General features: G+C 73.2%; 36 protein-coding genes, 1 rRNA gene and 1 pseudogene (1 of these 38 cut by a window edge). 7 read left to right on the forward strand and 31 right to left on the reverse strand.

What is annotated here, in order from left to right; translation table 11 throughout:
* The 4 genes from ACIRSU_RS27650 to aroH form a co-directional block, all read right to left on the reverse strand.
* A protein-coding gene (locus ACIRSU_RS27650) for a lysophospholipid acyltransferase family protein (protein WP_403797404.1) crosses the window boundary here: on the reverse strand, positions 1 to 534 show its 5' portion. The gene continues 180 nt to the left of window position 1, outside the view; 534 of the gene's 714 nt are visible here — the first part of the coding sequence; the start codon lies at positions 532 to 534; its stop codon lies beyond the left edge, outside the window.
* Positions 462 to 1,208 carry a (d)CMP kinase gene (cmk, locus tag ACIRSU_RS27655; RefSeq protein WP_403797407.1) on the reverse strand — a complete coding sequence of 249 codons (747 nt, stop codon included), beginning with the start codon at positions 1,206 to 1,208 and terminating at the stop codon, positions 462 to 464. Before cmk ends, ACIRSU_RS27650 begins: the two co-directional genes overlap by 73 nt.
* Before the next feature lie 160 nt (positions 1,209 to 1,368).
* On the reverse strand, positions 1,369 to 2,457 hold the full coding sequence (locus ACIRSU_RS27660) for a prephenate dehydrogenase (protein ID WP_403797410.1): 1,089 nt from the start codon (positions 2,455 to 2,457) through the stop codon (positions 1,369 to 1,371).
* A complete protein-coding gene (gene aroH / locus ACIRSU_RS27665) occupies positions 2,454 to 2,816 on the reverse strand; it encodes a chorismate mutase (protein WP_403797413.1) in 363 nt (120 codons plus the stop codon). Before aroH ends, ACIRSU_RS27660 begins: the two co-directional genes overlap by 4 nt.
* 148 nt (positions 2,817 to 2,964) lie before the next feature.
* Between aroH and ACIRSU_RS27670 the strand changes: the two genes are divergently transcribed.
* Positions 2,965 to 3,300 (forward strand): DUF952 domain-containing protein, encoded by a 336-nt coding sequence (locus ACIRSU_RS27670; RefSeq protein ID WP_403797416.1) that lies wholly within the window; start codon positions 2,965 to 2,967, stop codon positions 3,298 to 3,300.
* Positions 3,301 to 3,441: 141 nt separating this feature from the next.
* The gene (locus ACIRSU_RS27675) at positions 3,442 to 4,233 is read left to right on the forward strand and encodes a DNA polymerase beta superfamily protein (protein ID WP_403797419.1); all 792 of its coding nucleotides are present in this window, start codon (positions 3,442 to 3,444) and stop codon (positions 4,231 to 4,233) included.
* A gap of 177 nt (positions 4,234 to 4,410) precedes the next feature.
* Here ACIRSU_RS27675 and ACIRSU_RS27680 read toward each other — a convergent pair whose 3' ends face one another.
* From ACIRSU_RS27680 to ACIRSU_RS27735, 12 genes are all read right to left on the reverse strand, one after another.
* On the reverse strand, positions 4,411 to 5,430 hold the full coding sequence (locus ACIRSU_RS27680) for an ADP-ribosylglycohydrolase family protein (protein WP_403797422.1): 1,020 nt from the start codon (positions 5,428 to 5,430) through the stop codon (positions 4,411 to 4,413).
* Positions 5,427 to 6,152, reverse strand: a complete 726-nt coding sequence (locus ACIRSU_RS27685; RefSeq protein ID WP_403797425.1) for an NUDIX hydrolase — start codon at positions 6,150 to 6,152, stop codon at positions 5,427 to 5,429. Before ACIRSU_RS27685 ends, ACIRSU_RS27680 begins: the two co-directional genes overlap by 4 nt.
* A gap of 32 nt (positions 6,153 to 6,184) precedes the next feature.
* A complete protein-coding gene (locus tag ACIRSU_RS27690) occupies positions 6,185 to 7,075 on the reverse strand; it encodes an AAA family ATPase (protein ID WP_403797427.1) in 891 nt (296 codons plus the stop codon).
* Positions 7,076 to 7,267: 192 nt separating this feature from the next.
* Positions 7,268 to 8,461: a pseudouridine synthase gene (locus ACIRSU_RS27695; RefSeq protein WP_403797430.1), complete on the reverse strand. Its 1,194-nt coding sequence runs from the start codon at positions 8,459 to 8,461 to the stop codon at positions 7,268 to 7,270.
* Positions 8,461 to 9,036, reverse strand: coding sequence for an SMC-Scp complex subunit ScpB (gene scpB, locus ACIRSU_RS27700; protein WP_403797529.1), 576 nt, complete (start codon positions 9,034 to 9,036; stop codon positions 8,461 to 8,463). The genes ACIRSU_RS27695 and scpB overlap by 1 nt, the downstream gene beginning before the upstream one ends.
* Before the next feature lie 56 nt (positions 9,037 to 9,092).
* Positions 9,093 to 10,550, reverse strand: coding sequence for a segregation/condensation protein A (locus ACIRSU_RS27705; protein WP_403797433.1), 1,458 nt, complete (start codon positions 10,548 to 10,550; stop codon positions 9,093 to 9,095).
* 50 nt (positions 10,551 to 10,600) lie between these two features.
* Positions 10,601 to 11,104: a hypothetical protein gene (locus ACIRSU_RS27710; RefSeq protein ID WP_403797532.1), complete on the reverse strand. Its 504-nt coding sequence runs from the start codon at positions 11,102 to 11,104 to the stop codon at positions 10,601 to 10,603.
* A complete protein-coding gene (locus ACIRSU_RS27715) occupies positions 11,101 to 12,126 on the reverse strand; it encodes a ParA family protein (RefSeq protein WP_365346797.1) in 1,026 nt (341 codons plus the stop codon). The genes ACIRSU_RS27710 and ACIRSU_RS27715 overlap by 4 nt, the downstream gene beginning before the upstream one ends.
* A 449-nt stretch (positions 12,127 to 12,575) precedes the next feature.
* Complete coding sequence (ald, locus tag ACIRSU_RS27720; RefSeq protein ID WP_403797436.1) at positions 12,576 to 13,691, reverse strand: alanine dehydrogenase; 1,116 nt, start codon at positions 13,689 to 13,691, stop codon at positions 12,576 to 12,578.
* A 147-nt stretch (positions 13,692 to 13,838) separates the two neighbouring features.
* The gene (locus ACIRSU_RS27725; RefSeq protein WP_403797439.1) at positions 13,839 to 15,878 is read right to left on the reverse strand and encodes a tetratricopeptide repeat protein; all 2,040 of its coding nucleotides are present in this window, start codon (positions 15,876 to 15,878) and stop codon (positions 13,839 to 13,841) included.
* A 166-nt stretch (positions 15,879 to 16,044) separates the two neighbouring features.
* On the reverse strand, positions 16,045 to 16,671 hold the full coding sequence (locus ACIRSU_RS27730; protein WP_403797442.1) for an NUDIX domain-containing protein: 627 nt from the start codon (positions 16,669 to 16,671) through the stop codon (positions 16,045 to 16,047).
* A 106-nt stretch (positions 16,672 to 16,777) separates the two neighbouring features.
* Positions 16,778 to 18,436 carry a CTP synthase gene (locus ACIRSU_RS27735; RefSeq protein ID WP_403797534.1) on the reverse strand — a complete coding sequence of 553 codons (1,659 nt, stop codon included), beginning with the start codon at positions 18,434 to 18,436 and terminating at the stop codon, positions 16,778 to 16,780.
* Positions 18,437 to 18,929: 493 nt separating this feature from the next.
* Here ACIRSU_RS27735 and ACIRSU_RS27740 point away from each other — a divergent pair, with 493 nt between their 5' ends.
* Positions 18,930 to 20,732 carry a glycoside hydrolase family 15 protein gene (locus tag ACIRSU_RS27740; RefSeq protein WP_403797445.1) on the forward strand — a complete coding sequence of 601 codons (1,803 nt, stop codon included), beginning with the start codon at positions 18,930 to 18,932 and terminating at the stop codon, positions 20,730 to 20,732.
* 209 nt (positions 20,733 to 20,941) lie between these two features.
* The gene (locus ACIRSU_RS27745; protein WP_403797448.1) at positions 20,942 to 22,333 is read left to right on the forward strand and encodes an FAD-binding oxidoreductase; all 1,392 of its coding nucleotides are present in this window, start codon (positions 20,942 to 20,944) and stop codon (positions 22,331 to 22,333) included.
* A gap of 12 nt (positions 22,334 to 22,345) precedes the next feature.
* Here the strand turns inward: ACIRSU_RS27745 and ACIRSU_RS27750 are convergent, their stop codons facing one another.
* Positions 22,346 to 23,971: a flavin monoamine oxidase family protein gene (locus tag ACIRSU_RS27750; RefSeq protein WP_403797451.1), complete on the reverse strand. Its 1,626-nt coding sequence runs from the start codon at positions 23,969 to 23,971 to the stop codon at positions 22,346 to 22,348.
* 52 nt (positions 23,972 to 24,023) lie between these two features.
* Complete coding sequence (locus ACIRSU_RS27755) at positions 24,024 to 25,586, reverse strand: APC family permease (RefSeq protein ID WP_403797454.1); 1,563 nt, start codon at positions 25,584 to 25,586, stop codon at positions 24,024 to 24,026.
* A gap of 166 nt (positions 25,587 to 25,752) precedes the next feature.
* On the opposite strand from ACIRSU_RS27755, the gene ACIRSU_RS27760 reads away from it, so the two are divergent.
* Positions 25,753 to 27,375, forward strand: a complete 1,623-nt coding sequence (locus ACIRSU_RS27760) for a PucR family transcriptional regulator (RefSeq protein WP_403797536.1) — start codon at positions 25,753 to 25,755, stop codon at positions 27,373 to 27,375.
* 43 nt (positions 27,376 to 27,418) lie between these two features.
* On the opposite strand, the pseudogene ACIRSU_RS27765 reads toward ACIRSU_RS27760, so the two are convergent.
* From ACIRSU_RS27765 to ACIRSU_RS27790, 6 genes and pseudogenes are all read right to left on the reverse strand, one after another.
* A pseudogene (locus tag ACIRSU_RS27765) lies at positions 27,419 to 28,485 on the reverse strand (glycosyltransferase family 4 protein).
* Between the two features lie 90 nt (positions 28,486 to 28,575).
* Positions 28,576 to 29,301 (reverse strand): hypothetical protein, encoded by a 726-nt coding sequence (locus ACIRSU_RS27770; protein WP_403797457.1) that lies wholly within the window; start codon positions 29,299 to 29,301, stop codon positions 28,576 to 28,578.
* Between the two features lie 86 nt (positions 29,302 to 29,387).
* Positions 29,388 to 31,130, reverse strand: a complete 1,743-nt coding sequence (recN, locus tag ACIRSU_RS27775; protein ID WP_403797459.1) for a DNA repair protein RecN — start codon at positions 31,128 to 31,130, stop codon at positions 29,388 to 29,390.
* 279 nt (positions 31,131 to 31,409) lie between these two features.
* Positions 31,410 to 32,390 carry an NAD kinase gene (locus tag ACIRSU_RS27780; protein WP_403797463.1) on the reverse strand — a complete coding sequence of 327 codons (981 nt, stop codon included), beginning with the start codon at positions 32,388 to 32,390 and terminating at the stop codon, positions 31,410 to 31,412.
* Entirely contained in the window at positions 32,387 to 33,202 is an 816-nt protein-coding gene (locus ACIRSU_RS27785; RefSeq protein WP_403797466.1) for a TlyA family RNA methyltransferase, read from the reverse strand. The genes ACIRSU_RS27780 and ACIRSU_RS27785 overlap by 4 nt, the downstream gene beginning before the upstream one ends.
* Before the next feature lie 7 nt (positions 33,203 to 33,209).
* Positions 33,210 to 33,479, reverse strand: a complete 270-nt coding sequence (locus ACIRSU_RS27790) for a hypothetical protein (RefSeq protein ID WP_403797469.1) — start codon at positions 33,477 to 33,479, stop codon at positions 33,210 to 33,212.
* A 42-nt stretch (positions 33,480 to 33,521) separates the two neighbouring features.
* On the opposite strand from ACIRSU_RS27790, the gene ACIRSU_RS27795 reads away from it, so the two are divergent.
* Complete coding sequence (locus tag ACIRSU_RS27795; RefSeq protein ID WP_403797472.1) at positions 33,522 to 33,869, forward strand: SCP2 sterol-binding domain-containing protein; 348 nt, start codon at positions 33,522 to 33,524, stop codon at positions 33,867 to 33,869.
* 75 nt (positions 33,870 to 33,944) lie between these two features.
* On the opposite strand, the gene ACIRSU_RS27800 is transcribed toward ACIRSU_RS27795, so the two are convergent.
* The 4 genes from ACIRSU_RS27800 to ACIRSU_RS27815 form a co-directional block, all read right to left on the reverse strand.
* The gene (locus ACIRSU_RS27800) at positions 33,945 to 34,763 is read right to left on the reverse strand and encodes an ABC transporter ATP-binding protein (protein ID WP_403797474.1); all 819 of its coding nucleotides are present in this window, start codon (positions 34,761 to 34,763) and stop codon (positions 33,945 to 33,947) included.
* A 74-nt stretch (positions 34,764 to 34,837) separates the two neighbouring features.
* A complete protein-coding gene (locus ACIRSU_RS27805) occupies positions 34,838 to 35,887 on the reverse strand; it encodes a FecCD family ABC transporter permease (protein WP_403797477.1) in 1,050 nt (349 codons plus the stop codon).
* Entirely contained in the window at positions 35,884 to 36,939 is a 1,056-nt protein-coding gene (locus tag ACIRSU_RS27810; protein ID WP_403797480.1) for a FecCD family ABC transporter permease, read from the reverse strand. The genes ACIRSU_RS27805 and ACIRSU_RS27810 overlap by 4 nt, the downstream gene beginning before the upstream one ends.
* Before the next feature lie 194 nt (positions 36,940 to 37,133).
* Positions 37,134 to 38,219, reverse strand: coding sequence for an HAD hydrolase-like protein (locus ACIRSU_RS27815; RefSeq protein ID WP_403797539.1), 1,086 nt, complete (start codon positions 38,217 to 38,219; stop codon positions 37,134 to 37,136).
* An 83-nt stretch (positions 38,220 to 38,302) separates the two neighbouring features.
* Between ACIRSU_RS27815 and ACIRSU_RS27820 the strand changes: the two genes are divergently transcribed.
* Complete coding sequence (locus ACIRSU_RS27820; RefSeq protein WP_403797483.1) at positions 38,303 to 39,589, forward strand: DUF1015 family protein; 1,287 nt, start codon at positions 38,303 to 38,305, stop codon at positions 39,587 to 39,589.
* A 116-nt stretch (positions 39,590 to 39,705) separates the two neighbouring features.
* On the opposite strand, the gene ACIRSU_RS27825 is transcribed toward ACIRSU_RS27820, so the two are convergent.
* The 3 genes from ACIRSU_RS27825 to rrf all read right to left on the reverse strand — a co-directional run.
* The gene (locus ACIRSU_RS27825) at positions 39,706 to 40,470 is read right to left on the reverse strand and encodes a hypothetical protein (protein ID WP_403797542.1); all 765 of its coding nucleotides are present in this window, start codon (positions 40,468 to 40,470) and stop codon (positions 39,706 to 39,708) included.
* Between the two features lie 5 nt (positions 40,471 to 40,475).
* Positions 40,476 to 41,483 carry a hypothetical protein gene (locus tag ACIRSU_RS27830; RefSeq protein WP_403797544.1) on the reverse strand — a complete coding sequence of 336 codons (1,008 nt, stop codon included), beginning with the start codon at positions 41,481 to 41,483 and terminating at the stop codon, positions 40,476 to 40,478.
* Between the two features lie 175 nt (positions 41,484 to 41,658).
* Positions 41,659 to 41,749: ribosomal RNA gene (rrf, locus tag ACIRSU_RS27835) — 5S ribosomal RNA — on the reverse strand; the annotation flags it as partial.

Raw genomic sequence — 41,749 nt, forward strand, 5'->3', positions numbered from 1 at the left:
TCCGGGCGTGTCCGTGCTTCCCAGTACGGCGACCGGGACGATCGGCGCGCCGCTGCGGACCGCGAAGTACGCGAGCCCGGCGCGGAGCGAGGCGAAGTCGCCCTCGCCGCGGGTGCCCTCCGGGAAGATGCCGAGGACGCCGCCGTGCTCCAGGACCGCGAGGGCCCGGGCTATCGCGGTGCGGTCGGTGCTGTCACGGTCGACCTTGAGCTGGCCGATGCCGTCCAGGAACCTGCCGAGCGGCCCGACGAACGCTTCCTTCTTGATGAGGAAGTGGACGGGACGCGGGGCGGTGCCCATGAGCATGGGGCCGTCGATGTTGTGCGCGTGGTTGACGGCGAAGATGACGGGGCCGGAGGCCGGCACCCGCCAGGCGCCGAGGACGCGCGGCTTCCAGAAGCCGTACATCAGGCCGATACCGATGCGACGGCCGACGGCGGCGCCCTTCTCGGAGGGCTGGGTCACTTCGCGGCCGTCCGCTTCTCTGTGCTTTCGGTCGCGCTCCGCCTCTCCTCCACCAGGGTGACGACGCACTCGATGACCTGGTCGAGGGTGAGCTCGGTGGTGTCGACCTCGACGGCGTCGTCGGCCTTGGCGAGCGGGGAGGTCTTGCGGGACGAGTCGGCGGCGTCCCGCTTGATCAGGGCCTGCTGGGTGGCGTTCACGTCGGCGCCCTTGAGCTCGCCGGAGCGGCGGGCGGCGCGGGCCTCCGGGGAGGCGGTCAGGAAGATCTTCAGGTCGGCGTCCGGCAGGACGGTGGTGCCGATGTCCCGGCCCTCGACGACGATGCCGAGCTCGGCGCCCTTGGCGATGGACCGCTGGAGCTCCGTGATCAGGCGGCGCACCTCGGGGACGGCGCTGACCGCGCTGACCTTGGAGGTGACCTCCTCGGTGCGGATCGGGCCGGACGCGTCGACGCCGTCGACCGTGATGGTCGGCCGGGCCGGGTCGGTGCCGGAGACGATGACGGGCTTGGCGGCGGCGTTGGCGACGGCGTCGGCGTCGTGCACGTCGACGCCGTTGGTGATCATCCACCAGGTGATGGCCCGGTACTGGGCGCCGGTGTCGAGATAGCTCAGCCCCAGCTTGGCGGCAACCGCCTTCGAGGTGCTCGACTTGCCCGTGCCGGAGGGGCCGTCGATGGCGACGATCACGGTTTCCACGGTGGGGAACGCCTTCCTGGATGAGCGAGAGGCCCCGGCGGACATGCGGGGACCCCCACAAGGTTACCGAGTCCGCCGCACCCGTTCGGCCCAGCGGTGCCCTCGCCCACCCCCGTGTGGGCAATCGTCCCTCCCCCGGACTTCGTCCGGGGGCCTCAGGCGGGACGGGTGGGGCACACGAGGTGGAGCGGGACGCGGCGGAAGGTCAGCCCGTTCGCAGCGCCCAGCCTCGTTCCCTCAGCGACTCGCTCAGGACCGGCGCCGCCGACGGTTCCACCATGAGCTGGACGAGGCCCGCCTGCTGGCCGGTGGCGTGGTCGATGCGGACGTCCTCGATGTTGACGCCCGCGCGGCCCGCGTCGGCGAAGATGCGGGCGAGCTCGCCCGGCTGGTCGCTGATGAGGACGGCGACGGTCTCGTACGTGGTGGGGGCGGCGCCGTGCTTGCCGGGGACGCGGGCGCGACCGGCGTTGCCGCGGCGCAGGACGTCCTCGACGCCGGACGCGCCGGCGCGGCGCTTGGCGTCGTCGCCGGACTGGAGCGCGCGCAGCGCCCGTACCGTCTCGTCGAGGTCGGCGGCGACGCCCGCGAGGACGTCGGCGACCGGCCCGGGGTTGGCGGAGAGGATCTCGACCCACATGCGCGGGTCGGACGCGGCGATGCGGGTGACGTCGCGGATGCCCTGGCCGCAGAGGCGTACGGCCGACTCGTCGGCCTCCTCCAGGCGGGCGGCGACCATCGACGAGACGAGCTGCGGGGTGTGCGAGACGAGCGCGACGGCCCGGTCGTGGGCGTCGGCGTCCATGACGACGGGGACGGCCCGGCAGAGCGCGACCAGCTCGAGCGCGAGGTTGAGGACCTCGGTGTCGGTGTCGCGGGTGGGCGTGAGCACCCACGGGCGCCCCTCGAAGAGGTCGGCGGTGGCGGCGAGCGGGCCGGAGCGCTCCTTGCCGGACATCGGGTGGCTGCCGATGTAGGCGGTGAGGTCGAGGCCGAGCCCTTCCAGCTCCCGCTTGGGCCCGCCCTTGACGCTGGCCACGTCGAGGTAGCCGCGGCCGAGCCCGGCGCGGATCGCGTCGGCGAGGGTGCCGGCGACGTGCGCGGGCGGCACGGCGACGAGGACGAGGTCCACCGGCCCCGCGGGCGCCTCGTCCGTGCCCGCGCCGAGCGCGGCGGCCGTGCGGGCCCGGGCCGGGTCGTGGTCGCGGAGGTGGACGGTGACGCCGCGCCCGGCGAGCGCGAGCGCCGCCGAGGTGCCGATCAGGCCGGTTCCGATGACGAGCGCGGTTCTCACTGGGCGATGTCCTTGCGCAGGGCGGCCGCGGCACCGAGGTAGACGTGCGCGATCCGGGACTTGGGCAGTTCGGACTCGACGTGCGCGAGGAGCCGTACGACCCTCGGCATCGCACCCTCGATGTCGAGTTCCTGGGCGCAGATCAGCGGGACGTCCACGATCCCGAGGCCGCGGGCGGCCGCGGCGGGGAAGTCGCTGTGGAGGTCGGGCGTGGCCGTGAACCAGATGCTGATCAGGTCGTCGGCGGTCAGCCCGTTGCGTTCGAGCACGGCGGTGAGCAGCTCCCGCACCTGCTCGTGCATGTGTCCGGCGTCGTCCCGCTCCAACTGGACGGCGCCTCGGACGGCTCGTACCGCCACCTCGTACTCCTTCTCGCCTGCGTGGGTGCTTCGGCCAGCCTAACCAGCCGCCCGGAGACCGCGGCGCGGCGCCCGCCACGCGAGACGCTTCGCCCACCCGCGCCCCGCCGCGGCGGCGAGGAGGTGGAGAGGAGGTAGAACTGTCGGCATGTTGCTGCACGTCGTACCGCTGGACGAATGGTCCGCCGATCCCGACCGCCCCTACGCCCCGCCCTCCCTCGCCGCCGAGGGCTTCGTCCACTGCTCGCCGGACGAGCCCGCCGCCCTCGCCATCGCGGACGGCCACTACCGGGACGTGCCGGGGACTCTGCTCGTCCTGGTGATCGACGAGTCCCGGCTGGCCGGGGAGGTCCGCTGGGAGGGGTCGCGGGACATGCTCTTCCCGCACGTGTACGGGCCGATCGAGCGGGCCGCGGTCACGGCGGTCCTGGAGGTACGGCGGGACGCGGACGGCCGGGCGAGGGAGCTGGCGCCCTGGGCGTAGGCGGGGCGACGGCTCTCGGGGTCCGGGCGCCCTTCCACGGGCCCGCCCGGCCGGCCGCCCAGGGGTGGACCTGCACACCGGCCCCACACCCGAGCGGAATTGATCTTCCGCGCCCAGTCGCGCTGCCCTAGCCTGGCGCGCATGACTCCCGAGGAACTGGTGCGCGACCACACGATCTACTCGTGTGTCATGGGGTCGCGCGCGTTCGGCCTGGCCACCGAGGACAGCGACACCGACCGCAGGGGTGTGTTTCTCGCCCCGACCCCGCTGTTCTGGCGCTTCGACAAGCCGCCGGCGCATGTGGAGGGCCCGGCCGACGAGCAGTTCAGCTGGGAGCTGGAACGCTTCTGCGAGCTGGCCCTGCGCAACAACCCCAACGTCCTGGAGTGCCTGCACTCCCCCGTCGTCGAGCACGCCGACGCGCTCGGCCGCGAACTCCTCTCGCTGCGCGGTGCGTTCCTGTCCCGCCAGGCACACGCCACCTTCGTGCGGTACGCGGGCGGCCAGCGCCGCAAGCTGGACGCCGACGTGCGCCTGTACGGCGCCCCGCGCTGGAAGCACGCCATGCATCTGCTGCGACTGCTCACCAGCTGCCGTGACCTGCTGCGCAGTGGCGAGCTGCGCATCGACGTCGGCGAGGACCGCGAGCGGCTGCTCGCGGTCAAGCGGGGCGAGGTGGCCTGGCCGGAGGTCGAGTCCTGGATGAACCGCCTCCAGGACGAGGCCGACCAGGCCCACGCCACCAGCCCCCTCCCCGAGACCCCGGACCACGCGAGGATCGAGGACTTCCTGACCCGCGCCCGCCGCGCCTCAGCCCTCCGCGTCCTGGAGCCCGGCCGCCTGGAGTCCGGCCGCCCCGAGCCCGGCCGCCTGGAGCCGGACCCGGACGACGAACTCCCCGAGCGCCTCCCGCCCGTCGGCCTCGCCCCGTAGCGCCGACGCGGCCTGCGCCGCGTCGAGCACCGCGTGCAGCCGCTCCACCTCGGCCCGCACGTCCGCGACGCCCGCGATGTCCGCTCCGGCCGCCCCGTGCTCGGCCACCGCTCTCGAAGAACCGCCACTGCGTGCCGGCGAACCCGCGGCCGGGGTGTCAGTGGTGAGCGTCATCGTTCACGCGTCCCAGAGGGCGCCGAAGGTGAGCAGTTCGCCGTGGTACTCGACGCGGTCCGCCCACTGCGCCGGCCACGCGTCAGCGCCCAGGTGGGCGCCCGCGAAGGCGCCGGTGAGCGCGGCGATCGAGTCGGAGTCGCCGCGGGTGCAGGCGGCGCGGCGGAGGGCGGTGAGCGGCTCGTCGGGGAAGAGGAGGAAGCAGAGCAGGGCGGTGGCGAGGGCCTCCTCGGCGATCCAGCCGTCGCCGGTGTACTCGCAGGGGTCGAGCTCCGGGTCGGCGGTGCGCTGGACGGCGTCCAGGCGCTCCAGGACGGCCAGGCACTCGTCCCAGCCGCGCCGGACGAAGTGGAGCGCGTCGGGGTCCTGGGAGCGGGTCCACAGGTCGCCGAGCCAGTGCTCGTGGTAGCGGTCGCGGTTCTCGTACGCGTACGAGCGGAGCCGGCCGACGAGCCCGGCCGGGTCCACGCCCTGGGCGAGCAGGTACACGGCGCGGGCCGTCAGGTCGGAGGCGGCGAGCGCGGTGGGGTGGCCGTGCGTGAGGGCGGACTGGAGCTGGGCGGCGCCGGCGCGCTGCTCGTCGCTCAGGCCGGGCACGAGGCCGACGGGCGCGACCCGCATGTTGGCGCCGCAGCCCTTGGAGTGGATCTGGCTGGCGTCCTGCCAGGTCAGATCGGTCGACAGCAACTGGCAGGCGACCATGCAGGTGCGGCCCGGCGCCCGGTTGTTCTCGGGAGACCGGTACCACTCCACGTACTCCTCCCTGAGCGGCCGCAGCAGCCGCAGCGGGGCGAGCACGCCCCGGTCCATCGCCGTGCGGATGCCCCGGGCGAAGGCGAGGGTCATCTGGGTGTCGTCGGTGACGCGCCCCTTCTCGGGGAGCGTGAGCGACCGCCAGGGGCCGTACCAGCTGGTGATCCTCGGCACGTCGATGAACTCCGTCGGCAGCCCGAGCGCGTCACCGAGCGCCAGCCCGAACAGCGCCCCCGTCGCCGCCTGCTTCGTCCGCTGGGCCATGGTCATTCCGTCCGTCCTTCCGGTCGCAGCAGCGGCGGGTGGAGTGCCGTGGCCTCCCCCGCCCGGTAGAGAGCGGCCGGTTTCCCCCGTCCGCCGGTGCGGCGCGGGGGTGCCTCGACCGGCCGGACGAAGCCGGGGGTGGCGAGGACCTTGCGCCGGAAGTTGGGGCGGTCGAGTGCGACGCCCCAGACCGTCTCGTACACCTGCCGCAGCTCGCCGAGGGTGAACTCGGGCGGGCAGAAGGCGGTGGCGAGACACGTGTACTCGAGCTTGGCGCCGACCCGTTCGCGGGCGTCGGCGAGGATCCGGTCGTGGTCGAAGGCGAGGCCGCCGGCGTCCTCGTACGGCAGCCAGCGCGCCTGCGCCGCGTCCCCGCCGCCGCGCGGCTCGGGCAGGTCGGGGACGAGGGCGGTGAACGCGACGGAGACGACCCGCATCCGGGGGTCGCGGTCCGGCTCGCTGTAGGTGCGGAGCTGTTCGAGGTGGAGCCGGGCGGCGGTGGTGCCGGACAGCCCGGTCTCCTCGGCGAGTTCGCGGCGCGCGGCCCGCTCGGCGGACTCCTCGGGCAGCACGAAGCCGCCGGGCAGGGCCCAGGCACCGGCGTAGGGGTCCTGGCCGCGTTCGACGAGCAGGACGTGCAGGCGGCCGTCGCGGACGGTGAAGACGGCCAGGTCGGCGGTGACGGCGAACGGTTCGAAGGCGTGCTTGTCGTACGTGTCGGTACTCACAGCGGTCTCGGTGCTCAGAGGGCTCACAGGGCTCACAGGTCGTGTGGGGCGGTGAAGTGCCAGCCCTCCGCGAGCAGCGCGTCGACGGCGGCCACGGCCGTCGCGAGGCGCTCCTCGGGCGGGCCGGTGAGGACGACGGTCCGGCGGCCGGTGCGGGCGAGCCGGGTGAGGAGACGGGCTGTCATCCACACCCGCAGGCCCTCGGCGCCGGGCACCGGCGACGGTGTGCCCCGATGGTCGGTCAGCAGCCACAGGTGGTGCCGGCCGCGGGCGGCTATCTCGCCGGTGGCCGGGCTCGAGGTACCGAGGTGGCGCTCGTGCCGGATGCTGAGCGCGAAGGCGTCGCCGTCGCAGAAGAGCACGGGCGAGCCGTCCCGGGCCGCCTCGTCCTCGCGTTCGGCCTGGCGCTGCGCGAGGACGGGGTAATCCTCGGAGCGCAGCCGAGGGTACGGCGGACCTTCCGGCAGTACGTCCGGTACGTGACGGGTACGGGCCCAGGGGCCGCCGCGCCGCCGGTAGTGGTCGGCGAGGGCCCGGACCAGCGTGGTGGCGCCGCTGGACTCGGCGCCGAGGACGACGACCCGCCGGGTGAGCGCGGCCCGCACCGGGGCCGCCAACTCCGCCCAGTGGGCGGCGGGGTCCGTGCGGACGGCGTCGTCGGCTTCGGGCTCCGGGGTGAAGACCGCGTCGACCGGCTCGCGGACCTCCATCTGCTCCGCACCGATGACCAGGGCCTCCGGGTGCAGCTCCCGCATCCAGGCGACGCGGTCGTCGAGCGGCGCGGAGTCGGCGGCGGAGCCGCGGACGAGGACGGTGACGCGGTCGCAGTGCTGAGCGGCGGTGCGGACGAGCCGGTGGTGGCCCGCGTGCGGCGGGTTGAACGCGCCGACGACGAGCCCGTGCCCGTAACGGATCCTGCTCATGCCCCACCCCCCTTCCAGCCTTAAGAGTCACTCTGACTATAAAAGCGGGAGGGCTCGACCACAAGTGCGAATCCGGGACCAGGAGACGGAGACAGGAGACGGAGACAGGAGACGGAGAAGAGAACGCGAGAGAGGCCCGTGACCGCCGGGCGGGCGGTCTCGGGCCTCTCTCAGGAGGGGTGCGGGTGCGGCCTAGAGGCCGACCTCCTTCATCAGCATGCCGACCTCGGTGTTGCTGAGCCGGCGCAGCCAGCCCGACTTCTGGTCGCCCAGGGTGATCGGGCCGAAGGCCGTACGGACCAGCTTCTCGACCGGGAAGCCCGCCTCGGCGAGCATCCGGCGCACGATGTGCTTGCGGCCCTCGTGGAGGACGACCTCGACCAGGTAGTTCTTGCCGGTCTGCTCGACGACCCGGAAGTGGTCGGCGCGCGCGTAGCCGTCCTCCAGCTGGATGCCGTCCTTCAGCCGCTTGCCGACCTCGCGGGGCAGCGGGCCGGTGATGGCGGCCAGGTAGGTCTTCTTCACGCCGTACTTGGGGTGGGTGAGACGGTGGGCCAGCTCGCCGTGGTTGGTGAGCAGGATGATGCCCTCGGTCTCGGTGTCGAGCCGGCCGACGTGGAAGAGCCGCGTCTCGCGGTTGGTGACGTAGTCGCCGAGGCACTGGCGGCCGTCGGGGTCCTCCATGGTGGAGACGACGCCCTCGGGCTTGTTCAGCGCGAAGAACTGGTACGACTGCGTCGCGACGGTCAGGCCGTCGACGCGGATCTCGTCCTTCTCGGCGACGCGCAGGCCCTGCTCGAGGACGATCTCGCCGTTGACCTCGACGCGGGCCTGCTCGATCAGCTCCTCGCAGGCGCGGCGGGAGCCGTAGCCGGCGCGGGCCAGGACCTTCTGCAGGCGCTCGCCCTCCTGCTCGGCGCCCGGGAAGGTCTTGGGGGTCTTGATCTGGGGCTTGTTCGCGTACCGCTCGCGGTTGCGCTCCTCCGCGCGGGCCTCGTACTCGCGCGAGCGCGCCGGAGCCGTGCGGCCGCCGCCGCGCTTCGGGGACTGCTTGGGGCCGCCCTTGGCTCCGCCGCGGGCCGCGTCGCCGCGACCGCGCTTCGGGCCGCCGCCCTGACCGCCGTCGGAGGGACGGCCTGCCATGCCCTCGACGTCGTAGCTGCGCTCCTCGGGGCGGGGGTGACGGGTGCGGCCGGCGCTCTGACCGCCGCCCTGACCGCCCTGGCCGCCCGGACGGCCCTGGCCGCCCTGGCCGCCGCCCTGACGGCCCTGACCGCCCCGCTCGTCGCGGTTGTTCCCCGCGCCCCGGTAGTTGCCGCGGCCGCCGCTCTTGGCACCACGGCTCCCGCCGTTGTTTCCGCTGTTCCTGCCGCTGCTGCTTCGCATCAAACTTCCGTCGTCTTGTCGTCTTCGGCTGCGTCCGGATCGTCTGCATCCGGATCGAACGACGGAACACCCTCCAGACTGTCCGGCTCGACCGCCTCCGCCTCGGGGAGGAAGGGCGCGAGCTCCGGAAGCTCGTCCAGGCCGCGCAGGCCCATCCGCTCCAGGAAGTAGTTCGTCGTCCTGTACAGGATCGCACCTGTTTCGGGTTCCGCGCCCGCCTCCTCGACCAGACCGCGCTGGAGGAGGGTGCGCATGACCCCGTCGCAGTTCACCCCGCGCACCGCGGAGACGCGGGAGCGGCTGACCGGCTGGCGGTACGCGACGACCGCGAGGGTCTCCAGGGCCGCCTGGGTGAGCCGGGCCTGCTGCCCGTCCAGGACGAAGGCCTCGACGGCGGGCGCGTAGGCGGCGCGGGTGTAGAACCGCCAGCCGCCGGCGACGAGCCGCAGCTCGAAGCCGCGGCCCTGGGCGGTGTACTCGTCGGCGAGCTCGCGCAGGGCGTCTGCGACCTCACGCGGGGTGCGGCCCAGGACCTTGGCGAGGTGGGCCTCGGTGGCGGGCTCGTCGACGACCATGAGGACGGCTTCGAGGGCGGGCTTGAGGTCGAGATCGAGGTCGAGATCGAGATCGCTCACGAAGCTGCCTCCTGGTCTTCCGGGTCTTCCGGGTCTTCCTGGTCGAATTCGTCGGTGACGGCGCTCGCCGCGTCCGTCCCGTTCCCGCCGGTCCAGGAGACGGTGAGGTCTCCGAGGGCGGTCTCCTGGTCGAGGGCGACGGCCTTCTCCCGGTAGAGCTCCAGGAGCGCCAGGAACCGCGCCACGACCGTGAGGGTGTCGTCCACGCCCGCCACCAGCTCCCGGAAGCCGAGCGTGCCGTGCTCGCGCAGCAGCGCGACGACCACGCCCGCCTGCTCGCGGACGCTCACCAGCGGGGCGTGGATGTGGTCGACGTACACCTGCGGCTTGGCCTTGGGCTGCATCGCCTTGACCGCGAGCTTCGCGAAGCCCTCGGCCCCGATGGAGATCACGACCTCGGGGAGCAGCTCGGCGTGGTGCGGTTCGAGGCCGACCGTGCGCGGATGGCGCCGCCCCTCCGCCTCCCAGCGCTCGGCGAGGATCTCCGCGACCTGCTTGTACGCGCGGTACTGCAACAACCGCGCGAACAACAGGTCCCGCGCCTCCAGCAGCGCCAGATCCGCCTCGTCCTCGACCTCGGCGGCCGGCAGCAGCCGCGCGGCCTTCAGATCGAGCAGCGTCGCCGCCACCACCAGGAACTCGGTCGTCTGGTCCAGGTCCCAGTCGGGTCCCATGGCCCTGATGTGCGCCATGAACTCGTCGGTCACCTTCGACAGCGCGACCTCGGTGACGTCCATCTTGTGCTTGGCGATCAACTGGAGGAGAAGATCGAACGGCCCCTCGAAGTTCGCCAGTCGCACGGTGAACCGCCCGTCGGCGTCGGAGCCGGCCCCGGAGGGCGCGACGGGCGCTGCGCCGGCGCGGGCCGAAGGCCCGGCCACGGGCCCGGACTCCGCCGCGAGCCCGCCCGGCGGACCGGACAGAGGCCCGCCCTGGGACCCGCCCGCGGACTCCCGCTCGGGCTCGGCCACCGGCTCGGGCACGGCCTCCGATGCGCCCGCGGACTTGGCCGCGCACCCGGATCGGGACTTGGGCACGGCCGAGTGCCCAGGCTCGGCCACAGGCACGGCCTCCGACTCAGACCCGGCCTGAGGGCCGGCGTGAGGCCCGCCCTGGGACCCGCCCGCGGACTCCCGCTCGGGCTCGGCCACCGGTTCCGGCCGCGCCTCCGCTGTCGCCGGGGCCTCCGGTCGCCCCGCCGGCTCGTCGGCCCGCGCGGCGGCAACGCCGAGCGGCGTCGCCGCGGCGACGAGCGCGTCGGAAACGATGGGGTCCCGCTCACGGCGGGCGGCGTCGGCCGCGGGGGCCTCCGCCGCGCCGTGCGCGACGTCGGCGACCTCAGGCCTCGCCGCCGCGACCTCGGGCCCCGCCAGGGGCCCTCGCGCCGCCCCGGGCCCGCGCCCCAGCGCCCTGCGGCGCGGTGGGCGGGACGTTTCGTCAGAGGGTGGGGGCACGGGTGGGTCCTGGTGGAGCGGGGCGGGGTGCGGCTGCGCGCAGCGTAGCGTCAGCGGCCGCGGAGGCGGCGGACGAGGATGCTCGCGTCGCCGCGGGACTCCAGGTCGGCCAGGACGACGGCGACCGCCTCGCGGACGATGCGGCCGCGGTCGACGGCGAGGCCGTGCTCGCCGCGGAGCACCAGGCGGGCGTGCTCCAGGTCCATCAGCTCCTCGGCGGAGACGTAGACCGTGATCTTCTCGTCGTGGCGCTCGCGCCCGCTCGGACGCCGGTTGGCCGCGGTGCGGCCGCGGCGCCGGGCCTGCGCCGGCGCGGTCGCGTCGGTCTCGCGGGAGTCCCGCGAGTCCCGGGCGCGCGGCTCCGCCGCCTCGGAGTCCGCGGGAGCGTGCTCGGCCGGTCCGGAGCCGGAGCCCTCGGCCCCCGCACCCGTCCCCGCGCCCGCCGCCGAGTCGCTCTCGCCCGCCGGTGGCGGCACGGTGCGGCGCGGCGAGGAGGACTGCAGCGCCATCCCCCCGGTCGTACGGAACAGTTCGTCGGCGCCGGGCAGACTCACTCGGCGTGACACCGGGCGAGCACCTCCCTGGCGAGCTGACGGTAGGCGGCGGCGCCCACGCTGTTCGAGGCGTACGTGGTGATGGGCTCGCCCGCGACCGTGGTCTCCGGGAAGCGGACCGTACGGCCGATGACGGTGTGGTACACGTGGTCGTCGAAGGCCTCGACCACACGCGCCAGGACCTCGCGGCTGTGCACCGTCCGCGAGTCGTACATCGTGGCGAGGATGCCGTCGAGCTCCAGGTCGGGGTTGAGCCGCTCCTGGACCTTCTCGATCGTCTCGGTCAGCAGGGCCACACCGCGCAGCGCGAAGAACTCGCATTCCAGCGGCACGATGACCTTGTGAGCGGCCGTCAGGGCGTTCACGGTCAGCAGGCCGAGCGAGGGCTGACAGTCGATCACGATGTAGTCGTAGTCGTTCATCAGCGGCTTCAGGGCGCGCTGCAGCGTCGACTCGCGCGCGACCTCGGAGACCAGCTGGACCTCGGCCGCCGACAGGTCGATGTTGCTCGGCAGCAGGTCCATGTTGGGCACGGCGGTCTTGAGCAGCACCTCGTCCGCCGACATGCCCCGCTCCATGAGCAGGTTGTAGACGGTGAGGTCGAGCTCCATCGGGTTCACGCCGAGGCCGACCGACAGGGCGCCCTGCGGGTCGAAGTCGACGAGCAGCACCCGCCGTCCGTACTCCGCGAGCGCGGCGCCCAGGTTGATGGTCGACGTGGTCTTGCCGACGCCGCCCTTCTGGTTGCACATCGCGATGATCTTCGCCGGGCCGTGGTCGGTCAGCGGGCCCGGGATCGGGAAGTACGGCAGGGGCCGTCCGGTCGGGCCGATCCGCTCGCGGCGCTGGCGGGCAGCGTCGGGTGCGAGGGTGGCCGCGTACTCCGGGTCGGGCTCGTACTCGGCGTCGGGGTCGTAGAAGTGCCCCTCGGGCACCTCGTCATAGGCGGCGAAGTGGGTGGACTCTCGGCCCATCTCGTTGCCGGCCGTGGCGTTCACGTGTAGGCCGTCCGTCATCTTCATCGTATGGGCTGGCGTCATGGGCTGGTGCGTCGCGAAGGTCCGCACCGCGACGGAGCCGATCGGGGCTCCTGGCTCGCCACTCCCGGGAGTAAATGTCGACTCATTCACAAGTCGTCTTACCTCCTTGGAAGTGGTCAGGAACATTTATCGATAGGTCAGCGTGGCACCATGCCGACGGTTGGCGACTCTATGGCGTGTCACCGCTCCGCAGCAACACAATCCGCCGGACCCGGCCCGATGTGTCGGCAACCGAACACCTCTCTGTCAAGGGTGCGCAGGCATGGAACCGCACGTTTCAGGGGTGCGCGAAACGGTTAAAGAGTTACGTTCGAGGCGAGTTGACCAGGCGTCGGAACGTGGCCGGACACACAGCGGGCCGGACCTTGCTCATCAAGGTCCGGCCCGGTGTGTGTGGTTGACGGCCTGAGTTGACAGTCCGTCTAAGGGTGTCAGCCCAGGAGGCTGTTCAGCTCGAGGTGCTCGTAGCCGTGCGCCTCGGCGACCTCCTTGTAAACGACCTTGCCGTCATGGGTGTTGAGACCCTTGGCGAGCGCGGCGTCGCGGCGCAGCGCCTCGACCCAGCCGTTGTTCGCCAGCGACACGATGTAGGGCAGCGTGGCGTTGGTGAGGGCGTAGGTGGAGGTGTTCGGAACCGCGCCCGGCATGTTGGCGACGCAGTAGAAGACCGAGTTGTGGACCTGGAAGGTCGGCTCGGCGTGGGTGGTCGGGTGGGAGTCCTCGAAGCAGCCGCCCTGGTCGATCGCAATGTCGACAAGGACACTTCCGGGCTTCATCTTGGCGACGAGCTCGTTGGTGACCAGCTTCGGGGCCTTGGCGCCCGGGATGAGGACGGCACCGACGACGAGGTCGGCCTCGACGACGGCCTTCTCCAGCTCGAAGGCGTTGGAGACGATCGTCTTGACCTTCGTGCCGAAGATCTTGTCGGCCTCGCGGAGCTTGTTGATGTCGCGGTCGAGCAGGGTCACGTGGAAGCCCAGGCCGATGGCGATCTGCACGGCGTTCCAGCCGGAGACGCCGCCGCCGATGACGACACACTCGCCGGCGTGGGTGCCGGGGACGCCGCCGGGGAGCACGCCGCGGCCGCCGACCGAGCGCATCAGGTGGTAGGCGCCGACCTGCGGGGCCAGGCGGCCCGCGACCTCGGACATCGGGGCGAGCAGCGGGAGCGCGCGGTTGGCGGTCTCGACCGTCTCGTAGGCGATGGCGGTGGTGCCGGAGGCCAGGAGGGCATCCGTGCACTCCTTGGAGGCGGCGAGGTGCAGGTAGGTGAAGAGGGTCTGGTCCTTGCGGAGACGGTGGTACTCCTCCGCGATGGGCTCCTTCACCTTGAGCAGCAGGTCAGCGGTGGCCCAGACCTCGTCGGCGGTGCCGAGGATCTCGGCGCCGGCAGCGACGTACTCCTCGTCCGTGATGGAGGAACCGACACCGGCGTTCTGCTCGATGAAGACCTGGTGGCCGTTGCGGACGAGCTCGTGGACACCGGCAGGGGTGATGGCCACGCGGAACTCGTTGTTCTTGACCTCGCGGGGGATGCCGACCTTCATCGTCGATCACGGTCCTTGAATCAGGGGGATGAAACGGGGGTGATGAATACATACCCGGATGCACAGCGGCACACCGGGACACACCACGTTCGAACGCGGCACACCCAGTCTAATGAAGGAGTTCCCGCTGTCTAGCCTTTCAAAGTACTAATCTTCGATAGAAGCACTGCGGATTTCGTAGGCGGAAGCCTCGCTTCCAAGGAGTCTGTCGGCCGCGGCCCTGTGCAGCCGGGCGGCGGCCGGGTCGCCGAGCCGGTCAAGGGTGTCGGCCAGCCTGAGCTGCAGCGCCGCCTGCAGCCGGACGTCCCCGGCGCGGCGCGCCCAGTCGACGGCCTCCTCGCAGGTCCGCAGGCACTCCTCGGGGCGTCCGGCGTACTCCTGGACGCGCGCGGCCTCGCTCAACGCCCGTGCGTAGCCCGGAAGATCGGCGAGCCGGCGGTAGCCCGCGGCGGCCGCGCGCCAGTTGCGCAGGGCCTCCCCGTACCGCCCGGCGTAGGTGTGCACGGCGCCGAGCCGGCCGTAGAGCCGGGCCTGGTCGGCGCGCTCGTCTCGGGCGAGGCGCTGGGCGAGGGCGCGGCCGTACCAGTCGCCGGCCCGCTGCCAGTCCCCCAGCTCCTGATAGCTGCCACCTACGGATTCCATTGCGCGGCCGGTCGCGTACGGGTCATTTGCTTCCCTTCCCGCGTCCAAAGCCGACCGATATCGCAGCAGAGCGTCGTGGGTGCGACCGGTTCCGGCATCGAGGTCGGCCAGGTTGAGCAGGGCCGCGGCCCGCTCGCGGTGCAGTCCGCGCCGCTCGGCGACGTCCAGGACGAGCCGGTGCAGCCCGTAGAGGTCGGGGGCTGCGGCCTCGGCGCCCCGGTGCGCCGTGAGCGCCCGGACCAGGGCCGCGATCAGCCGGCGGGCCAGGGTGTCGAACTCTCCGTCGGCGACCGCGAGCCGGGCGGCGGCGAGCAGCACCGGGCGGCGGCTGTCGAGCCAGGCGGCGGCGGTGGCGGCGTTCGGGAAGCGCAGGGCGCGCGGCAGGCCGGCGAGCCTGCGGCGGGCCGGGGAGCCCTCGGGTTCGGTGACCGCGCGGCTGGACTGGAGGAGCCGCACGGTCCGCTCCAGCATCCGGGCCCGGGCCAGCTGCACCTCCGCGGGGCGGTCGCGCTCCTCCAGCTCGGCGCGCAGGAGGGGAACGAGGTGGGCGGGGACCTCGTACTGTCCGTCGGACTGCCCGTCGCACCCCCCGGTCCGCGCCGCCGTCTCCCGTACGAGTCCGAGCGCGGCGAAGTCCGCGAGGGTGGTCGCGGCTGCGGAGACGGAGCAGCCGGCCAGGGCGGAGGCGGTGTGGGCGTCGACCCGGCCGAGCGGGGCGAGGCTGAGGTGTCGCAGTATCCGGGCGGCGGGCTGCGGCAGGGACTCGTGGACCAGGGCGAAGGCGCGGCCGACCGGGTCGCCGGTGCGGGCGCGCAGCCGCTTGGTGAGGTCGGCGAGGGAGGCCTGGGGGCGGGCGGCGAGCCAGCCGCCGGCCAGCACGAGCGCGGCCGGCATGCCGCCGCACTCCTCGGCGAGGCTCTCGGCGGCCTGCGGGTCGACGGTGACGCGGACCGAGCCGGTGTAGGCGGTGAGCAGTTCGATGGCGGACTTGGGGTCGAGGCCGCCGAGGGTGCAGGGGCGGACGTCGGGGATGCCGGTGAGCGGGCCGCGGGCCACGCCGACGACCAGGGTGTCCGGGTTGTCGGGGATGAGCGGGTCGACCTGTTCGGCGTCGACGGCGTCGTCGAGCAGCAGCAGCGCGCGGCGGCCTTCGAAGGCTCCACGGACCAGGGCGGCGAGCTCCTCCTCGGCGGCGCCGGGCGGCTGCGCGACGCCGAGCGCGGCGAGCAGGTCCTGGGCGGCGCGGGCGGTGGGGACGGGGTCGCCGCCGGGTTCGGTGAGCCGGGCCCGGAAGACCCCGTCGGGGTAGCGGTCGGCGAGCGCGGCGACGAGTTCGCCGGCGAGCGCGGTGCGGCCGGAGCCGGGCTTGCCGGCGATGAGCAGGACCCGGGCGCGCGGCGCCTTGCGGCCGGTGAGGGTGTCGAGTCCGGTGCGTTCGATGTCGGCGCGCAGCGCCTTCAGCTCCCGCTGACGGCCGTAGAACCGCGCGGGGTCGACCTCCCCCAGACTTCGTCCGGGGGCACCCCCGACCGCCTGATTCGTCACGGGCCACGCTCCGTCCACCTGCGCACCACCATCCCGCGGGGGCTCCGCGCGGGCGTTCTTGAGCGTAGTTCAGGCGGCCCCGCCGACCCGGCGGAGCACGGCGGACAAATCGCCCGATCGGATCACTGGATTGTCGGACCGCCGTGCTCCCCGCGCCGGAAGGGAGTTACGCCTCGAAGGGACGGGCCGGCCACGGTGCGTCCGCCGGGCGCAGCGCGTCCAGGCCGTCCCCGGTCCGGGCCGCCATCAGCGACAGCACGCCGACGACCAGGCAGTTGTTGTGCAGCTCGCCGGCGAGCGCCCCGCGCACGAGGTCGGTGAGCGGCACCCGGGCGAGCTCCATGTCGGCCTCCTCCTCGGAGACCTCGAAGCGCTCGCCCTCCGCCTCGGACAGATCGCGGGCGAGGAAGATCCGTACGGCCTCGTCGCAGCCGCCCGGGGTGGTGTAGACGTCCGTGAGCACCCGCCAGTCCTCGGCCTTGACGTGCGCCTCCTCGTACAGCTCGCGCTGCGCCGCGTGCAGCGGGTTCTCGCCGGGCACGTCGAGCAGTCCGGCCGGGATCTCCCACAGCTTCTGCCGCACCGGGTGCCGGTACTGCTTGAGCAGCAGCACCCGGTCCTGCTCGTCGAGGGCGACGACCGCGACCGAACCGGGGTGGACCTGGTAGTCGCGGCGGGCGACCGAACCGTCGGGCATGACCACGTCGTCCGTGCGGACACTCGTCTTGTTGCCCTGGAAGGGGGTGGTGGTGGCGACGACCCGCCACTCCTCCGGGGTGTCCTGCACCTGCATCGTCGAGTCCTCCCACATACGTCAGCATCTGCACAAGCACATACGAAAGCCGGGGTACGCGCCCTCGCGTGAGGACCCGTACCCCGGCAACGTTAACGCCCGGCGACTACTTGGCCGACGTGCCCGTCTTGCGCTCGACGGCCGCCTTCACCAGGCCCGCGAAGAGCGGGTGCGGGCGGGTCGGGCGGGACTTGAGCTCCGGGTGCGCCTGGGTGGCGACCAGGTAGGGGTGGACGTCCTTCGGGTACTCGACGAACTCGACGAGCTTGTTGTCCGGGGAGGTGCCGGAGAAGACCAGGCCGGCCTTCTTCTCCAGCTCCGCGCGGTACGCGTTGTTCACCTCGTAGCGGTGACGGTGGCGCTCCTCGACGTACGGCTCGCCGGCGTAGGTCTCGCGGACGACCGAGCCCTCGGCGAGCTTCGCCGGGTAGAGGCCCAGGCGCATCGTTCCGCCCAGGTCGCCCGCGCCCTCGACGTACGCCAGCTGCTCCTCCATCGTCGAGACGACGGGGTGCGCGGTGGCCGGGTCGAACTCGGTGGAGTTCGCCTCGGGGATGTCGGCCAGGTTGCGCGCGGCCTCGATCACGATGCACTGCAGGCCGAGGCAGATGCCGAGCAGCGGCACCCTGTTCTCGCGGGCGTACTGGATCGCGCCGACCTTGCCGGACACACCGCGGTCGCCGAAGCCGCCGGGGATCAGGATCGCGTCGCAGTCGCCGAGCTGCTTCTCGGCGCCGGCCTGGGTCTTGCAGTCGTCGGAGGTGACCCACTTGACCTTGACCCGGGCCTTGTTGGCGAAGCCGCCGGCCCGCATGGCCTCGGTCACCGACAGGTAGGCGTCGGGCAGGTCGATGTACTTGCCGACGAGGGCGACGGTGACCTCGTGCTCCGGGTTGTGCACCCGGTCCAGGAGGTCCTCCCAGACGGTCCAGTCGACGTCGCGGAAGGGCAGGTCGAGCTTGCGGACGACATAGGCGTCCAGGCCCTCGGAGTGCAGCACCTTCGGGATGTCGTAGATCGACTTGGCGTCGATCGCGGCGACCACGGCGGCCTCGTCGACGTCGCACATCAGCGAGATCTTGCGCTTGATGGCGGTCGGGACCTCGCGGTCGGCGCGCAGCACGATGGCGTCGGGCTGGATGCCGATGTTGCGCAGGGCGGCGACCGAGTGCTGGGTCGGCTTGGTCTTCAGCTCGCCGGACGGGCCGATGTAGGGCAGCAGCGAGATGTGCACGACGAAGACGTTGTCGCGGCCGACCTCGTGGCGGACCTGGCGGACGGTCTCCAGGAACGGGAGCGACTCGATGTCGCCGACCGTGCCGCCGACCTCGGTGATGACGACGTCGACGTCGTCGGTGGCCATGCGGCGGATCCGGGACTTGATCTCGTTGGTGATGTGCGGGATGACCTGCACGGTGTCACCGAGGTACTCGCCGCGCCGCTCCTTGGCGATGACCTGCGAGTAGACCTGGCCGGTGGTGACGTTGGCCGAGCCGTCGAGGTCGACGTCGAGGAAGCGCTCGTAGTGGCCGATGTCCAGGTCGGTCTCGGCGCCGTCGTTGGTGACGAACACCTCGCCGTGCTGGAACGGGTTCATCGTGCCGGGGTCGACGTTCAGGTACGGGTCGAGCTTCTGCATCGTGACCCGCAGGCCCCGCGCCTTGAGGAGCGCACCCAGGCTGGAGGCGGTCAGGCCCTTGCCGAGGGAGGAGGCGACACCCCCGGTGACGAAGATGTGCTTGGTCGTCGTGGTGTTGGGCGGCATCGCCAAGAGGGGGCTCCCGTGGTCGCGTTCTGGAGGTGCGTACCGGCGTCCCCTCCGGAAGAATCGGGGGGTGCCGTCGCTGCGGTTGCGGGGTCCTCGGCTGTCGCCGTTTCCCACCGGTCCACGGGGTACCAGGGTATCAGCGACATCGGGAGACCGCTTCCGGCCACACGGGGCAGTCGGGTGCACACGGTCCGCGACACGCCGGGCGCGCGGGAGAGCCGGTACGCGCCCAGGCATCCTTGTACCGGTGAGGTCAAGACCCGTTCACCCGATCGGCGCAACACCGTGACGTGCACGGCTCCGCCGCTCACCAGGTGCGTCGTATCCTGCACGGACACGCGCTGCCGAGCCGGACCGGCACGGCACCACCCCCGCCAAGTCAACCGGTGCCAAGAGCTCGTCAACGATCCCTTGACCGCTGATTGACCGCTGACCAGTAAGTCGTCGCCCCGTGGGGCGGACGTGGCCGTTCTGTCTGGAGTGAAAGCACGTGGCCGGGCGCATCGAGGATTACGCACTCATCGGAGACATGCAGACCGCCGCCCTGGTCTGCCGGGACGGCAGTGTCGACTGGCTCTGCCTGCCCCGCTTCGATTCGCACGCCGTCTTCGCGGGACTGCTCGGCACCGAGGAGCACGGCTTCTGGAGAGTCGGCCCCGCGACCCCCGAGAACACCCCCGTCCCGCTCGCCGACCGGCGCCGCTACCGGGGCGACTCGCTGATCCTGGAGTCCGAGTGGGACACCCCGCGCGGCACGGTCCGGGTCACCGACTTCATGCCGCCGCGTGACGGCGCCCCGCAGCTGATCCGGGTCGTCGAGGGCGTCAGCGGCCGGGTGCCGATGCGCTCCAGCCTGCGCATGCGGTTCAGCTACGGCCGGGTGGTGCCCTGGGTGCACAAGGTCGGCGAGCGCACGGTGGCCGTCGCCGGGCCGGACTCGGTCTGGCTGGACGCGGACGTGGAGACCCACGGCCGGAACCTGACCACGTACTCCGAGTTCACCGTCACCCCCGGCGACAGGATCACCTTTACGATCTCCTGGCAGCCCTCGCACAAGGAGCCGCCGCCGCTGCCGGACCCGGAGGGCTCCCTGGAGGCGACCGCCGACTTCTGGCGCGAGTGGGTCGGGCACTGCACGTACCACGGGCCCTACCGGGAGGCCGTGGTCCGCTCCCTGATCACCCTGAAGGCGCTCACCTACGCGCCGACCGGCGGCATCGTCGCCGCGCCCACGACCTCGCTGCCGGAGGAGATCGGCGGCGTACGGAACTGGGACTACCGCTACACCTGGCTGCGCGACGCGGCGATCACCCTCTCCTCCATGCTGCGCACCGGCTACCGCGAGGAGGCCCGCGCCTGGCGGGACTGGCTGCTGCGCGCGGTGGCCGGCGACCCGGAGAACCTGCAGATCATGTACGGCATCGCCGGCGAGCGCGAGCTCGGCGAGGCGGAGCTGGACTGGCTGCCGGGGTACGAGAACTCCGGCCCGGTCCGGGTCGGCAACGGGGCCGCGGGCCAGCTCCAGCTGGACGTGTACGGCGAGGTCACCGAGGCCCTGCACCTGGCCCACATGACGGGGCTCTCCCGCAACGACTACGCCTCGCTGCTCCAGATCAAGCTGATCAACTACCTGGAGACCCACTGGAACCAGCCCGACGAGGGCATCTGGGAGGTGCGCGGCCCGCGCCGGCACTTCGTGCACTCCAAGGTGATGGCCTGGGTGGCGGTGGACCGCACGATCAAGCTGATCGAGTCCGGTGACGCCGACGGCCCGCTGGAGCGCTGGAAGGAGCTGCGCGACGAGATCCACCGGGACGTCTGCGAGAAGGGCTACGACAAGGAGCGCAACACCTTCACCCAGTCCTACGGCTCCCAGGAGCTGGACGCCTCGCTGCTGCTGATCCCGCAGATGGGCTTCCTGCCGCCGGACGACAAGCGGGTCATCGGCACGATCGAGGCGATCCAGCGGGAGCTGTCCACCGAGGACGGCTTCGTGCTGCGCTATCCGACCTCCGGCGCCGAAGCGGGCGTGGACGGTCTGGAGGGCGACGAGGGCGCGTTCCTGGCCTGCTCGTTCTGGCTGGCCGACGACCTGGCGATGATCGGCCGGGTCGACGAGGCCCGCAAGCTCTTCGAGCGTCTCCTTGCGCTCCGCAACGACCTGGGGCTGCTCGCCGAGGAGTGGGACCCGCGGCTGCAGCGGCAGGTGGGCAACTTCCCGCAGGCGTTCAGCCACGTGCCCCTGATCGACACGGCGCTGCGGCTGACGGCCTCGGGGGCGTACGGGGGCTGAGCCGTCCGACACGCGGGGGACGGGACCCGGACCTACGATGAAGGAGTCCTGTCCCCCGCCGGCGAGTGAGCCGAAGGGCGCCGCGGGCGTCGAAAGGGAGAGCGCGCACAGGGCCCGAGGAACGAGGGACCGAGCACGGTCGACCGTCGACGCACGCTGGAGGCGCCCGGAGGCGAACCGAGCCGAAAAAACGAAAGGGGGGCAACGTCATGGCTCCCCAGACCACCCTTCCGGACAGCGCGTTGGCCGGGCTCCGCGAGGATCTGGCCGGTGAGGTGTACCTGCCCGGTGATCCGGGGTACGACGAGGCCCGGACGATCCACAACGGCATGATCGACCGGCGTCCCGCGGTGATCGCCCAGTGTGCGACCCCGGCGGACGTCTCCAACGCGGTCCTCTTCGCCCGCCAGGAGGGGCTGCCGATCGCGGTGCGCGGCGGCGGTCACAGCGTCGCCGGGTCCTCGGTGATCGACGGCGCCCTGGTCGTGGACCTGCGCCGGATGCACGCCGTCGTCGCCGACCCGGAGAACATGACCGTGCGGGTCGAGGGCGGCGCCACCATGGCCCACCTGGACCACGCCTGTCAGCCGTTCCACGTGGCGACCACGGGCGGCCGGGCGTCCACCACCGGGGTGGGCGGTTTCGTCCTGGGCGGCGGATCGGGCTGGCTGGAGCGGAAGTTCGGCCTCGCGAGCGACAATCTGCTGGCCGCCGAGCTGATCACCGCGGAGGGCAAGCACGTCCACACGGACGCGGAGGAGAACCCGGAGCTGTTCTGGGCGCTGCACGGCGGAGGCGGCAACTTCGGGGTGGCGACCTCGCTGACGCTGCGGCTGCACCCGCTGCCGCGGATGAGCATGGCGATGCTGTTCTTCCTGCCGGACAACGCGCCCGAGGTCGTACGGACCTTCCGGGACATCGGCCTGGGCGCGCCGGACGAGGTGGGCGGCGGCGCCATCATGGTGCCGGCGCCGCCGATGCCGTTCGTGCCGGAGGACCTGGTCGGCAAGCTGGTCTGCGGCACGCTGCTCACGTACGCCGGTCCGGTGGAGGAGGTCCGCGAGCTCGTGGCGCCGCTGCTCGCGCTGAAGCCGGTGATCGAGATCGTCACGGACATCCCGTACGTGGAGCTGCAGTCCATGATGGACGACCCGCCGGGGCTGCGGAACTACTGGTCGGCCGAGTACCTGACGGAGTTCCCGGACGTGGCCGTGGACGTCTTCTGCGCGCGCGGCGCGGCGATGCCGATGCCCTCGGCCACCCAGCATGTGCTGTTCCTGATGGGCGGGGCCGTGGCCGCCGGCCCGTCCCAGTACCCGCAGCCGTGGCGTACCGCGCCGTGGGCGGTGCACCCGTTCGCGACCTGGGAGGACCCGGCGCTCGACGAGCGGGCCCGGCAGTGGGTCCAGGACGTGCGGGCCGACGCGCAGCCGTGGTCGGTCGGCGCGACGTATCTGAACTTCACCGGTGCGGAGGGCGAGCAGCGGATCGTCTCCGCCTTCGGGGAGAGGAACTTCCGCCGGCTCGCCGCGGTGAAGGCCGAGTACGACCCCGACAACGTCTTCCGCTTCAACCACAACATCACGCCGGCCGGAGCCTGAACCGGCGGGCCGCTACCTGAGCGCGGCGATCACCTCCTTCGCCGCGCGCTCGCCCTCGGTCGCGCCGCCTTCCATGAAGCCCTGGAAGTCGTAGCTGCAGTGCTCGCCGCCGATGTGGATGTTGCCCTGCGCGGTGCCCTCGTAGCCGGCGTACCGGTGGAGGTAGCCCACCGGCCAGTACGAGTAGGCGCCGAGCGAGTACGGGTTGAGGTGCCACGCGGACAGCTGGGCGCGGCCGGTCCAGGCCCGGGACGTGCCCGGGAAGAAGGCGTCGACGTCCTTGAGGTAGCGGGTGGCGAGGTCCCGTACGTACGGGTCGGACTCGAAGTCGAACGGCCCTGCCGGGGCGAGGGACTTGGCGAGGGTGCCGCCGCCGTACTGGAGGAGGATGCCGCCGGTGCCGCCCTGGACCTTGGTGGTGTCCCAGGTCTGCTGCACCTCGCTGTCGGTGAAGCAGTCGCCGGAGGAGACTCCGGGCCAGGGGCCGGTGCCGCGCCAGGGGCGGGTGGCGAACTGCATGTTGAGCTTGGTGCAGTAGCCCATGCGGGCGTCCCGCAGCAGGTTCGTCATCAGCGGGTCGAAGCCGGCCCGGCTGAGGTCGAGCCGCTGGAGGATCGGCAGCGGCACGCACAGGATCGTGTGGTCGGCGGTGACGGTGCGGGTGGTGCCCGCCTCGGTGAAGGTGAGCGTCTGGGTGCCGTCGGAGTTGGCCCGTACGGCGTCGAGCGACCAGCCCATGCGCAGGGTGCCGGGGTTCAGCGCCCCGGCGATGGCGTTCGGAAGGCGGTCGTTGCCGCCGACGATGTGGTAGCGCTCGTTGGACAGGCCCCAGATGTTGAAGTTGCCGGGATTGGTCTGATAGCCCATCAGCAGGACGAGGGCGAGCGAGGACTGGTCGACGGTGTCCGCGCCGTACTCGACGTTGTAGGCGACGTCGAAGAGGCGGCCGAGCGGTGAGGTGTGCCCGCCGGGGACGCGGCTCTCGATCCAGTCGTACAGCGTCATGGTGTCGAGGGCGGTGCCGGTGGGCGTGGTCTGGTTCCACTTCACCTCGCCCGCGTCGAGCAGGTCGCGGTGGAGCTGCTGGTAGACGGCGTTGAAGTCCTCGTCGGCCCGGGCGCGCGGGTAGTAGCCGCCGTTGAACCAGAGGACCTCCTCGGCGCCGTTGGGCCCGCCGCCGAGGAAGTCCTCGGTGGCGAGGCCGAAACGGCGACAGAGCTCCAGCATCTTCTTGTGGCTGGTGTCGATGAGCTCGCCGCCGATCTCGGAGGTCTGCCCGTACGCCCAGTGCTCGCGCTGGCTGTACATCCGGCCGCCGACCCGGCCGGGGTTGGCCTCGTAGAGCACGGGGCTGAGGCCGGCGTCCTGGAGGGTGAGGGCCGCGGTGAGGCCGGCGATGCCGGCGCCGACGACGGCGACCCGGGCGGGGGTGGCGGCGCGGGCGGCGGCCGGGGCGGCGACGGCGGTGCCCGCGGAGACGGCGATGCCCGCGGCGGCGGCGTACTTGAGGAGGGTGCGGCGCCCGAGGGCGTCGCTTCGCATCTCCCGCAGTTCGGCGACGGGGAGGTGGAGCCGTCGGGCGTCGGCGTGCTCGGCGGCGAGGCGCTTCAGGAGGTGCATCGGGTTGGTGCGTGCCATGGGGCGCTCCTGGAGGGGAGGTGTCAGCTGGTGCGGGTCAGCTGGTGAGGTGTCAGCTGTGCGCTGCCGGTGCGGGGCTTGGCGTGCTGCTTTCGTCGGTGCGCTCGGCGGCGTCCTCCAGGACGATCCGGCCGATGATCTCGTAGCGCTCGGGGCGCCGGAGCCTGAGGTACCAGCCGAGGCCGAGGCCGCCGACGAAGACGGCGCCGACGGTCCACGGGATGGCCTTGAAGAACAGCGAGTCGGCGGCGAGACCCGCCGCGGTCTCCATGTTCATGACCAGGAGGACGACGACCGCGATCATGCCGATGCCGCCGAGGAGCGGCGCGGTGAAGGTCTTGAACCAGTGCCGGTCCTCGGGGTGGTTCTTGCGGAAGTAGCCGATGACGGCGAACGAGCAGAGCGTCTGCACGATGAGGATCGCCATCGTTCCGAGGATCGCGAGCAGCGTGTAGAGGTGGATGTACGGGTCCTGGCCGGTCAGCCAGAAGGCACCGACGAGGATCACGGCGATCACGCTCTGCACGAAGGAGGCGATGTACGGGGAGCCGTGCCGCGCGTGGGTGCGGCCGAGCGCCGGGTGCAGGAAGCCCTCGCGGCCGATGGCGTAGAGGTAGCGGGACGCGCACTGGTGGAATGCCATGCCGCAGGCGAAGGAGCCGGTGAGCAGCAGCCACTGGAAGGCGTCGACGGCCCAGCCGCCGATGAAGGACTTCGTGGGCGCGAAGAACAGGTCGAGCGGCGCGGCGGACGCGGCCAGCTTGACCGAACCGGCCAGGCCGTTGCCGGCGATGGTCATCCACGACACGTAGATGTAGAAGAGGCCGACGCCGACGACGGAGATGAGCGTGGCGCGCGGGATGACCCGCTTGGGGTCGCGCGACTCCTCCCCGTACATCGCGGTCGACTCGAAGCCGACCCACGACCAGAAGGCGAAGAAGAGGCCGAGGCCGGCGGAGGCGCCGGTGAAGGCGTTCTTCGGGTTGACCGGCGAGGCGGGGATGCCGTCGGGGCCGCCGCCGGCGATCAGGACGGCGGTGGCGACGGCGAAGAGGACCGCGATCTCGGCGACCAGCATCACGCCGAGCGCCTTGGCGGTGAGGTTGATGTCGAAGTACGACAGGACGGCGGTGACCGCGAGCATCACGGCCGCGTACCCGATCCACGGCAGGTCCACGCCGAGCTGGGCGGCCACGGTCGTCTTGGCGAAGTAGGCGAAGACGCCGACGATCGAGGCCTCGAAGACGATGTACGCGAGGACGGCGAGCATGCCGGAGGCCATGCCGGCGATCCGGCCGAGGCCGTGCGAGATGTAGCCGTAGAAGGCGCCGGCGGCGGTGATCCGCTTGGCCATGGCGACATAGCCGACCGAGAAGACGGTCAGGACGACGGTCGCGAAGAGATAGCCGGCGGGGGCGCCGGTGCCGTTGCCGAAGCCGACGGCTATGGGGAGGTTGCCGGTCATCGCGGTGATCGGCGCGGCGGTGGCGACCGCCATGAAGACGACGCCGACGAGGCCGACCGAGTTCGCCTTGAGCCGCTGGACCTGAGGGGCCTGCTGCCCGGCCGGGGTGGACCCGGGCGGGGCCGGCGCTGGGGTGGAGTTCTCTGCCATGGCGCGAGAGCATCCTCTTGAGTGATGTAGGCCACAATCGACATCCGGTCGCACAATTCGCGCCAGGGAGCGACGAGTTGTCGCCTGCGTGTACGAACTGTCCGCCCCGTTAACCTCGTGGTGATGTCGCGGTGACGGCTTCGGCGGGTAGCGTCCGCCCATGTCCATGGAAAGTCAGGGCGGGATCACCGTGCAGCGGGCGCTGGAACTCCCGGGGCTGCGCAGCGGACTCCCCGAGGTCGTCGCGGGCGCCGACCGGCTGCACCGCACCGTGCGCTGGGTGCACGCCGGCGAGGTGCCGAACATCGCGTCGCTGCTCAAGGGCGGCGAGCTGCTGCTCACGACCGGCATGGGGCTCGGCACCCGCCCGGCGGAGCAGCGCGCCTTCGTGCGGCGGCTCGCGGAGCGGGGCATCGCCGCGCTGGTGGTGGAGCTGGGCCCGCGGTTCGCGCGGTTGCCCGCGACGATCGTCGAGACGGCGAGGACGGCGGGCCTGCCCCTCGTCCAGCTGCACCGCGAGGTGCCCTTCGTCGCCGTGACGGAGGAGATCCACACCGAGATCGTCAACGGCCACTACGCCCTGCTCCGGCAGGCCGAGGAGGTCCACCGGCAGTGCACCGAGGCGCTGCTCGGCGGCGGCGGGGTGCCGCAGGTGCTGCGGATCCTGGCGGACTTCGCGCTCAACCCGGTGTTCCTGGAGACCGCGGACGGTCAGCTCCTTTACGCGGCGGGCACCGAGTCCGAGCCCGCCGACCCGCTCCAGGTCTGGGACGGGCTGCGCGGGCAGCGGGCGGCGCGGGAGTCGGGGCCGCCGACGGGGGCGGTGCTCGTGGACGTGCCGGGCGGAGGCCCGGGCAGCTCGTCGGTGCGCGCCCGTCTGGTGCTCCTTGCCGTCTCCTCTCCCCTCTCCCCCGTCCACCGGATGGCCGCGGAGCGGGCCGCGGGGCTGCTGGCCGTCGTGCTGATGCAGGCCCGCCAGGAGGAGGAGCTGGCCGCGCGCGGCCGGGGCGACTTCCTCACCGACCTCGCCGAGGGCCGGATCGCGGCGGAGGACGCGCCGGCGCAGGCCCGGGTGCTGGGCTTCAAACCGGGCGACGGCCCGCTGCTCCCCGTCGTGATGCGGCTCGCCTCCGAGCTCTCCCCGTCGGGCAACTGGGCGCTGCTCGCGCGGGCGGTCCTCGAAGAGCTCTCCGCGGTCGGCGTCCCGGTGCTGCTGGGCGTCCGCCCGGTGGAGGGCCGGGTGCCGCTGCTGCTCGGCCTGCGCTCGGAGTCCGAGCGCACGGCGGTCGCCGACCGCGTCGCCGCCGCGCTGCGCGCCGGCGTGGAGCGGGCCGGCCTGGAACGCGCGGGCGTCCACCCCCCGGTCGTCGTGGTCGGCGTCGCCGGCGGCTGGGCGGCGGCCTCGGCGGGCCTCCGCCACGCGGCGGAGACCGCGACGGCGGCCCAGGGCCTGAGCGACCTCCCCTGGTACGACGCCCGCCGCCTCGACACGGACCTGCTCCTGTGGCGCCTCCGCGACCACCCGGACCTCGCCGCCTTCGTCGACCGCGCCATCGGCCCCCTCCGCGACCACGACCGCACCTCCCGGCCGCCCCTCCTGCCCACCCTGGAGACCTACCTGGCCCACGCGGGCCGCAAGGCCGAAACCGCCCGCGAACTCCACCTCAACCGCCAGACGCTCTACAACCGCCTGGCGAGGATCTCGGAACTCCTGGGCACGGACCTCGACGACCCCCAGACGGTACTCGCGCTGAGCCTGGCGCTGAGGGCGAGGCGGCATACGGGGTAGGGGAGGAGGACCGGGGGGACTCGCCGCCAAGGGCGCCGTCCCGTCAGCGCCCCGTCAGCTCGTCGTACACGCTCAGTACATGCGCCACCGTCTCGTCCTCCGTCGGCCATGTCCTCGCCTGTACGCGCCCCGCCGCAGCCAGGTCCATCCGCCGGTCGGTGTCGTCCAGGAGCCCGCGCACGGCCCGCGCCATGGCGGCGGCGTCCCCGTACGGCACGAGCTCCGCCGCGTCCCCCACCAGCTCCGGGACTCCGCCCACCGCCGTCGCGACGAGCGGCACGCCGAGCCGCAGCGCCTCCTGGGCCAGCAGGGAGCGGGCCTCCCAGCGTGAGGGAAGCACCGCGACGTCCGCCGCGGCGAGCAGCTCGGCGACGTCGTCGCGGCGCCCGATGAGCCGGACTCCCAGCGCCTCCGTCTCGATCCGCCGCTGGAGCGCGGCCCGTTCGGAGCCTCGCCCGCGATGACGAGCAGCGGCTGCGGGTCCAGGTCCCGCCAGACCCGCGCCGCGTCGAGCAGCATCCCGTACCCCCGTCCCGGCTCCAGCGCGCCGACGGCCATCAGCAACGGCCGGTCGACGGCGCCGAGTTCGGCGCGGGCCTTGCCGTCGTGGAGACAGACGGGCGCGCGGCAGGCGGGAACGGTGACGGGGGCGAGGCGCGCGTCGCGGGCGCCGCGGCGGCGGGCGCGGTCGACGAGTTCGGAGGAGGTGCCGAGGACGACGGCCGCCGCCCGCGCGGCCCTTCGCTCCAGGAGCCGTACGAGCCGGGCGCGGGCCCCGGCGAGCTGGCTGCGGGTGTGCCAGGTGGTGACGAGCGGGGTGCGCGGCCCGGGGCCGCCGGACAGCGCGAGCGAGGCCCGGACGGAGGCGTCGAGGTTGTGCGCGTGGACCACGTCGGCGCCGATGCAGGCGTTGCGCAGCGCGCCGACGCTCGCCACGGGCACGAAGCGTGCGCCGGCGCCCGCGAAGTCGTAGACGTGGTCGAGTTCGGGCGGAGCGCACACGGTCACCCGCACGCCCCTCGCCACGAGCCCCGAGGCAAGTGATCTGACGTGGGCGCTGCTTCCCGCGCTGCCGCCGCCCAGCACTTGGACCGTACGGAGCTGTGTCACGCGCCCAAGGATGCCAGTCCGTACGCACGTTCCGGCACCGAAGTGACGTCGTTGCCGTGTCGGCGACCCCAACTTACCGACCGGGATCACTCACGCGAGTGAAGATCGCCGAAACTCTCCGTACGCGGCGGCCGCGAGCAGCCCGGCCGCGTGAACGGCTAGCCCGGCCCGCCCGTTGGACACGGCGACGGCCGTGCCGACGGCCGCGCCGAGGGCGTGGGCGCCGGTGTCGCCGAGCATGGTCCGCTCGGCCAGGTCGTCGGCGAGCACGGCCGCGACGGCGCCCATGGGTGCGGCGGCGACCGGCGTGCGCAGCAGCCCGGGCGCCGCGAGCCCGAGCACGACGAGCCCGGCCCGCCCCGGCCGTACGTCCACCAGGTTGACGAGATGCGCGGCCCCCGCGACGACGACGCCGGCGAGCACCTTGTCGACCGCCCGCTCCTTGAGCACCGCCCCGGCCACGAGCCCGGCGGCGCCGATCCCGAACAGCTTGACGGCCCCGCTGGTCACCTCGCCGTCCCGCAACGCCGCCAGATGCGCCCGGAACCCGCGCCGGTGGTCCCCGTACGCATCGTCGTACGCCCCGCACGCCCCCGCGGCGAGCACCGCGAGCGCCCCGACCGGGCTCCCGCCGGCGGCCGTCCCGGCCGCGGCCCCGAGCGCGGTCGCCGGCCCCGCGTACAGACCGACGGCCCGCCCGGCGTGGTTGGTCCGCTCCCACCGCGGATCACGCAGCCGCCGCAGCCCTTCGTACGCGACGCGGGCCACGCCGGCGGCCACGGTGAGGGAAGCGGCCCTGCCGCGTGTCCTGATCATGGCGGTCAGCCTAATGACGAGTCAGTGGCGGCTGCCACGCTGTCGAGGAGAGGCCGAACCGGGCGAACCCGGGCAGCGGCAGCGGATCAGCCGTCGGCGCGCGCCGCCGCCAGCAGTTCCTCGGCGTGCGCCCGCGCCGTCTCGGAGTCCTCCTGGCCGGCGAGCATCCGGGACAGTTCGCGGACCCGCTCCTCGCCCTCCAGGACGGTGACGCCCGAGCGCGTGACGGAGCCGTCGTTGGTCTTCTCGACCAGCAGCTGGCGGTCGGCGAAGGCCGCCACCTGCGGCAGGTGGGTGACGACGACGACCTGCGCGGTCTTGGCGAGCTTGGCGAGCCGGCGGCCGATCTCGACCGCCGCCTTGCCGCCGACGCCCGCGTCGACCTCGTCGAAGAGATACGTCGGCACCGGATCCGTACCGGCGAAGACGACCTCGACGGCGAGCATCACCCGGGACAGCTCACCGCCCGACGCGCCCTTGGCGATCGGCCGCGGCGGCGCACCCGGGTGCGGGGCGAGCAGCAGCTCGACCTCGTCGGCGCCGGACGGGGTGTACGCGACCCGGCGGCCGCCCACCTCGACGCCGTCCGGGTCCTCGGTCTGCCGGATCGCGAACGACACCCGTGCGTGCGGCATGGCGAGCGAGGCCAGTTCGGCGGTGACGGCCTCGGCGAACCGGTCGGCCGCCTCCGTACGCGCGTCGGTGAGCCGTTGGGCCAGCGCCGACAGCTCGTCGCGCAGCCGGTCGCGCTCGGCGGTCAGCTCCTCGATGCGCTCGTCGTCGCCGTCGAGCTCGGTGAGCCGGGTCGCGCTCTGCTCGGCCCACGCGAGCACGGCCGCGATGTCCTCGCCGTACTTGCGGGTGAGCTGGGTGAGCGCGGCGCGCCGTTCCTCGACGGCGGCGAGCCGGATCGGGTCGGCGTCGAGGTCGTCGGCGTACCCGGCGAGTTCCCCGGCCACGTCCGCCAGCAGGATGGAGATCTCCCCCATCCGCTCGGCGAGCGCGGCCAGCGCCGGATCGTGCGCCCGTACGGCCTCCAGGGCGCGGCCCGCGCCCGCGACGAGCGTCGTCGCGTCCACGGCCTCCGGGTCCTCGGGCTGCCCGGCGAGCGCCGCGTGCGCGAGCGCGGCGGCGGACGCCAGCGCCTCGGCGTGCCCGAGCCGCTCCGCCTCGGCGGCCAGCTCCACGTCCTCGCCGGGCCGCGGCTCCACCGCCTCGATCTCCCCGAGCCCGAAGCGCAGCAGATCCGCCTCCTGCGCCCGCTCCCGGGCCCGCGTGGTGATCTCCTCCAGCTCGGCGCTGACGGCCCGCAGCCGCTTGTACGCCTCCGTGTACGCGGCCAGCGGCACGGACACCGCGTCGCCCGCGTACCGGTCGAGCGCCCCGCGCTGCCGGGCCGGCTTCAGCAGGCCCTGCTGGTCCGTCTGGCCGTGCACGGCCACCAGCTCGTCGGCGAGCTCCGCGAGCACGCCCACGGGCACGGACCGGCCGCCCAGGTGCGCACGGGAGCGTCCTTCGGCGGACACGGTACGGGTGACGAGCAGCGCGCCCTCGTCGAGCTCCGCCCCCGCCTCCTCGGCCCGCGCCACGACCGGCGCGCCCGGCGGCAGCGTGATGCGCCCCTCGACGACGGCCGACCCCGCCCCGATCCGCACGAGCGCCGGATCGGCGCGCCCGCCGAGCAGCAGCCCGAGGCTGGTCACGACCATGGTCTTGCCCGCACCGGTCTCGCCGGTCACCGCGGTGAACCCGGGCGACAGCTCGACGACGGCGTCGTCGATGACACCCAGCGACCGTATCCGCATCTCCTCCAGCACGCCCCAGACCATACGAGGTTTTCCCCGCCTGGTGCCACGTCGCCCCTCCCCCGCGGCGAATGCGCTGGTCGGCGACGTGACGCGTGCCTCTTCGGATGCCGGCTCGTTGACCCCTGCGGCTCCCTGCCGCGGCGGGGACGGCCCGCTCCCGCCCGGGTGGGACGGGATACGGACGGGGTGCCGCCGCGCCGGGCGTGCCTGGCGGGACGGCTCTGGTGCTCCCCGCGCGTGCGGGGAGCGACGTGCGCCCGCGACCGGGCACGGTGCCGGGCCACGCGGGCCCGGCACCGGTCAGTGCGGCGCCCCCCGCCACCCCGACACCGGCAGGGCGAACTTCGCGACCAGCCGGTCCGTGAAGGACGCGTGGTGGAGGCGGGCCAGCCGGACCGGGATCGCGCCGCGGCGGATCTCAACGCGGGCACCGGCCGGGAGTTCCACCGTGCGGCGGCCGTCGCACCACAGGACGCCGTGCGGGGTGTGCGGTTCCACCTCGACGGCGAGGACCGAGTCGGGGGTGGTGACGAGCGGCTTGGCGAACAGCGCGTGCGCGCCGATCGGGACCATGAGGAGCGCCTCGACCTCGGGCCAGACGACCGGGCCGCCGGCGGAGAAGGCGTACGCGGTCGAGCCGGTCGGGGTCGCGCAGATGACGCCGTCGCAGCCGAAGCCGGTCACCGGACGTCCGTCGATGGCGAGGACGACCTCCAGCATCCGTTCCGGGGACACCTTCTGCACGGCGGCCTCGTTGAGCGCCCAGTCGCGGTGCAGCACGTCGCCGTTCTCGTACACGGCGACGTCGAGCGTCATCCGCTCCTCGACCTCGTACGCCCGCGTGACGACCCGGTCGACGACCTTGTCGAGGTCGTCGCGCTCGGCCTCGGCGAGGAAGCCGACCCGGCCCAGGTTGACGCCGAGCATCGGCACGCCGGAGGCCCGGGAGAACTCGGCGCCGCGCAGCAGCGTGCCGTCGCCGCCGAGGACGACGAGGAGTTCGCAGCCGTCGAGCGCGTCGGGGCAGCCCTCCGGGACCTGCTCGACGGACGGCGGCAGCGGCAGGTCGGCCGCCTCCGCCGCCAGGACGCGAACGCCCAGGCCACTGCGCAGCAGGCCGAGGACGACGAGTTCGGCGCTGCGCACGGCGGCCGGCCGGCCGGTGTGCGCGAGCAGGAAGACGGTACGGCTCCCGTCCCCGGTCCCGGTTCCGTCCCCGTCAGTCCGCCTGCTCTCGGCGTTTCCGGTGTTTTCGGTTGACGTGCTCGAAGGTGTGCTCAACGAGGTCCTTCCGCCACAGCGCGGTCGACTTCCGCCGGATCGAGGGCGGGCGCCCCGGCCCGCAGCCACAGAAAGTACTCGACGTTGCCGGACGGGCCGGGCAGCGGGCTCGCGGTGACGCCGACGACACCGAGGCCGAGCTCGCCGGCCCGCCGGGCCACGTCCTTGACGGCGTCGGCGCGCAGTTCGGCGCTGCGCACCACACCGCCCGAACCGAGCCGCTCCTTGCCGACCTCGAACTGCGGCTTGACCATGAGCACCAGGTCCGCGTCGGGCGCGGTGCAGGCGACCAGGGCGGGCAGCACGAGCCCGAGCGGGATGAAGGAGAGGTCGCCGACGACGAGGTCGACGGGGATGCCGTCGATGTCGTCGAGGGTCATCTCCCGCACGTTGGTGCGGTCCTTGACGGTGACCCGCTCGTCGCTCTGCAGCGACCAGGCCAACTGCCCGTAGCCGACGTCGACGGCCACGACATGGGCGGCGCCGGCGCGCAGCAGCACGTCGGTGAAGCCGCCGGTGGACGCGCCCGCGTCGAGCGCGCGCCGGCCCTCGACCCGCAGCCCCTGCGGCACGAACGCGGCGAACGCGCCGGCCAGCTTGTGGCCGCCGCGCGACACGTAGTCGGGGTCGGTGTCGTCCTGCGCGACGACGATGGCCGCGGCGGTCTCGACCTGGGTGGCGGGCTTGGTGGCGACGGTCTTGCCGACGGTCACCCGACCCGCGGCGATCAGCTGGCTGGCGTGCTCGCGCGACCGCGCCAGCTTGCGCCGTACCAGCTCGGCGTCGAGACGGCGGCGTGCCGGTCCTGCCACGTTCGGTTCAGCTCCTGTTGTCGTACGGACGGGGTGCGGGGGCGGGCGCGGCGTCGAGCGCGGTCAGCTCGGCGCGCAACCCACGGTGTACATCCTCGTACACGTCGAGGTGTCCGTCCGCCGTGAGGTCGTCTGCGGCACCGAGCCGGTCGAGGAGCGCGTCGACGGCCGGGCGTCCGGTGGGCGTCCGTACGACCCCGAGCGGCGCGGGCCCGGCGGCCTCGTACGGGTCGGCTGCCTCGTGCTCCTGCGGGGCTTCGGGTGTCGCATCGCTCATGCCCCGACGCTACATCGAAGCCCTGGGGTACCGTCGACCACGATGGCGACGATCACCGAGTGCCGTGAGGCACTGAGCAGGCTTTCGGACAACCTGGCGCGGGCCGACGGCGACGTGCGCGGCGCCGCCGCGCTCGACCGCACCCTCAGCTGCCACCTCACCGACCTGGACACGACCTTCACCGGGCGCATGGCCGACGGCCGTGTCGAGGTCGAGGACACGGTCCCGGGCCCGCCCCGTGAGAAGGCGCAGATCCGCCTCCGGATGACCGGCGACGACCTGGTGGCGATGGTCGACGGCCGGCTGAACTTCGCCAAGGCGTGGGCCTCGGGCCGGGTGGGCCTGGAGGCCGGGTTCCGCGACCTGCTCCGGCTCCGCTCCCTCCTCTGAGCCGCCTGGCGGGTCCCCGAGCCCTGAGCCCCTCTGGAGCCCACGAGCCCCTGAGCCGGCGAGCCTCTGAGCCGCCTAGCGGGACTGCAGTGCGGGCCTCCGGGCCTTCCGGCCCGCCGGCACGACCAGCGGCGTCCCCGTCTCCGGGTCCTCGATGACCTGGCAGCGCAGCCCGAAGACGTGCTCGACCAGCTCGGCCGTCACGACCTCGCCCGGCGGGCCCTCGGCGACGACCTCGCCGCCGCGGCAGGCGATGAGGTGGGTGGCGTACCGGGCCGCGTGGTTGAGGTCGTGCAGGACGGCGACGAGCGTGCGGCCCTGGGTCTCGTGGAGCTCGGCGCACAGGTCGAGGATGTCGATCTGGTGCTGGATGTCGAGGAACGTCGTCGGCTCGTCGAGCAGCAGCAGCGGCGTCTGCTGGGCGAGGGCCATCGCGATCCAGACCCGCTGCCGCTGGCCGCCGGACAGCTCGTCGACGTACCTCTCGGCGAGTTCGGCGACGCCCGTCGCTGCCATCGACTCCTGGACGACCCGCTCGTCCTCGGGCGACCACTGCCGCAGCAGCCCCTGGTGCGGGTAGCGGCCGCGGGCGACCAGATCGGCGACGGTGATCCCGTCGGGCGCGACGGAGGACTGCGGAAGCAGCCCGAGGGTCCGGGCGACCTGCTTCGCGGGCATCGAGTGGATCGCCTGGCCGTCCAGCAGCACCCGCCCCCGCGTCGGCTTGAGCATCCGGGACAGCGCGCGCAGCAGCGTGGACTTGCCGCAGGCGTTGGGGCCGACGATGACGGTGAAGGAGTTGTCGGGGATCGCGACGGACAGATCGCGGGCGATGACCCGCTGGTCGTAGGCGAGCGTGACCGACTCGGCGCTCAGCCTCGGCGACTGCTGCATACCCTTGCTCCTGATCGTGTTCTCGGTGGTCGTACCCGGCCCGCTCGTACGCGCCCCGGCCCTGCCCGGCCCGGTCATACCCGCCCCGCCCTGCGCTCGCTGACGAGCAGCCACAGCAGGTAGCACCCGCCGAGCACCCCCGTCACCACACCCACCGGCAGCTGCCGCTCCCCGAACGCGTGCGTGGCGACCCAGTCGGCCACGAGCAGCACCGCCGTACCCATCAGCGCGGAGGCGGCCAGGTTCGGGCCGGGCGAGCGGGTCAGCCGGCGGGCGAGCTGGGGCGCGCTGAGGGAGACGAAGACGATGGGGCCGGCGGCGGCGGTGGCGACGGCCACGAGCAGCACGGCCGCGCCCATGAGCACGATCCTGGTCCGCTCGACCTTCACGCCGAGCGCGTACGCCGCGTCGTCGCCCATCTCGAGCATCCGCAGCGCCCGCCCGTGCCCGAGGATCAGCGGCAGCAGCACGCAGCTGACGCCGAACAGCGGCCAGAACTGGTCCCAGTCCCGCCCGTCCAGCGAGCCGGTCATCCACACCACCGCGCGCGTCGCGTCGACGAGCTGTCCCTTGGTGAGCAGGTAGTGGACGACGGCGGTGAGCATCGCGGCGGCGCCGATGCCGACGAGGACCAGGCGGTAGCCGTGCACCCCGCGCTTCCAGGCGAGCAGGTAGATCGCGACGGCCGTGACGAGTCCGCCGACGATCGCGCCGCCGGCGGCGGCCAGGGCGCTGCCCTGGAAGAGGATGATGACGACGAGCGCGCCGACCGTGGAACCCTGCCCGAAGCCGATGACGTCGGGGCTGCCGAGCGGGTTGCGGGAGATCGACTGGAAGACCGCGCCGCCGATGCCGAGCGCGGCGCCGACGAAGACGCCGACGAGGACGCGCGGCAGCCGCAGGTCCATCACGGCGAACTCCTGCACGGGCGTGCCGTTGCCGAGCAGCGTGCTGACGACGTCGCTCGGGGCGAGCGGGAAGTCGCCGCTGCCGATGAGCACGACGGCCGCGCCGAGCGAGAGGACGAGCAGGCCGAGGACGCCGAGGAGGGCGCGCGGCTCGTAGCGTACGGAGAGGCCGCCGCCCCGTGCGGTGCCGCCGGTCCGCAAGGTCTTGGTCGTCACAGCTGGGCCATCCTCTTGCGGCGGACGAGGTGGATGAAGACGGGTCCGCCGATGAGCGCGGTGACGATGCCGACCTGGAGCTCGGCGGGTCGGGTGACGACGCGTCCGATCACGTCGGAGCCGAGGAGGAGGACGGGCGCGAGCACGGCCGCGTACGGGAGGATCCAGCGCATGTCGGGCCCGGTGACCGAGCGCACGATGTACGGGACCATCAGGCCGAGGAACACGATCGGCCCGCAGGCCGCGGTCGCCGCGCCGCACATCAGCGTCACGGCCGCCATGGCGGTGATCCGGGTCCGGTTGAGGTGGGCGCCGAGGGCGCGGGCGGTGTCGTCGCCCATCTCCATGGCGTTCAGCGGCCGGGCGATGAGCAGCGCGAGGACGGCGCCGACGAGGATGAAGGGGGCGACCCGGGCGACGGTGTCGGCGTTCGCGGAGGCGAGCGAGCCGACGGTCCAGAAGCGCAGCCGGTCCAGGGCGGCGGAGTCGAGCAGCTGTACGGCGTTGACGTAGCCGTAGAGGGCGGCGGTGGCCGCGGTCCCGGCCAGTGCGAGCCGCACGGGCGTGGCGCTGCGGCTGCCGCCGAGGACGTACACCAGGACGGAGACGACGGCGGCGCCGGCGAACGCGAACCACACGTACGCGTCGATGTCCGTGATCCCGAAGAAGGCGATCGCGGAGACGACGGCGGCGGCGGCGCCGGCGTTGACGCCGAGCAGTCCGGGCTCGGCGAGCGGGTTGCGGGTGAGGCCCTGCATGACGGCGCCGGACAGGCCGAGGGCGAGTCCGACGAGCAGCCCGAGCAGGGTGCGGGGCACCCGGAGGTCGTGGATGACGACGTCGTTGCGGATGCCGCTGTTGTGGAACAGGCCGTGCCACACGTCGGCGAGCGGCACCGGCTTGGCACCGATCATGATGCTCAGGACACAGACCAGCAGCAGGACCCCGACGGCCGCGACCAGACCCACGGCCCGCAGCGAGTTGCGGCGCGCCGGTTTCCGGTCAGGGCCGGTCGGCTCCGCGCTCGCACGGGAGGGACTCTCGACCAACACGAGGTTAGGTTAGCCTACCCTGATCGCCGGTACGAGACGGGGGGCGCCCTCCCGAGGGGGCGTACGGCCCGGGGCCACGCCCCCTCGGGCCTGCGGCCCGGGAGTCAGGCCCCGAGCCCGCACCAGACGGGGGCGCCCTCCCGGGGATACGGCCGCGGGGTTACGCCCCCGAGCCCGCACCCCGCGCGCATCGCTCACACCAGGCCGAGCCGCTCCAGCGCCTTCGTCGCGTCCAGGCCGCACGCCCCGGCGCGCGCCTCCGTCCAGGCCGCCGCGCACAACGCCCTTACCCCGTCCAGCGGATCAAGAGCACCGGCCGCATCCGCCCCGTCCCCGTCCGCGGTGGTGTCGAGCAGCAGCGCTCCCCCGCTCACCGACGCCGTCCAGCCGCCGCACCAGAACGCGCCGTCCCCGCCGTCGGCCACCTCCGGCTGCGGCACGAGCAGCCCCCGCAGGTCCGCCGCCACATAGGTCGGCCGGTGCTCCGGCACCGCCGCCAGCAGCCGCGCCACGTCCGTCACCCCGGTCAGCACCAGCAGCGAGTCGACGCCGCCGTTGAAGGCCCCCTCGATGTCCGTGTCCAGCCGGTCCCCGACCACCAGCGGCCGCTCGGCCCCGGTCCGCAGCACCGTCTCGCGGTGCATCGGCGGCAACGGCTTGCCCGCGACCTTCGGCTCGGCACCCGTCGCGATCCGGACAACCTCGATCGCCGCGCCGGTGCCCGGCCCGATCCCCCGCGCGGTGGGCACCGTCAGATCGGTGTTCGACGCGTACCACGGCAGCCCGCGCCCCACCGCGTAACTCGCCTCCGCGAACCGGCTCCACGGCGTCTCCGGGCCCCCGTAGCCCTGCACCACCGCCACCGGGTCGTCGTCCGCCGACTCCACCGGCACCAGGCCCCGCTCGAGCAGCGCCACCCGCAGCCCCTCGCCGCCGATCAGCAGGATCCGCGACCCCGGCGGCACCTCGTCGGCCACCAGCCGGGCCACCGCCTGCGCCGAGGTGATCACGTCCGCCGGCCCCGTCGGCAAGCCCAGCTCCGTCAGATGCGCCGCCACCGTGTCCGGCGTCCGCAGCGCGTTGTTGGTGACGTAGGCCAGGTGCATCCCGCCCCCGCGGGCCGCCTCAAGGGCCTCGACGGCGTACGGGATCGCGTTCCCGCCCGCGTAGTAGACGACCCCGTCCAGGTCGAGCAGCGCCGTGTCGTACGCCTCGCTCAGCGCGCGCGCACTGCCACCCGGCCGGTTCCTGCTCTGACGCCCCTGGCCGAATCCCGTCATCGTCATGTACTCCTCACATCGCCCAGGCAAATCCCCGCTCCCCCGATCATCGCTCATGGCCACCGCCCACATACGATGACGAGATGAACACCTCAGGTCACGCGGCCGACGACGTCCGCGCCCCCGGTCTCCGCCTGAGCCCCTTCCGGGGCCTCAGGTACGTCCCCGAACGGGTCGGCAGCCTCGCCGCCGTGACCTCCCCGCCGTACGACGTGGTCGTACGGCCCGACGGACTGCACCACCTGGAGTCCCTCGACCCGCACAACATCGTCCGGCTGATCCTCCCGCAGGCCATCACCGCCGGCACCCGGCACCGCAAGGCCGCCGTGACGCTCGACCGCTGGCTCGCCGACGGCATCCTCGCCCCGGACCCCGAACCCGCGCTCTACGTCTACGAGCAGCAGGGCGAAGGCATCCTCCAGCGCGGCCTCATCGGCGCCCTCGAACTCTCCACCCCCGACGAGGGCATCGTCCTCCCCCACGAGGACGTCATGCCGCACGTCGTCGAGGACCGCGCCGCCCTCATGCGCACCACGGCCGCCAACCTGGACCCGCTGCTCCTCACCTACCGCGGCGACGGCGACGGCGCGGGAGCCGTCGTCGACCGCGTCGCCGAGCGCGAGCCGCTGCTCTGCACGACCACCGAGGACGGCATCCGGCACCGCCTCTGGGCGGTCACCAACCCGGCCGACCTCACCGCCGTCGCCACCGAACTCGCCCGCCACCAGGCCCTCATCGCCGACGGCCACCACCGGTGGGCCACCTACCTCCGGCTGCGCGACGAGCACGCCGCGCCCGGCCCCTGGAACCACGGCCTGGTGCTGCTCGTCGACACCGTCCGCTACCCGCTGCGGGTCCGCGCCATCCACCGCCTGCTCAGCCGGCTCCCGGTCGCCGACGCGCTCGCCGCCGTCGGCGACAGCTTCCGCGTCACCCGGATAGACGGCCCGCTGTCCGCCGCCCAGGAGGCCCTGGCCGCCGCGGCCGACGCGGGCAACGCCTTCGTCCTCGCCGGCGACGGCGCCTTCCACCTCCTCGACCGCCCCGACCCGGAGCTCCTCGCCCGCACGGTCCGCGGCGACCGCCCCGAGCTCTGGCGCACCCTGGACGCCACCGTCCTGCACGCCGCCCTCCTCGACCACGTCTGGCACATCCCGGACGACCCCGAGGACATCGCCTACATCCACGACACGGCCGCCGCCGTCGCCCAGGCCGAGCGCCGCGGCGGCACGGCGGTCCTGATGCACCCGGTGAAGGAGGAGGTCGTACGGGACCTGGCCCGCCAGGGCGTCACGATGCCCCGCAAGTCGACCTCGTTCGGCCCGAAGCCGGCGACGGGCCTGGTGCTGCGGAGCCTGGCGCTGGACTGAGCCTCCTGGACATCCGGATACCTGGATACCTGGATACGCCGAAGGGCGGCACCCCTGGTGGGGTGCCGCCCTTCGTATGTGCGCGATGTGCGCGATGACGCGATGTGCGCGGAACGTCAGCTCTTGCTGTCGTCCTCGGTGCCCTCGGCGCCCTCGGTCTCCTCGCCCTGGGCGTCCTCCTGGACGTCCTCGTCGTCCGAGTCGTCGAAGGCGTCGACGAACTCGACGCCGTCCAGCTCGGCAAGGCGGTCGGAGGCGTCCGTGGAGCCGTCCTTGTCGGCCTCGAGGGCCTTGGCGAACCACTCGCGGGCCTCCTGCTCGCGGCCGGCCGCGAGCAGCGCGTCGGCGTACGCGTACCGCAGGCGCGCCGTCCACGGGTGGTTGGCGCTGGACGCCAGCTCGGGGCTCTGCAGGGTCACGATGGCCGCGTCGAGCTGGCCCATGTCCCGACGGGCGCCGGCGGCCACGAGCCGCATCTCGACCTGCCCGGCCTTGTCCAGCTTCTGCACCTCGGGCTCACCGGCCATCGCGAGGGCCCGCTCCGGCCGGCCCAGACCGCGCTCGCAGTCCGCCATGACGGGCCACAGCTCCACGCTGCCAGTCATCCGCCGGGCGGCCCGGAACTCGGCCAGCGCCTCGGAGTACTTCTGCGTCGCGTACGCGGCGAAGCCGGCCGCCTCACGGACGGCGGCGACACGGGACGCGAGACGCAGCGCGATGCGCGAGTACTCGTACGCCTTCTCCGGCTCGTCGTCGATCAGCTGGGCGACCATGACGAGGTTGCGGGCGACGTCCTCGGCCAGACCCTTGGGCAGGCTCATCAGCTCCTGCCGCACGTCCGGGTCGATCTCCTCACCGGTGACCTCCGGCGGGATCGGCAGCCGCTTCAGCGGCGCCCGGTCCCCGCGGTCCTCACGGCGGAACGACGGACGGTCGTCCCGGCCCCGGTAGCCGCCCCGGTCGTCACGACCCCGGTAGCCACCGCCACGGCTGTCGTCCCGGCGGTCGTCACGACGCGGGTACGACGGACGGTCGTCCCGCCCACGGAACCCGCCGCCACCACGCCGGTCGTCCTCACGCCGCGGCCCACGGGGCCGGTCGTCACGGCGGTCATCGCGGCGATCGTCCCGACGGTCGTCGCGACGCGGGTACGACGGGCGGTCATCGCGGCGGTCGTCACGGCGGTCGTCACGACGCGGGTACGAGGGACGCTCGTCGCGGCCGCGGTAGCCGCCACCACGGTTGTCATCGCGCCGGTCATCACGACGGGGGTACGACGGACGGTCATCGCGGCGGTCATCCCGCCGGTCGTCACGGCGGTCGTCGCGACGCGGGTACGAGGGACGCTCGTCACGGCGGTCATCGCGCCGGTCGTCACGACGGGGGTACGACGGACGGTCGTCACGGCGGTCATCGCGGCGGTCGTCACGGCGGTCGTCGCGACGCGGGTACGAGGGACGGTCATCGCGGCCGCGGTAGCCGCCGCCACGGTTGTCGTCACGCCGGTCATCACGACGGGGGTACGACGGACGGTCGTCACGGCGGTCATCGCGCCGGTCGTCACGACGGTCGTCACGACGCGGGTACGAGGGACGCTCGTCGCGGCCGCGGTAGCCGCCACCACGGTTGTCGTCACGCCGGTCATCCCGACGCGGGTACGACGGACGGTCGTCACGGCGGTCATCGCGACGGTCGTCACGGCGGTCGTCGCGACGGAAGCCACCGCCGCGGTTGTCGTCCCGGCGGTCGTCACGGCGGTCGTCGCGACGGTCATCACGGCGCGGGTACGAGGGACGGTCATCGCGGCCTCGGTAGCCGCCACCGCCACGGTTGTCGTCACGACGCGGCCCACGGAAGCCGCCCCGGTCGCCACCGTCGCGGCGGCGCGGCTCACGCTCCGGACGGTCGTCGGGAGAGTTGGTGGACATCGACGTGACTCCTGTCTTCGGGTACTGCAGTCATTCTCGCGCAGCCGGCACACCGCCGCGCGTTCCAACAAATTCAAGGAAAAACAAAAGGACCCCTGGGTCCCAGCGTGAACGCTGGGACCCAGGGGTCCTTGAAAGATTGTTCGGCGGCGTCCTACTCTCCCACAGGGTCCCCCCTGCAGTACCATCGGCGCTGAAAGGCTTAGCTTCCGGGTTCGGAATGTAACCGGGC

It is taken from the genome of Streptomyces sp. NPDC101160 (assembly GCF_044768205.1).
Classification (GTDB): domain Bacteria; phylum Actinomycetota; class Actinomycetes; order Streptomycetales; family Streptomycetaceae; genus Streptomyces.

Bases quoted from the DNA above. Each gene is read 5' to 3' on its own strand.
- cmk (WP_403797407.1), bottom strand. From the start codon at position 1,208: ATGTCCGCCGGGGCCTCTCGCTCATCCAGGAAGGCGTTCCCCACCGTG.
- ACIRSU_RS27670 (WP_403797416.1), top strand. From the start codon at position 2,965: ATGTTGCTGCACGTCGTACCGCTGGACGAATGGTCCGCCGATCCCGAC.
- ACIRSU_RS27675 (WP_403797419.1), top strand. From the start codon at position 3,442: ATGACTCCCGAGGAACTGGTGCGCGACCACACGATCTACTCGTGTGTC.
- ACIRSU_RS27680 (WP_403797422.1), bottom strand. From the start codon at position 5,430: ATGACCATGGCCCAGCGGACGAAGCAGGCGGCGACGGGGGCGCTGTTC.
- ACIRSU_RS27690 (WP_403797427.1), bottom strand. From the start codon at position 7,075: ATGAGCAGGATCCGTTACGGGCACGGGCTCGTCGTCGGCGCGTTCAAC.
- ACIRSU_RS27695 (WP_403797430.1), bottom strand. From the start codon at position 8,461: ATGCGAAGCAGCAGCGGCAGGAACAGCGGAAACAACGGCGGGAGCCGT.
- scpB (WP_403797529.1), bottom strand. From the start codon at position 9,036: ATGGTCGTCGACGAGCCCGCCACCGAGGCCCACCTCGCCAAGGTCCTG.
- ACIRSU_RS27715 (WP_365346797.1), bottom strand. From the start codon at position 12,126: ATGAAGATGACGGACGGCCTACACGTGAACGCCACGGCCGGCAACGAG.
- ald (WP_403797436.1), bottom strand. From the start codon at position 13,691: ATGAAGGTCGGCATCCCCCGCGAGGTCAAGAACAACGAGTTCCGCGTG.
- ACIRSU_RS27730 (WP_403797442.1), bottom strand. From the start codon at position 16,671: ATGCAGGTGCAGGACACCCCGGAGGAGTGGCGGGTCGTCGCCACCACC.
- ACIRSU_RS27735 (WP_403797534.1), bottom strand. From the start codon at position 18,436: ATGCCGCCCAACACCACGACGACCAAGCACATCTTCGTCACCGGGGGT.
- ACIRSU_RS27745 (WP_403797448.1), top strand. From the start codon at position 20,942: ATGGCTCCCCAGACCACCCTTCCGGACAGCGCGTTGGCCGGGCTCCGC.
- ACIRSU_RS27750 (WP_403797451.1), bottom strand. From the start codon at position 23,971: ATGGCACGCACCAACCCGATGCACCTCCTGAAGCGCCTCGCCGCCGAG.
- ACIRSU_RS27755 (WP_403797454.1), bottom strand. From the start codon at position 25,586: ATGGCAGAGAACTCCACCCCAGCGCCGGCCCCGCCCGGGTCCACCCCG.
- ACIRSU_RS27760 (WP_403797536.1), top strand. From the start codon at position 25,753: ATGGAAAGTCAGGGCGGGATCACCGTGCAGCGGGCGCTGGAACTCCCG.
- ACIRSU_RS27770 (WP_403797457.1), bottom strand. From the start codon at position 29,301: ATGATCAGGACACGCGGCAGGGCCGCTTCCCTCACCGTGGCCGCCGGC.
- recN (WP_403797459.1), bottom strand. From the start codon at position 31,130: ATGGTCTGGGGCGTGCTGGAGGAGATGCGGATACGGTCGCTGGGTGTC.
- ACIRSU_RS27790 (WP_403797469.1), bottom strand. From the start codon at position 33,479: ATGAGCGATGCGACACCCGAAGCCCCGCAGGAGCACGAGGCAGCCGAC.
- ACIRSU_RS27795 (WP_403797472.1), top strand. From the start codon at position 33,522: ATGGCGACGATCACCGAGTGCCGTGAGGCACTGAGCAGGCTTTCGGAC.
- ACIRSU_RS27800 (WP_403797474.1), bottom strand. From the start codon at position 34,763: ATGCAGCAGTCGCCGAGGCTGAGCGCCGAGTCGGTCACGCTCGCCTAC.
- ACIRSU_RS27815 (WP_403797539.1), bottom strand. From the start codon at position 38,219: ATGACGGGATTCGGCCAGGGGCGTCAGAGCAGGAACCGGCCGGGTGGC.
- ACIRSU_RS27820 (WP_403797483.1), top strand. From the start codon at position 38,303: ATGAACACCTCAGGTCACGCGGCCGACGACGTCCGCGCCCCCGGTCTC.